This is a genomic window from Pseudomonas sp. KCJK9016, from assembly GCF_046231795.1.
In the GTDB taxonomy this organism is placed as follows: domain Bacteria; phylum Pseudomonadota; class Gammaproteobacteria; order Pseudomonadales; family Pseudomonadaceae; genus Aquipseudomonas; species Aquipseudomonas bananamidigenes.
Genome location: NZ_JBJJMM010000004.1, coordinates 1 through 56,303, shown reverse-complemented (window position 1 = coordinate 56,303; position 56,303 = coordinate 1). Strand labels below are relative to the sequence as shown.

The window sequence follows — 56,303 nt, the reverse complement described above, 5'->3', positions numbered from 1 at the left end:
GTATAACTGTTGTTGTCCAGGTCCTTTTGAGCCTGCTGGTACAGCTCGGTTTCGCTCAGGTTTTCGTCTACGACTTCCTTCGATGAGCAAGCGGCGGTCAATGCGAGGATGGCGATCAGCAGCAGGTGTTTCACTTGCATGGCGGCTTGCGTCCCTATGACGGCCGCTGTCTTGGGCGGGGCCGTCCTGTTATGATGAGCGCCCCGTTGAAAAGCCCCGGGGCAAAAGACGCCGTATTTAACCACAAGCGCGCAGCCGAAACCAAAGGCTGTAGCCGACGCCCAGTCCGAGCATGTCCGATAAAATTGAACTTCGCGCAGAGGTGCCGTCCGAATTGGGCGGCCAACGCCTCGATCAAGTCGCCGCCCAACTCTTCGCAGAGCACTCCCGCTCGCGCCTTTCCGCCTGGATCAAAGAAGGTCGCCTGACTGTGGACGGGGCGGTCATCCGCCCGCGCGACATCGTTCATGGCGGTGCCGTCCTTGAACTGACCGCCGAGCAGGAGGCCCAGGGTGAATGGGTCGCCCAGGACATCGAGCTCGATATCGTCTACGAAGACGACGACATTCTGGTCATCAACAAACCTGCGGGCCTGGTGGTGCACCCGGCTGCCGGCCATGCCGACGGCACCTTGCTCAACGCCTTGCTGCACCACGTGCCGGACATCATCAATGTCCCGCGCGCCGGCATCGTGCATCGTCTGGACAAGGACACCACCGGTCTGATGGTGGTGGCCAAGACCATCCAGGCGCAGACCAAACTGGTCGCGCAGTTGCAAAGCCGCAGTGTCAGCCGAATCTACGAATGCATCGTGATCGGTGTGGTGACGGCCGGCGGCAAGATCAATGCACCTATCGGTCGTCACGGCCAGCAGCGCCAGCGCATGGCGGTGATGGAAGGCGGCAAGCCTGCCGTCAGCCATTACCGTGTGCTGGAGCGTTTCCGTTCCCACACCCACGTCCGGGTGAAGCTGGAGACCGGTCGTACCCACCAGATCCGCGTACACATGGCGCATATCAACTTTCCGTTGGTCGGCGACCCGGCGTACGGTGGTCGTTTCCGCATCCCGCCGGCGGCGAGCCCGACCATGGTCGAGTCCCTCAAACACTTCCCGCGTCAGGCATTGCACGCGCGGTTCCTGGAGCTGGATCACCCGACCACCGGTGAGCGCATGAGCTGGGAATCGCCGTTGCCGGAAGATCTGGTCTGGCTGCTGACCCTGCTCAAGCAGGATCGCGAGGCATTCGTCGGATGAACTGGCTGACGCCGGACTGGCCCGCGCCGGCCAGCGTCAAGGCCTGTGTCACCACCCGCGAGGGCGGTGTCAGCGAGGCGCCGTTCGACAGTCTCAATCTGGGCGATCATGTGGATGACAGCCCACAATCCGTCGCCGAGAACCGTCGACGTCTGACCGAGTACTTCTCGATAAAGCCTGCGTGGTTGCAGCAAGTCCACGGAACGGACGTGGCTCATGCCGATCCGTCCGTGGTGGCCACGGCAGATGCCAGCTGGACGGCAACACCTGGTATCGCGTGTGCGGCAATGACCGCCGATTGCCTGCCGGCGCTGTTCTGCGACCGTGCCGGTACTCGCGTCGCTGCGGCGCACGCCGGTTGGCGTGGACTGGCGGCCGGCGTGCTGGAGGCCACCCTCGATAACCTGGATGTGCCGGCCGAAGACATTCTGGTCTGGCTCGGACCGGCCATCGGCCCGCAAGCCTTCGAAGTCGGACCGGAAGTCCGGGAAGTCTTCATCGATCAACTGCCCGAAGCCGAGACAGCTTTTGTCCCGAGCCACAACGCGGGCAAGTTCATGGCCGACATCTACAAGCTGGCGCGACTGCGTCTGGCGGTTCGCGGTGTCACCGCTGTGTATGGTGGCGGTTTCTGTACCGTGACCGATCCGCGCTTCTTCTCTTATCGCCGTGCATCGCGCACCGGTCGCTTTGCCTCCCTCGTCTGGCTTGAGTCGCCCGGCGCCCGCTAAGCTTGTCTGATCTGCATCAACTCCCTGACGCTTGAATCTTCCAGAATCGACCGCATCTATAGCGGTATCTGGCAGGTTTCTTTATTCAGGATGGTTTTTTAGGTCCGGCCTGCTCAAAAGGAAGGTGACCCATGCGTATAGACCGTTTAACCAGCAAATTACAGTTGGCGCTGTCCGATGCCCAATCCCTGGCTGTCGGCCACGATCATCCGGCCATCGAGCCGGCGCACTTGATGCAGGCCATGCTCGATCAGCAGGGTGGTTCGATCAAACCCCTGTTGATGCAGGTGGGCTTCGACGTCAACAGCCTGCGTAAAGAGCTGACCAAAGAACTCGATCAATTACCGAAAATCCAGAACCCGACCGGTGACGTGAACATGTCGCAGGATCTGGCGCGTCTGCTCAACCAGGCCGACCGTCTGGCCCAGCAGAAGGGCGATCAGTTCATTTCCAGCGAACTGGTACTGCTCGCCGCGATGGACGAAAACAGCAAGCTCGGCAAGTTGCTGCTCGGCCAGGGCGTGAGCAAAAAGGCGCTGGAAAACGCCATCAACAACCTGCGCGGTGGCGAGGCGGTCAACGACGCCAACCACGAAGAATCGCGTCAGGCGCTGGATAAATACACGGTCGACCTGACCAAGCGTGCCGAAGACGGCAAGCTCGATCCTGTGATCGGTCGTGACGATGAAATCCGTCGCACCATTCAGGTGCTGCAACGCCGGACCAAGAACAACCCGGTGCTGATCGGCGAGCCTGGCGTGGGTAAAACCGCGATTGCCGAAGGTCTGGCCCAGCGCATCATCAATGGTGAAGTGCCGGATGGCCTGCGCGGCAAACGTCTGTTGTCCCTCGATATGGGGGCGCTGATTGCCGGCGCCAAGTATCGCGGCGAGTTCGAAGAACGCCTGAAGGCGCTGCTCAACGAATTGTCGAAGCAGGAAGGGCAGATCATTCTGTTCATCGACGAACTGCACACCATGGTCGGCGCCGGGAAGGGCGAAGGCTCGATGGATGCCGGCAACATGCTCAAACCGGCTCTGGCCCGTGGCGAATTGCATTGTGTCGGTGCGACCACGCTCAACGAGTACCGCCAATACATAGAGAAGGACGCAGCCCTCGAGCGGCGCTTTCAGAAAGTGCTGGTGGACGAGCCGAGCGAAGAAGACACCATCGCGATCCTGCGTGGCCTCAAGGAGCGTTACGAGGTTCACCACAAGGTGGCGATCACCGACGGCGCGATCATCGCGGCGGCCAGGCTCAGCCATCGTTACATCACCGATCGGCAGCTGCCTGACAAGGCGATCGACCTGATTGACGAAGCCGCCAGCCGCATTCGCATGGAAATCGACTCCAAGCCGGAAGTGCTGGATCGTCTGGAACGTCGTCTGATTCAACTGAAAGTCGAATCTCAGGCGCTGAAGAAAGAAAGCGATGACGCGGCGAAGAAACGTCTGGAAAAGCTCCAGGAAGAAATCGATCGCCACGAGCGTGAGTATTCGGATCTGGAGGAAATCTGGAACTCGGAAAAAGCCGAGGTGCAGGGTTCTGCGCAGATTCAGCAGAAGATCGAACAGTCCCGTCAGGAACTGGAAGCCGCGCGACGCAAAGGCGACCTCAACCGCATGGCCGAGTTGCAGTACGGCGTAATCCCGGATCTGGAACGCAGCCTGCAAATGGTCGACCAGCATGGCAAGGCCGAAAACCAGTTGCTGCGCAGCAAGGTGACCGAAGAGGAAATCGCCGAAGTCGTCTCGAAGTGGACCGGCATTCCCGTGTCGAAAATGCTCGAAGGCGAGCGCGACAAGCTGATGAAGATGGAAAGCCTGCTGCATCAGCGCGTGATCGGCCAGAACGAAGCGGTGGTCGCCGTCGCCAACGCGGTGCGGCGTTCCCGTGCCGGATTGGCCGACCCGAATCGCCCGAGTGGCTCGTTCATGTTCCTCGGCCCGACTGGCGTTGGTAAAACCGAGCTGTGCAAGGCGCTGGCGGAGTTCCTATTCGATACTGAAGAGGCGATGGTGCGGATCGACATGTCCGAGTTCATGGAGAAACACTCCGTGGCACGGCTGATCGGCGCACCGCCAGGCTACGTCGGTTACGAAGAGGGCGGTTACTTGACCGAGGCGGTACGGCGCAAGCCTTACTCGGTGATCCTGCTGGACGAAGTCGAGAAGGCCCACCCCGACGTGTTCAACATTTTGCTGCAAGTGCTGGAGGACGGTCGTCTGACCGACAGCCATGGTCGTACGGTGGATTTCCGCAATACCGTAATCGTCATGACCTCTAACCTGGGTTCGATGCAGATTCAGGAACTGGTGGGCGATCGTGAGGCACAACGTGCAGCGGTGATGGATGCAATTTCCACCCACTTCCGTCCGGAGTTCATCAACCGGGTCGACGAAGTGGTGATCTTCGAACCATTGGCGCGGGATCAGATCGCGGGCATTACCGAGATCCAGCTGGGTCGTCTGCGCAGTCGTCTGGCCGAGCGCGAACTGAAGCTGGAGCTCAGTCCGGAGGCGATGGACAAGCTGATTGCCGTCGGTTACGACCCGGTCTATGGCGCACGGCCACTGAAGCGTGCGATCCAGCGCTGGATCGAGAACCCGTTGGCGCAGTTGATTCTGTCGGGGCGTTTCCTGCCCGGCGAAACTGCAACCGGTGTCGTGGAGAACGACGAAATCACGTTCAACTGATACTGAAACTGGAAGGCCTCGCACTGCGAGGCCTTTTTTTTCGCCAGGCTGTTGAACTCTAAGGAAAAGGCTTGTAAAGTGCGCCCCGCAGTCAGTCACCCACAGGGTCTCAGTTCACTGAGCTGAAATCCGAAACAAGTTGCAAATCATTAACTTGAAAGCGATTTGGGGGTTGACAAAGGTGATCCAGGTTGTAGAATGGCGCGCCTCAGACACACGAACGCAGCGATGCGAAAACGATGTCGAGAAGCTGCAAGTTTCACCGCAGTAACTTGAAATATGTAGTTCCGTGATAGCTCAGTCGGTAGAGCAAATGACTGTTAATCATTGGGTCCCAGGTTCGAGTCCTGGTCACGGAGCCAATTTCAAATCGGGGTATAGCGCAGTCCGGTAGCGCGCCTGCTTTGGGAGCAGGATGTCGGGAGTTCGAATCCCCCTACCCCGACCATTTTTGGGTCGTTAGCTCAGTTGGTAGAGCAGTTGGCTTTTAACCAATTGGTCGTAGGTTCGAGTCCCACACGACCCACCATTTTTGAAACCAGTTTGCGCTGGGATCGAATCTTAAGATCAGAGGCCAAAAGCGCTGATCGAAGAAGGCGATCTTTGAAAGGTCGCCTTTTTTTTACCGGGGTATAGCGCAGTCCGGTAGCGCGCCTGCTTTGGGAGCAGGATGTCGGGAGTTCGAATCCCCCTACCCCGACCATATTGAAAATCCCCGTATCGAAAGATACGGGGATTTTTTTTGCCTGCGGAAAATGTTTTTTCTTTCTGCGCTATTGGACAAAACAAGTAAAGCCGCGCACGCCATCAAGGCATGCCGCGGCTTTGTTTTTTCGGGAGGGACTGGATATCAGGCGCCGTCGCGGTCTTTCAGGTGTTCGAACAAACCCTTGGGCATTTTTTTGCCATTGGCTTCGTAGTTGGCTTTGACATTGTCGTAGGCCTCTTGTTCGTCGATGAAACCGTCGTGGTTGGTGTCGATCTTGTCGAAGTCCGAGTGCGGCGCGACCTTCAGGAATTCGGCGCGGGAAACTTTGCCGTCGCCATCGGTATCGGTCCTGGCCATCGACGCATCGCCGCATTTGCCTTCACCGCATTTGCCCTCCGGGGTTTTGACCGAGGTTTCGGCCGAAGCGACCATGTAACCCTGTGCCAGCGGCTGCGCAGCGAACACCGAGCCGGACAGCATCAAGCCGCCAGCCATTACGGCACCGACCAGGCCAAGGGAGGTTTTGCCAATTTTCGAAGTGCGGGTCATTTCATTCTCCTTCGGTTGCACAGCGCAACCACACGTTAAGAGCGATCAGCCGGAGCAGTTGCGCCCGGGTGTGGCCATTAAGCGGTGGCGGTGTATCGCGTCTGTGTCGAGGAGAGGGGGCGTTTGTAAGCGAAGATAGGGAAAGCGGGGGGCAGATACAGTAGAAGACAAAACGCCGTGGGGGCGAGCCCGCCCCCACGGTTTTTCATATCAGTGCAGCTTCAGGCGTGGCTCGGTGCCGCGTCCGATCTTGCTGCCCAGCATCAGCATGGCGGTGCGGAAAGGGCCGTACAGCGCCATCTGGTGCATGCGGTACAGCGACACGTAAAACATCCGCGCCAGCCAGCCCTCGAGCATCACGGTGCCGGTCAGGTTACCCATCAAGTTACCCACAGCCGAAAAGCGTGACAGCGAAATCAGCGAGCCGTAGTCGGTGTATTTGTACTCCGGCAGGGTCTTGCCTTCGATCCGCAGCTTCAGCGACCTGGCCAGCAACGATGCCTGCTGGTGTGCTGCCTGGGCCCGTGGTGGAACGTTGCGGTCCGAACCCGGTTGCGGGCAGGCTGCGCAGTCGCCGAACGCGAAGATGTTTTCGTCACGGGTGGTCTGCAACGTCGGCAGCACCTGCAGCTGATTGATACGGTTGGTTTCCAGGCCGTCGATGTCCTTGAGGAAACCCGGTGCGCGGATCCCGGCAGCCCAGACTTTCAGGCTGGCCTTGATCTCATTGCCGTCGGCAGTGATCAGGCTGTCGGCGGTGACCTGGCTGACCGACGCATTGGTCATCACATTGACCCCGAGTTTCTCCAGGGTCTTGTGTACCGGCCCGCTGATGCGCTCCGGCAGCGCTGGCAGCACCCGGGGCCCGGCTTCGATCAGGGTGATGTGCATGTTTTCCGGTTTGATGCGGTCCAGTCCGTAGGCCGCCAGCTCATGGGCCGCGTTGTGCAGTTCTGCTGCCAGTTCGACGCCGGTCGCGCCGGCGCCAACGATGGCCACGCTGATCTGCTGCACCGCATCGGTCTGCCCGGCGTGTGCGCGCAGATAGTGATTGAGCAGTTGCTGGTGGAAACGCTCGGCCTGTTTGCGGGTGTCGAGGAACAGGCAGTGCTGTGCTGCGCCCAAGGTGCCGAAATCGTTGGTGGTGCTGCCGACCGCTATCACCAGCGTGTCGTAGGGCACTTCCCGCGCGGGGACCAGCTCCACGCCGTTTTCGTCGTAGGTAGCGGCGAGCTGAATTTTCTTTTGCTCGCGATCGAGCCCGCTCATGCGCCCGAGCTGGAACTCGAAGTGGTTCCATTTGGCCTGGGCAACATAGTTGAGTTCGTCTTCGGAAGAGTTCAGTGAACCGGCGGCCACTTCGTGCAACAACGGTTTCCAGATGTGCGTCAGGTTTGCGTCGACCAGCATGATGCTGGCAGTGCCGCGCTTGCCCAGAGTCTTACCCAGACGGGTAGCCAGCTCCAGACCGCCGGCGCCGCCGCCGACAATGACAATACGATGGGACATGGGAATAGCTCGCAAGGTTTTTAAAGGAAATCGGTGCGGTTACCCGAGCGAGCGCGATGCTGCTCATAGCGTCAGGTAACTGATCAAACGGCTCAACAGGCCCAGACCAATGGTCGCTGCCAGTACCAGCACCAGGAGCATCCACGGCCGGAAAGGCCGGCGCTCGACACGGTGCTGGGACAACTGCAGGTACTCTTCGACATGTTTCTGGTCTTCGGGGTTCAGGCGGCTGGTCATAAAGGCCTCGTCAGGTAGACGTTGCGGAAGGTGAACAAGCTACAGCGGTTTTCAACCGGGATTGAATGCAGCATAGCCACTGTCCGGGACCGGTTCGACAGACACCTTGTCCTCGAGGCGAATGATCCCGCTTTGTAACACCCGCGCAGTGATTCCGCCATGCCCGCGCACCGCCTGGAATGTTCCGGGGCCGAGGTTGTTCTGCAGCCGCGCGCACGGCTGGCACCAGGCCGTGGTTTCGAAAATCGCCTGACCAATGCGAAAGCGGCGCCCCTTGAGGCTGAAAAGATTGATTCCGCTGATAACGAGATTGCGCCGCAGTTCTTCAGGCGTGACCGGTTGTTCTGCCGAGCGGCCCATCAGGGCGCTGATGACGGCCAGATGTTCCCACTGAATCAGCGTCACCTGCCGCGCATTGCGCACCCCGGGTCGGGCATGATCGCCGGTCAGACCGGCCTCAAGACGCGCTTCGACCGCATCGAGCACAACCATCGGTCCCCTGGATTCGGGGCGCACGCCAATCCAGCAGACGCGCCCGGTCTGTGGGACATCGGCAATCAATTGCTGAAGCGGCGTCACAGGCTGATCCCTACATCGAACAGAATGCTGCGGCCGAGGTTGCTGCGCAGGAAATCCGGTGCATCAGGATGGGCGAACAGCACCCGGGCGAACGTCGGCCCGACCAATGACAACGAACGCCAGCCCTGGCGTAGGTATTCGGTGGGCGGCGGAAAGTGGCTGTTGAGGTCGAGCACTTCGCGCTTGAGGCTGGCGAAGGCGATGATGTCCAGTTCGCCAAGGTCCATGCCGCGTTCCTTGTAGTTATGCGCTTTTTTGCGCAACGTCGGCGCCAGCCGCAACAGAAACTCGTTGGCAGGAATCCGCCGTGGCTTGGCTTCACGGCGCACCAGTTGGCTCAACGAAAAGGCGCTGCGCCGACGTTGCAGTTCGTCGCGCCATTCATCGTTGAGGCGGCGCCCTTCGTCGAGGACGAAGAACACCTCAAAATTGGCATCGCGAAACAACACGTCCGGCGGTTCGCCGGCGGGGGCGAATTCGTCGGCCCGATAGGGAATGTTCAAGCCTTGCAGCAGGCGCTGGCAGACCCAACGCTCACGCTCCCATTTGCGGGCATTGGACAGGAAAGCATTGGCCTGCTCGGCCGCGATGGTCAGCAGGCGTAAATAATCCGAGTCATCCATAGGCCCAAGCTTAGCGTTCAATTGCGACAAGCAGAAAGCTTTGCATCGGCAGTTTCCCCCCGGGGCGTCGGTGTAGACTTCGGCGCAGGAGCGCCAATCAAGGGATTCTGCGGTGCTAATGAAGGTGATGGGATCATGATCGGTGCAGAACTGCTGTCTTCGACGAGTCTGACCCTCGGCTGGCTGATTTACCTGCCGGTGCTGCTCTGGGCGATCTGCCGCGCTCCATGGGTCGAATTGTTCAGCGACAGCCGCCGTCAGCACTTGCTGTTCGGCACCGTGTTCGCGCTTTTTCTGCTGTGGATGGTGCGCAGGGATTTCGACACCGGTGTGTCCTATCACTTCATCGGCATGACCGCAGTGACGCTGCTGCTCGATTGGCCGCTGGCGATAGTCGGCGGGCTGGTCGCACAGATCGGGCTGGTTCTGCTGGGACGCCAGGATCTAGTGGCGGTCGGGGTCAACGGTGCGTTGCTGATCCTGCTGCCGGTACTGATCACCGAGGGCGTGGCGATCCTGGTCGAGCGTGCGCAACCGCGCAATCCGTTTGTGTATATCTTCTGCTCGGGTTTCTTCGCAGCGGCCTTGTCGGCGCTGGCGTGTCTGGTGCTGAGCCTGACCCTGCTCTGGTACGACGGCCTCTTTGCCATGCCGGAATGGCTGGAGGACTTTATCGGATACCTGTGGCTGCTGATTTTTCCGGAGGCGTTCATCAACGGCATGGTCATCAGCGCTCTGGTGGTGTTCAGTCCGGAATGGCTGGAGACTTTCAACCGCACCCGCTACCTTTCGGCGCCCTGGAAGGATGACGATCCCAAGTCTTGATCCACATCAAATCCATACCGCGCGCCGCATTTCATGCTCGGCCAAACCTCTTCAGGAGCAGCGGCATGAGTGTTTACGAGTGGGCGAGGCAGGAAACCCGGCAGAGTCTGCAAATGGCGCAGGAAGTCGGATTCGATCCGGGATTGAGCCTGCGGGCCTTGCTCAGTGCGGTGGTGCAACAGAGCAAGGCGGTGCGCAACGCCGAGGACCTGGCCGACGAGTTGCGCTTTCTGGCAGAAAACCTCGACGACGATCAGGACTACGGCTTCATGCGGCCCTGACCAGGATCAGTGACGTGGGTCGAAGTCGCCGGAAAACAATTCGTCCTCGGCATCCGGGGCGACCGGAATCTTGTGTTCTTCCGACGCCCAGGCGCCGAGGTCGATCAGTTTGCAGCGGTCCGAGCAGAACGGCCGGTATTTGTTCTCGGGGGTGAATTCCACCGGGGCGCCACAGGTCGGGCAATTAACGGTTGGGGTCTGGCTCATGATCGGCCTCCGGATAAAGTCAGGTAAAAGTGATGCAGGCGCTCGACCTCGCTGTGCAGCCAGGCGAGGTCACGGTCGTTGACCACCACATCGTCGGCGCGGCTGACGCGATCTTCACGGCTGGATTGGGCCTTCAGGATCGCGTGGACCTGCTGTTCGCTGGTCTGGTCACGCTGCAGGGTGCGTTCGATCTGCAATTGTTGCGGCGCATCGATCACCAGGATCCGCTGGGTCATCGCGTACTGTCCGGATTCGATCAGCAACGGTGAAACCAGGATGGCGTAAGGCGATTTTGCCAGCGCCAGGTGATGGGCGATTTCTTCGGCGATCAGCGGATGCAGCAGCGCTTCGAGCCAGCGGCGTTGCTCCGGCACTTCAAAGATCAGCTTGCGCAACGCCGCGCGATCCAGCGTGCCATCGGCCTGCAATACTTCAGGGCCGAAGTGCTCGGCAATCTTCGCCAGCGCCGGACGACCCGGCTCAACCACCCAGCGCGCCGCATGATCGGCATCCACGACATGAATGCCGAGATCGATGAAGTGCTGGGCGGCCGCGCTTTTACCGCTGCCAATGCCGCCGGTCAGGCCAAGAATCCAGGGTTTTTCCACAGGGGTAATCATTTCAAACCGACAAACTGCCAATAGAAGTCGGTTATTTGACCACCCCAGAGCAAGGCAATCCAGCCGGCAATGGCCAGATACGGCCCGAAAGGAATCGGCGTCGAGGTATTGCGGTCGCGCAACTTGAGCAGAATCACTCCCAGAACGGCGCCCACCAGCGAGGACAGCAGGATGGTCAGCGGCAGAATCTGCCAGCCACCCCAGGCTCCGAGCAGCGCCAGTAACTTGAAGTCGCCGTGGCCGATGCCGTCCTTGCCGGTGAGCAGCTTGAACAGCCAGAACACCGACCATAGCGTCATGTAGCCGGCCACCGCTCCCCACAACGCATCGCGCAGCGAGACGAACACCCCGAAGCTGTTGATGATCAAGCCCAGCCACAGCAACGGCAGCACCAGCACGTCGGGCAACAGTTGATGCTCAGTGTCGATCAGGCTCATCGCAAGCAAGCCCCAGGTCAGCGCGATCAACAGGCATCCCGGCCAGCCGAAGCCCAGATGCCAGGCAATGAACGCCGAGAGCAGGCCGCAGGCCAGTTCGGTCAGTGGATAGCGTTTGCTGATCGGCGCCGCGCATGACGAGCAGCGACCGCGTAACAGCAGGTAGCTGAGCAGCGGAATGTTTTCCCAGGCACGAATGCGGTGGGCGCAGTGGGGGCACTGCGAATGCGGCAACATCAGGTTGTACACCGGCAGCGGCGTTTCCACGGGCAATCCGAGCACGTCATGAGCCTGCTGACGCCAATCGCGCTCGAGCATTTTCGGCAGGCGCCAGACCACCACATTGAGGAAGCTGCCGACCACCAGCCCGAGTATCAGAGCGGTGAGGACAAAGGCCAGCGGATAGAGCACGAAGAGTTCGTCGATGGGCATGTCAGATCGCTGAGCCGAGTTGGAAGATCGGCAGGTACATGGCCACCACCAGTCCGCCGACGATGACCCCGAGCACCACCATGACGAATGGCTCCATCAGGCTGGTGAGGTTGTCGACCATGTTGTCCACCTCTTCCTCGTAAAAGCCGGCGACCTTGTCGAGCATGTCGTCCAGGGCCCCGGACTCTTCGCCAATCGCCGTCATCTGTATCGCCATGTTCGGAAACATGCCGCTGGTGCGCATGGAGAAATTCAGCTGCATGCCGGTGGCCACGTCCTGGCGAATGCGCAGCACCGCGCGCTTGAACACCACATTGCCGGTGGCACCGGCCACCGAATCCAGCGCCTCCACGAGCGGCACACCGGCAGCGAAGGTCGTCGACAGGGTACGGGCGAAACGGGCCACGGCAGACTTGTACATCATGGTGCCCACCAGCGGCAGCTTGAGCAGCCAGGCGTCGCGTCGGTCACGCAGGGCCTGGGATTTCTTCAGGGCATGGCGAGTGCCGAAAAACGCCACGATCAGCACGCCAAGGATCGCCCACCACCATTGCTGCATGAATTCCGACAAGCCGATGACCATCACGGTGAACGCCGGCAATTCGGCACCGAATCCGGAAAATACCGACTGAAACTGCGGGACAACCTTTACCAGCAGAATTCCGGTGACGACGGCAGCCACCAGAACCACGGCTGTGGGGTAGGTCAGGGCTTTCTTGATCTTCGCCTTGAGGCTTTCGCTCTTTTCCTTGTACGTCGCCACACGTTCGAGCAGGGTGTCGAGGGCGCCGGACTGTTCGCCGGCATCTACCAGGTTGCAGTACAACTCGTCGAAGTATTGCGGCTTCTTGCGCAAGGCCGCCGCGAAACTGTTACCGGCGGCGACTTCCTGTTTCACCTCGTCCACCAGTTTGCGCATGGCCGGATTTTCAAAGCCTTCGCCGATGATGTCGAACGACTGCAATAACGGCACGCCGGCCTTCATCATGGTCGCCATCTGCCGAGTGAACAGGGCGATGTCCAGCGGCTTGATGCGTTTGCCGAAGTTCAGCAACGACGCGGATTTCTTGCGTACCTTGCCGGGGTTGATGCCCTGCTTGCGCAACTGGGCCTTGATCAGTGCGGGGTTTTGACCGCTCAGTTCGCCGCTGATCCGGCTGCCTTTCTTGTCCGTGCCTTCCCAGGCGTAAACGCTGATTTTCGCTGCCTTGACCGCCATGTTCAGTCCTTGGTGACCCGGTTGATTTCTTCGAGGCTGGTGATGCCTTGCATGGCCTTGATCAGCCCCGAGGTGCGCAGGTCGTTGAAACCGTCCAGACGCATCTGGCTGTCGATTTCCAGTGCGTTGCCTTCGGCCATGATCAGCCGTTGAAGCTCGGGGGTGTTTTTCACCACTTCATAAATCCCCGTGCGTCCCTTGTAGCCTCCGTTGCATTGATCGCAACCGGCGGGCTCATAGATCGTGAAGCTGCCGATGCGTTCCTCGGGGAAGCCTTCCTTGAGCAAGGTTTCGCGGGGAATCTCGATGGGCTTCTTGCAGTGGTTGCACAGTTTTCGCGCCAGACGCTGGGCGATGATCAGGCTGACCGAGGTGGCGATGTTGAAGCCGGGTATGCCCATGTTGTGCAAGCGGGTCAACGTTTCCGCTGCGCTGTTGGTGTGCAGCGTGGACAGCACCAGGTGACCTGTCTGCGCTGCCTTGATCGCGATCTCTGCGGTTTCCAGGTCCCGAATCTCGCCGACCATGATCACGTCCGGATCCTGACGCAGGAACGAGCGCAAGGCCTGGGCGAAATCCAGCCCCTGCTTCGGATTGACGTTGACCTGGTTGATGCCTTCCATGTTGATCTCCACTGGATCTTCAGCGGTGGAGATGTTGATGTCGACGGTATTGAGGATGTTCAACCCTGTGTACAGCGACACGGTCTTGCCGGAACCGGTAGGGCCGGTCACCAGGATCATGCCTTGCGGCTGCTTCAGGGCGGCCAGATACAACTCTTTCTGCTCCGGCTCGTAGCCGAGGGCGTCGATGCCGATTTGCGCGCTGGAGGGGTCGAGGATCCGGATCACCACTTTTTCGCCCCACAGGGTCGGCAGGGTGTTGACCCGGAAATCGATCGACTTGGTTTTTGACAGGCGCATTTTCAGGCGCCCGTCCTGGGGTTTGCGGCGTTCCGAGATGTCGAGGCTGGCCATGACCTTCAGGCGGGCGGCGATGCGGCCGGCCAGTTGAATCGGCGGTCTGGCCACTTCACGCAGGATACCGTCGGTTCGCACCCGCACCCGGTAATTCTTTTCATAGGGTTCGAAGTGCAGGTCGGAGGAGCCGCTCTTGATCGCGTCCAGCAGCATCTTGTGGACGAAGCGCACCACTGGCGCGTCGTCGGCGTCCAGTCCTGCGATCGTGTCCTGCCTGCTGTCATCGACGGTTTCGACATCCAGCCCTTCCAGGTCGACATCGGCCATGTCTTCCAGACCGGAAGCGTGGGTGTCGAAGAACTTTTCGATGGCGTCGGTGAGCTTGTCGTCCTCTACCAGGATGGCTTCTGTGCTCAGCCCGGTGCTGAACTGGATGTCATTGATCGCCTGATGATTGCTCGGGTCGGAGATTCCCACGAACAACTTGTTGCCGCGCCGCCACAGGGGCAGGGCGTGATGCTGGCGCACCAGTTTTTCACTGACCAGCCCTTTGGGCTGGGTTTCCTTGTCCAGGCAGTTGAGGTCGAGGAGCGCCATGCCGAAATGCTCCGAGGCAATCTCGGCGACCTGCCAGCTCTTCACCAGTTTGTTCTGGACCAGATAGCTGACCAGCGACAGGCGACTGCGCTGGGCTTGCTGCCAGGCTTGCTGGGCGCTTTTTTCCGTGAGCAGTTCAGCCTTGACCAGTTGTTTGGCCAGGCCGCTCAGAGCGATGTCATTCATGGGAATCCCGGATGCAGACAGTTCATGACTTATAGCCTAGTCAAGTGACAGCGCCAAACCGCCTCGGTGCAGGTGACAAAAAGTGTCAGATAGTGCGGTTGCAGGTTGTAGGAAACACCTCGCATGTGTGGTGAGGCCCAGCGTGCAGGGCTTTCAGCGTTTTGGCACGGGCTGTGCTGATACCTGTTCAGATCATGAGATTCCGACTCATGCATGGAGGAAGTCTATGAAAAAACAACAGGGTTTCACTTTGATCGAGCTGCTGATCGTCGTGGCGATCATCGGCATCCTGGCAACCATCGCGCTGCCGCAATACACCAAGTACCAGGCACGGTCGAAGGTGACGGCAGGGCTGGCGGAAATCAGTGCGCTGAAGGTGCCGTTCGAGGACACCATCAATCAAGGTACTGATCCGACACTGACGCTGGTGACCGGTAACGCCTCCTACTCGACAACCAACTGCGGCACCGTGACGGCGTCGGGCACTGCATCCTCAGGTGCCGGCACCATCGTTTGCACGCTGGCCAACGCGCCGGCTCCCGTGCTGGGCAAAACCATCACGCTGACCCGCTCCGGGGGTGCAACGGGTAATACAGCCGGCGTCTGGAGCTGCGCTTCGACAGTCAACCCGGACTATGCCCCTAAAGGCTGCCCGGGCAGCGGTACTTGATCGCAGGGTGCCGAATCGTGAAATGCCCCGCTTTGCGGGGCATTTTCTTTTGTCCGGTATTTCTCAAAAGCTTCAATCTTTTCAGAGCGTTAGGAACTTTCCGGAAAGCTGCAACTTGCATGTAGATAATTCGATGGTCATGCAAATTGCATGATTCCGAAAATTTCGGATTCTCTTAATTAATTGATTTATAAGGATTTATTTGTTTTCTGAAAGTTGGCACAGCCTTCGCAACATACCCGGTAACCCTGCTGACAAGACACGCAGCAGACTTTCCAGAAAAAACAGGAGTTACTCGTATGAAGAAGTTCGCTATCACTGCCGCTGCTGCTACCGCGCTGACCCTGACCATGGCCACCGGCGCATTCGCACAATCCACCCAGGCAACCCAGGCTCCAATGACTCTGGCTGCCGGTGAAATGACCAAGGCGAAAGAAGCCACTTCCGACACCTGGATCACCACCAAAGTCAAAAGCGACCTGCTTACCGAAAAAGGCATTCCAGGCACTGACATCAAAGTGGAAACCAACAAAGGCGTTGTGTCTCTGTCCTCCACTGTTGCAGTGACAGAAGCCCAGAAAAAAATGGCTGTAGACATCGCCAAAAAAATCAAGGGCGTCAAAGCGGTCTCCGCTGACGGCCTGAAAGCCGAGTAAGGCAAGACTTCTCGCCTGGACCGGGAGAAGACGCGACAGGCGGGCCGAGCAATACGTCTGCCGCACTTTAGAGTTCATGCGAACGGCCACAGGGAATGTGGCCATCACAGGCCCTGGCATTCGTGTCGGGGCCTGTTCTATTTCAGGGACTGGAAAAGTGCAGAGAAGTCAGTCGCCGCGTTTGCTATTGATCTGCCGCAGTCGATTGCCCTCGAAGCGCAGGTATTGATACATGCCGTTGCTCGGGCCGTAGGTCCATTCCTCGACCTGAAACTCTTCACGACGATTGGCGCTGCGCTTGTAACCCAGCACGTCACGGCTGACCGGTTCACCGCATTTCTGCAGCACCTCGCTGGCGCGATCACCGAGGCTGACCAACTGGCTGCCACAGCGTAGGGTATCGGATGCCGAAGCGTGGCTGGCGACGAGCGCCAGCGCCATTGCGGCCAGCCATTGTTTGTTCATCACTCGGCGTCCAGATGCATTTGTGTCACCACGCGACCGTCGCTTTGCGCTTCACCCAGATTGGCGTCGATGAAGTACACGCGGTCGTCCGCCAGTTGGCCCTTGTCCACCAGATAGTCCTTGATGCTGCTGGCACGGTCCTGACCGAGCTGGCGCAGCAACACATCGCTGGAACTCCAGAACTTGATCACGTCCGCACGCATTTTCGCGGTGCGCTCTTCCTTGCCCAGATCTTTCCATTCCGCCGGCGGCTGGGTTTTCAGGCGGGTGCGGTAGATGCCTTCGAGCAACGGGCCTTTTTCATTGTCCGGCACCTGGATCATCGAGGCCTGGGCCGGCACCTTGTCGCCTCGGCGTTGGAGCATCTTGTAGTAGTTGTACTGGTATTCGCGTTCCAGACGCTGTTCGGCAAGCAACGGGCCGTCGCTGCTTTGGGCGGCAGTGCCTTCGATTTCCAGACGCAGGGCCGGACGCTCCTTCAGCGCTTGCGACAGCTTCACCAGCGCCGCTTCGGCATCCTTGTTCAGTTCACTGGAGCCCGGGGCGAAGGACACGGTGCCCAGATCTTCCGACCCGCCGCCGCTGACCAGCCCGCCAATCAGTTTGAACGGCGCGGCAGCGGCCTTGACGATCAGATTGCGCAGGGTCTGCCAGACAATCGGCATCACGCTGAATTGCGGGTTGTTGAGGTCGCCGGTGACCGGCAGCTCGATGGAAATCTTGCCGTCCACGTCCTTGAGCAGGGCTATCGCCAGCTTCAGCGGCAGGCTCACGGCATCCGGGCTGTCGACTTTCTCACCCAGTTGCAGTTGCTCGACCACCACCTTGTTCTCGGCCTTGAGCTGGCCCTTGGTGATCAGGTAGTGCAGGTCGAGATTGAGTCGGCCCTTGCGGATCCGGTAACCGGCGAATTTGCCGGAGTAGGGTGTCAGGGTGGTCAGCTCGACCCGTCTGAAGCTGGTGGCGATATCGAGGCTGGCCATCGGGTCGAACGGATTGACCGCGCCCTTGATGGTCACCGGCGCATAACGGTCGACCTTGCCCTTGACGTCGACGCTGGCAGGTTTCGCCTGACGGCTGTCGATGGTGCCGATCTGGCCGTTGAGCTGCTGGATCGCGGTGGCGAAGTTCGGCGTCAGGCTGAAGTCGGCGAAGTTGGCCGAGCCGTCATTGATGACGATGCCGCCAATGTGAATGCCCAGCGGTTTCGAATTGCCGGCAGGTTTCGCCGCTGCGGTTTTCGTTCCGGAATCGGCAGGTTGCGGGATGAGCAAATCGTCGATGTTGGTGGTGCGGTCATCGTTGATCATGAAGCGCGCATACGGCTGGAACAGGTTGATCCTGTCGATCGACAGGCTGTCGCCATGCTGATAGTTCAGGCCTTCGACCACCACCTGCTGCCACTTGAGGAAGTCTCGGGTTTTCAGGGTGTCGAGGGTGTGCAACTGATCGACCTGGGCGCGACCGGTAACACCGAGAGCCAGCGGCTCGGTGCTTTTCAGGTTCACTTTCAGGTCGCTGCCGAGCATGCCGCTGCGCAGTTCCAGGCGAATGAACGGATTGATGTAGGACTGCGCGACCCGCAGGTCGATGTCCTGGGTCTTCACATTGAGCTGGGCGGTGACCGGCGCCAGGTTGACCACGCCGTCGGCGTTGATCTTGCCTTGTTTGCCCAGGCCAGCGTCGAGTTTGACGTTGAAGGGGGAGCCGTTGAGGCTGTCGAAATTCTGCAGATCGATGTTCAGCGGCGTGACATCCAGCGCGACTTCAGGCTTTGCCGAGCGGTCGGCCAGATGCACTTTGTAGTCACGCAGTTGCACGTCCTTGAGCAGCACTTGCCAGGGTTTGCCCGGCGCGGTCGGTTCCGTTTTCGGCGAGTCGGCAGCCGCCGGAGTGCTTTTCGGTTCAGCCGCTGCTTTGGCGGCAGGTTTGGAGGGCTGGCCGGCGAACAGTTTCTGCCAGTCCAGTTGCCCGTCCGCTTCGAGGGCAGCCCAGGTTTCGAGTTTCTGGCTGCGGATCTTGCCGACCACCACTTGCTGTTTGGCCAGGTCCACGCTGGTGTCGCTGACGTCGAGACGGTCGAGTCTTGCCAGCGGACGGCCGTCCGGGGCCTTGATCGCAAACGGCGCAACGCTGACCGCCACGTTGCTCAACAGCAGTTCGGTTTCCTTGGACAGGTTGAGCTTGTAGTCGGTACTGAGGCTGACCACACCGTTTTCCAGCACCAGCGGCACCGCGTCGCGCACGTAGGGCCAGAACGCTTTCATCTGGCCATCGGTGACCTTGAGCGTGCCTTCGGAGGCAATCGGAATCAGGCTGAAGTTGCCCTTCCAGTCGATCTGCCCGCCGGCCGGGCCGATGGCGACCAGGGTCATGTCGGCGTTGTCGTCGGGCAGGGTGCTGAGGTTGTTCAGTTCGAAATCGAGTTTGTCGTAGAGAAACTCGATCGGCTCGCTGGGGCGAGCATCCTGGAAGTGCACGTTGCCGCCGGCCAGTTTGATCCGGTCGATACGCAGTGGAAACGGCTTGGCATCCGGATCGGCCGGTGTCGGCTCGCTGACCGGCAGTTTGAACAGACCGAGCAGGTTGAGTTTGCCGTCCTTGGCGAACAGGACTTCGGTCTTCGGTTTGTCCAGTTCGATGTCGGACAGGTGCAGGGCTTTTGTCCACAGGCTGTCGAGTTGCAGGTTGGCATACAGACGTTCGAAACCGACCTGTTCCTTGCCCGGCTCGCCGATGACCAGGCCCCAAAGCGTGACTTCAAGGCTGAACGGATTGAGTTCGATACGCTGGATGTGTGCAGGCAGCGTGGCGTAGTTGGCCAGTTGCTGGTTGGCTACACGCAGCGCAATGCCCGGCAGAATAAGAAACCCCAGCAGGCTGTAGAGGGCCAGAGCGGTCAACAGGGCGCCAATCGCGCGAATCAATCCTTTGGGCATGTGCGGCTTCATCTGTCTGAATCGGAGTGCCTTGGAGTATGGCACGCGATTGCGGTTCCGAAGCAATTGCTCGAGGCCAGGAGCGTCCTGATTTTTCTGTGGGATTTGTCTTGTGCGGGTCTCAGAGCTGGAGAATCAGGGTCTTGAGCGGGGGTTGCCCGTCCATGGACGGGAAGTCCCGGCCCGGTGTCATCACGCTCCATTCGCGTACCGGGCGCCCGGCCTTTTCGGCGCAACGCAGGACCTGGTCGCGCCAGTCGTCCATGCTGACTTTTGCCAGGTTGTTGCAGCAGATCAGTACGCCGTTTTCGGCGGTGGTCAGCAGGGCGGGCTTGAGCAGGCTTTGATAATCGCGCAGCAGATCGACGGTGCCGAACGCGCTTTTGGCCCACGCGGGCGGGTCGAGCAATACGAGATCGTATTGGCGTTGTTCGAGGCGTGGGTAGCTCGGCAGTTTCTGCCCGCGACGCTGACTGATCGGCAGGCCGGCCAACTGGCGGATCGCCGGGAAGTAGTCGGACTGGATGAATGCCATGGTCGGCAGATGCGGATTGAGCAGGCCGTTTTCGCGTCCGACTGCCAGGTTGCCCTCGGCGAAGTCCAGGTTGCACACCTCGCGGGCACCGCCGGCGGCCGCACTGAGACCGACCCCACAGGTGTAGGCGAACAGATTGAGTACGCTTTTGCCCCTGGCGTGGTCCTTGACCCAGCCGCGGGTGTTGCGCAGGTCGAGGAACAGCAGCGGATCCTGCCCGGCATGGCGTCCGCGCACGCGGTAGTTCAGACCCCATTCGTGGCCGACCAGATCGACCAGCGCAGCATCTTCGGCGCGGTAGATGCGATCTTCGCGGTCGATGCGCGAGTTGCCACGGGAGCGGTCGTTGTAGACCAGCAGGGTCTGCATGCCCAGCGTTTCATTCACCGTGGCGTGCAGTTGCAGCAGGTCGGCGAGCTCCAGTGTCTGGTGGAAACTCTGCACCATCAGTTGCGGGCCATAGCGGTCGACGGTCAGTCCGCCGGCACCTTCCTGGCTGCCGTGGAACAGGCGATAGCAATCCGTGCCCTGGCTGTGCAGCTCGGCGAGCAGGTCCTGGCGTTGATCGAGGGCGGCGCGCAGCGCCTGATTCAGGGAAGACATGCTGGCGCCTTGCTGGAGGGAATCGGGGCGCGGGAGTTTAGCAGCTACTGAGCTTCATCTCAGCCCCATCCGCCGTTGGGCCCGTTGTACCGAACCATTGCGCATCGCCCAGCGCAACATTGGTGCGCTGCGTTTGACGCTGGCGCGGATCAGCTGGCGTTGCAGCGGATTTTGCCGGACATCAAGCATGTCGCTGGCCCAGTCCGGCAGCAGGTCGATGCCGGCCTTCATCATCAGGTCGCCAAACGGCCGCGCCAGAACGCTGGGCGCCGGGGCATCGAGCAGCAGGCGCAAGACTTCGCGGCTACGGTCGTCGCATATCAGCTGCGGACGCATGCGTTGCAGGTAATCGGCCACGGCCTGGCGTGACTTCGGCACATCCCGGGCACCCAGGCGCTCGGCAACCACAGCAATTTCCGCGTAGTAACGGTCCTGATCCTTCGGTGACAACTGCGGGTTGCGGTAACGCAAATGGGCGGCGAGAAAGTTGCTGACTTCGGCCACGTGTACCCAGGTCAGCAGATCCGGATCACTGGCCGCATAGGGCCGGCCATCCGGCGCGGTGCCGACCACTTGCAGGTGAATGGTGCGGACTTTCTCGATCAGCCATTCGGCATCACGACGCGATCCAAACGTAGTGCCGGAGACAAACTGACTGGTTCGGCGCAAGCGACCGAGCATGTCCTGGCGAAAATTCGAGTGATCCCAGACGCCGGCCAGCGCCAATGGATGCAGCGCCTGCAACAGCAAGGCACTGATGCCGCCGATCAACATGCTGCTGAAGTCACCGTGCACTTGCCAGCTGATCGAGTCCGGGCCGAACAGGCCGGGATCGCCCTTGGGGTTTTCCAGATCGAGCTGGCCGAGGGACAGACCGGTCAGGCTCATGAGTTGGCTTTCGATACGGCTGCGAATGAATTCCATGGCAACTCGGCAGTGTCGGGCGGCGCGGCCGGTTGACCGCGCCCGTTATTCTACTGGTTAAGTCGTTTGTCGATCAGCCCCTGCACCACGCTGGGGTCGGCCAGAGTCGAAGTATCGCCAAGGCTGTCGAGTTCGTTGCAGGCGATCTTGCGCAGGATCCGGCGCATGATTTTCCCCGAACGGGTTTTCGGCAGGGCCGGGGCCCACTGGATCAGGTCCGGTTTGGCGAAGCTGCCGATCTCTTTGCTGACGTGGGCCAGCAGTTCCTTCTTCAACTCATCGCTGGGTTCGGCGCCGTTCATGGGCGTGACGAAGGCATAGATCCCCTGGCCTTTGACGTCGTGGGGATAACCGACCACGGCAGCCTCGGCGATGCTGTCATGCAGCACCAGTGCGCTCTCGACCTCGGCGGTGCCGATGCGGTGGCCGGAGACATTGATCACGTCGTCGATGCGCCCGGTGATCCAGTAGTCGCCATCCTCGTCGCGGCGGGCGCCGTCGCCGGTGAAGTAATAACCGGGGTAGGGTTTGAAGTAGGTGTCGACCATGCGCTGCGGATCGCCGTAGACGCTGCGGATCTGCGCCGGCCAGCTCGATTTGATCGCCAGCACGCCGCTGCCGGCGCCCTTGATTTCCTTGCCATGCTCGTCAAGCAGCACCGGTTGCACGCCAAACATCGGCCGGGTGGCGCAGCCCGGTTTGATTCGCTGTGCGCTGACCAGCGGGCTGAGCATGATGCCGCCGGTCTCGGTCTGCCACCAGGTATCGACAATCGGGCAGCGCTGTTCGCCGACCATGTTGAAATACCATTCCCACGCTTCCGGGTTGATCGGCTCACCGACGCTGCCGAGCAATCTGAGGCTTTGCCGGGATGTTTCCTGCAACGGACCCGCACCTTCGCGCATCAATGCCCGAAGCGCAGTCGGCGCTGTGTAGAAGATGTTGACCTTGTGCTTGTCGATCACCTGCCAGAACCGCGACGTGCTCGGGTAGCTCGGTACGCCTTCGAAGATCAGCGTGGTCGCGCCGTTGGCCAGCGGGCCATAGACGATGTAGCTGTGGCCGGTGACCCAGCCAACGTCGGCAGTGCACCAGAACACTTCACCATCGCGGTAGTCGAGTACGTACCTGAAGGTCATCGCCGCTTGTAACAAGTAACCGCCGGTGGTGTGCAGCACACCCTTGGGTTTGCCGGTGCTGCCGGAGGTGTAGAGGATGAACAGCGGGTCTTCTGCGTCCATCGGCTCCGGCGGGCAATCGTCGCTGACGTCGCGCATGGCCTGGTGATACCAGAGGTCGCGGCCTTCGACCCAGTCGACCTTGTTCTGCGTGCGTTCGACCACGATAACAGTGCTGACTTTGGGACAGCTTTGCAGCGCCTTGTCGACGTTCTGTTTCAACGGCACGAACTTGCCACCGCGCACGCCTTCGTCGGCGGTGATCACGGTGCGGCAGTCGGCGTCGAGGATACGGTCGCGCAACGAGTCGGGAGAGAAACCGCCGAACACCACCGAGTGAATCGCGCCGATCCGCGCGCAGGCCAGCATGGCGTAGGCCGCCTCGGGAATCATTGGCATATAGATGCACACCCGATCGCCTTTCTTCACACCACGGCTTTTCAGCACATTGGCCAGGCGACAGACGTGGTGATGGAGTTTGTTGTAGGTGATGTGTGTGGATTCGGCGGGATCGTCGCCTTCCCAGACAATGGCGGTCTGGTCGCCACGTTTCTCGAGGTGGCGGTCGATGCAGTTATGACTGACGTTCAGTTTCGCCCCGGCGAACCAGGAAGCCTCGCCGGTTTTCAGGTCATAGCGCTGGACGGTCTGCCACGGGGTGCTCCAGTCGAGGAAGCGTGTGGCCTGATCGGCCCAGAAAGTGCTGGGGTGTTCGATGGATTCGCGGTACAGGCGATGGTAGTCGTCCTGACTCAACTGGGCTGCCCGGCGGACGGCATCGGCTTTGGGGAACATGCTGATATCGAACATGACGGTTCCTTATTCTTGTTGTGCGACAAGGATAAAGATGCGCCGAGAGCGGTGAGGGTTCAATACCTGTAAACAAACACCCCCTCACGGTGAGGGGGTGTGTCAAGGGCTGGATCAGCCGCGGTGACGACCGCGGAAGTAGTTGATCAGACCTTGGGTGGATGCATCTTCGGCGGCGGTTTCCTCGCTGCCGACCAGACGGTTGTAGACGCCCTTGCCCAGTTCCTTGCCCAGCTCCACGCCCCACTGGTCGAAGGCGTTGATGCCCCAGACCACGCTTTGCACGAAGACTTTGTGTTCGTACATCGCCACCAGTGCGCCGAGACGACGCGGGCTGATGCGCTCGACCACCAGGGTGTTGCTCGGACGGTTGCCCGGGATCACCTTGTGCGGTGCCAGTTTCTGCACCTGGTCTTCGCTCATGCCTTTGTCACGCAGTTCGGCTTCGGCTTCCGTCAGTGTCTTGCCGAGCATCAGCGCCTGGCTCTGGGACAGGCAGTTGGCGTACAGCCACTGATGGTGGTCGGATACCGGGTTGAAGCTGACGATCGGCACGATGAAGTCGGCCGGAATCAGTTGGGTGCCCTGGTGCAACAACTGGTGGTAAGCGTGCTGGCCGTTGCAGCCTACGCCGCCCCAGATCACCGGGCCGGTATCGGTGGATACCGGGGTGCCGTCCTGACGCACGCTCTTGCCGTTGGACTCCATGTCCAGCTGCTGCAAGTGCTTGGTGATGTTACGCAGGTAGTGGTCGTACGGCAGGATCGCGTGGCTTTGTGCGCCCCAGAAGTTGCCATACCACACGCCAAGCAGGGCCAACAGGACCGGCATGTTCTGTTCGAATGGCGCGCTCTGGAAATGCTGGTCCATGGTGTAGGCACCGGACAGCAGTTCCTTGAAGTTGGACATGCCGATGGCCAGGGCAATCGGCAGACCGATGGCCGACCACAGCGAGTAACGACCGCCGACCCAGTCCCACATCGGGAAGATGTTCTCTTCGCGGATACCGAATGCCACAGCCGCCGCGTTGTTGCTCGATACGGCGATGAAGTGACGGTACAGCTCGGCTTCCGAACCACCCTGGGCCAGATACCAGGCGCGGGCGGCCTGGGCGTTTTTCAGGGTTTCGAGGGTGTTGAACGACTTCGACGACACGATGAACAGCGTGGTCTCGGCGCGCAGTTTCTGGGTCAGTTCATGGAACTCGCTGCCGTCGATGTTCGCCAGATAATGGCAACGCACGCCTTTCTGGGCGTAGGACAGCAAGGCTTCGGAAACCAATTCGGGGCCGAGGAATGAGCCACCGATGCCGATGTTGACCACGTCGGTGATCGGCTTCTCGGTGTAACCGCGCCACAGGCCGTCGTGGATCTTGCCGACCAGGTCAGTGATCTGGTTCAGCACCTTGTGCACTTCCGGCATCACGTTGACGCCGTTGACCGACAGCTTGTCGCCGACAGGGCGGCGCAGGGCGGTGTGAAGCGCCGGACGGCCTTCGGAAGAGTTGACGATTTCGCCATCGAACAGCGCCTTGATCGCGCCTTTGAGATCGACTTCATTGGCCAGACCCACCAGCAGGTTGCGGGTCTCGGCGTTGATCAGGTTCTTGGAATAATCGAGAAACAGTCCGCAGCTGCTGAGGGTGAACTGAGTGAAGCGCTGCGGATCGGCGTTGAAGGCTTCGCGCATGCTGAAATCCTGCATGGCTTGGCGGTGGTCTTTCAACGCCTGCCAGGCAGGCAGAGCGGTAACGTCATGAGGAGTGCGGTAGTACGCCATCGCTGCGGTTTTCCTTTTTACTTGAACGGCCTTTTGAACACTGAAAGGACCTCCCCGCCATGTTTGGGCGAGGGGGCAACTGCGTCGACACGATTACATTGGCGCAGGGCGAATACAGTAAACCCGACGCGGCGATCTGTCTTGGCTTCTTCTGACCTGTTACCTGTACTTTTTTAACATCGATAACAGGAAAGACCGACAGACGGCGAGTAGTGCGAGCAAGTCCCTCGCTGATCGCGCGCCTCGAACGGCGGGCAGTTTGCACGATGGGGTGGTGGGCAGCAATACGGTCTGGAAGGGGATGTTGCACGAATGAGGGAGCGGACAGGCTTGCTCCCTCATTCGGCTGTTGCGGTGATCAGGCGGGGGTATCGAGATTCAGATGCAGGTTGTCGATCAGTCGTGTAGTGCCGAGGAACGCCGCCGCCAGAATCACCAGATCGCGATCTTCTGCCGTCGCCGGACGCAGGGTCAGGGCGTGGCGGATTTCCAGGTAATCCGGGCGCAGGCCGGCGTCTTCCAGCTGTTGGCGCTTTGCCTGGATCAAGGCCGGGAAGTCGCGCTCACCCTGCTTGATCGACTCGGCGATGCTGCTCAGGGCGCGGTAAACGACTGGTGCCACGGCACGCTGCTGTTCGTTGAGGAAGCCGTTGCGTGATGACAGCGCCAGGCCGTCTGCAGCACGTACGGTCGGCTCGCCGATGATCTGGATCGGCATGTTCAGGTCGTGCACCAGTGCGCGGATCACTGCCAGTTGCTGATAATCCTTCTGACCGAAAATCGCCAGGTCCGGCTGGACCATGTTGAACAGCTTGCTGACGACGGTCGCCACGCCTTCGAAGTGCCCGGGACGACTGGCGCCGCACAGTCCTTCGGAAAGCAGCGGTACGCTGACGCGGGTCTGGCCGGCCATGCCGTCGGGGTACATTTCTTCGACGGTCGGGGCAAACAGCAGAGAGCAGCCGGCTTCCAGCAGCTTTTCCTGATCCGCCGCCAGCGTGCGAGGGTATTTGTCGAGGTCTTCACCGGCGCCGAACTGCAGCGGGTTGACGAAAATGCTCGCGACCACGAAATCCACTCGTTGCCGGGCCTTGGTGATCAGTGCGATGTGGCCGCTGTGCAGGTTGCCCATGGTCGGTACGAAGCCGATGCGCTTGCCTTCGCTGCGGGCGCGGGCTACGGCGGCACGCAGTTCACGTACGGTTTTGACGGTGTTCATGCGGAGAATCCGTGTTCGATCCCGGGGAAAGTGGCGGCTTTGACTTCGTTCACGTAAGCCTTCAGTGCGGACTGGATGCTGTTTTGGTCCTGCATGAAGTTCTTCACGAATTTCGGTACGCGACCACTGATCGACAGACCGAGCATGTCGTGCAGGACCAGTACCTGGCCATCGGTGTCAGTGCCGGCGCCGATGCCGATCACCGGAATTTTCACCGCCTGAGTGATTTCGGCGGCCAGTTCGCTCGGTACGCATTCGAGCAGCAACATCGCGGCGCCCGCCTGCTCCAGAGAGATTGCGTCGGCACGCATCTGGCGCGCCTGGTTTTCGTTACGCCCCTGCACTTTATAGCCACCGAGAATGTTCACGGCTTGCGGAGTCAGGCCCATGTGGGCGCAGACCGGTACGCCGCGTTCGGCCAGCAGGCGGATCGATTCCGCCAGCCACAGCGCACCTTCGACCTTGATCATGTGCGCGCCGGCCTGCATCAGCCTGGCGCTGTTGGTCATGGTCTGTTCGAGGGTGGCATTGGCCATGAACGGCAGGTCGGCCAGGATCAGGGCGTCGGTGTTGCCGCGCTTGACGCAGGCGGTGTGGTAGGCCATTTCCTCGATGGTCACCGGCAGGGTGCTGTCGTGACCTTGCAGGACCATGCCGAGGGAGTCGCCCACCAGCAGCACTTCGACACCGGCCTCGTTGCAGGCGTGGGCGAAGGTCGCGTCATAGCAGGTCAGCATGGTGATCTTTTCACCTTTCTGCTTGAGGCTCTGGAGCGTGGTCAGGGTGATGGCTGGCATGTAAGAAATCCTCGTTCAGGCGCTTTGGAAACTACTGCGAGTAACGCGCGTGATTCGTCATCTATTCAGGCGCACGCTCTTTTGTCGTGCTTATAAGGCCTGGATTGCGCCCTTGTATGCCGGGTTGGCGGCAGCGGGACGCCTATAGTCGTGATGAGGCCTCAGGAAGTCAATTGCATGTGTTACCGCATTGTTACGAGGGGAGTGTTACCGGCGTTACTGATGCGATTCAGCGGGCCGGCGGGCCTGATCTGCGGAAATTTTGTCCTACAGGAAAGCTGAATGCGGGAGCCATGTTGCTCCCGCATCGGCGATTTGGATTAGGCGTGGGAAAGGCGTTCCAGGCCGACGAACGGGCAGGCCGCCAGCAGATCCGTGAGTGTCCGGCCATCGGCCAGGCGCAGACTTTCGGGGGCCAGTTCGGCCAGGGGATACAGGACGAACGCACGCGCCTGCATATGGTAATGCGGGACTTTGAGGCGCGGCTCGTCGATCAGGCGATCACCGAACAGCAGAATGTCCAGATCCAGCGTACGAGGCCCCCAGCGTTCCAGACGTTCGCGACCCTGATCGTTTTCGATGGCTTGCAGGGCGTCGAGCAATTCCAGCGGGGCGAGTGTGCTGTCGAGTGCGGCGACCGCATTGGTGTAACGCGGCTGACCCGGCAGCAGCGAGTCACTCTGGTAAAAGGCAGATACACCGACCAGTGTTGTACCCGGCAGATGTGCCAAGGCATCGACCGCGCTGCGCAATTGTTCGGCGGGGTCAGCCAGATTGCTGCCCATGCCGAGGTAGATTCGTTCCATGCCTTATTCGCCTGAAGCGCCGGCGCGTTTGCGCTTGGCGCCGCCGCTGCGACGACGCTTGCGTGGGGCGCCGGTCCCGTCTTCCTTGCCGCTGAGATCACGGATCATGTCGCGGCGTTCGCTGTCATTGGCGTCCTGATAGTCGGTCCACCATTCGCCCAGACCGTCGGTCTGCTCGCCGGCGCTTTCACGCAGCAGCAGGAAGTCGTAGCCGGCGCGGAAGCGCGGATTGTCCAGCAACAGGTCGGCACGTTTGCCGCTGCGGCGTGGCAGGCGTTCCTGCATGTCCCAGATCTCGCGGATCGGCAGGGTGAAACGTTTTGGAATCGCAATGCGCTGGCATTGTTCGGCGATCAGCTCGTGGGCCGCTTCCTGCATCGCCGGAATCGGCGGCATGCCGCGCTCCTGCAGGCGCAACACGCGAGCCGGCAGGGCTGGCCACAGCAGCGCGGCAAACAGGAACGCCGGGGTCACCGGTTTGTTCTGCTTGATTCGCAGATCGGTGTTGGTCAGTGCCTCGCTGATCAGCGTATGGGTGTATTCCGGGTTGTATTCCAGTGCATCGGAACTGGCCGGAAACAACGGCGCGAACAGTTGCAGGTCAACCAGCATCTCGAAGGTGATGGCGCCGTGCCCGGAAAGGAACAGCTTGAGCACTTCCTCGAACAGTCGCGCCGAAGGAATTTCACGCAGCATCGGTGCCAGATCGCGGATCGGCTGGACGGTGTGTTTTTCAATGCCGAAGTTGAGCTTGGCGGCGAAACGCACGGCACGCAGCATCCGCACCGGGTCTTCCTGATAGCGCTGCTTCGGATCGCCGATGAGGCGGATCAGATGATTGCGGATGTCGTGTACGCCGTTGGCGTAATCGAGGATGCGCTCGCTGACCGGATCGTAATACAAGGCGTTGATGGTGAAGTCGCGGCGTTGCGCATCTTCTTCCAGGGTGCCGTAAACGTTGTCGCGCAGAATGCGCCCGCTCTCGTTGCGCGAGGACTGGTTGCTGTCTTCGTCGTCTTCGTTTTGCGGATGATTGGCGCGGAATGTTGCGACTTCGATGATTTCGCGACCGAAATGGATGTGTACCAGCTTGAAGCGGCGGCCGATGATCCGCGCATTGCGAAATTCGGCACGAACCTGTTCGGGGGTGGCGCTGGTGGCGACGTCGAAGTCTTTGGGTGTGATGCCCAGCAACATGTCTCGCACGCAACCGCCAACCAGATAGGCCTGGTAGCCGGCGCCCTGCAGACGTTCGACGATGTTGACCGCGTATCGGCTGAATTGCGCCTTCTGCAGCGAATGTTGGCCGCTGTTGAGGACTTCAGGCGTGCTACGGATGTGTTGCGTACGACGCCGGGGCGTTCGGAGTGACTGGAACAGCTTCTTCAGCATGGGATGCACTGTTTGAAGGAATGTTCGGCCATACCAGAGAATGGCCGCATGATGGGCGAGGATTCTAGCATTTAGTCAAGGGATGGTGTAGGACACGGCAGATATGAGCTGCAAGCCGCGAGCTGCAAGGGTAAAGCGGGGCGATTTTCGATGATTTTGCGGGGTGGGAAACTACAAGGGGAGCCGAAGCTCCCCGAGAAGTAGTTGCGTGCTCTTTTTATTATTGATTCGGGCTTCTTGTTTTTGTTGAGCGCCCTCGCCATGAAGCTTTTCTTCATGACCCTCCCAATCGGGAGCCAAGAGCAAACGGATTGCTTTGGTCGCTGAATTGCAGTGATCTTTCGATCCAACCAGTACAGGCTCTGTCTTAGGACAGTTTTTTGTTGTTCTCGGCCTGGTCGTGGGGCAAGCCCCAAATACAATGCCTCTCCAAAAGAATCAGTTAGCTGCGCCTCTCGCCGTCTTGTTTTTATTGTGCGTGAGTCGATTCGTCTTGTTTTTATTGTCTTGTGCATTGCTTGTTATTGTTCTTGTACCAGACATATAGCAGGTGCCGTGCCAACTTTGGCGAACCCCAGTAAAACAAGGGGTTAGGTCGATATAACCGTTTTTTTGGGGCGAAAAAAAGCCGGGGTTTCGTTACCGATAACCCCGGCTTCTGTTACGTGGAAAGACTGAGGTAACAGTTTTTTCACAGTTTCAACGGTTACCCGCACACTCGACAGGTAACGTTCAGCTCTCGCTGGCAACCCCGTTCTTGCGCCGTGGGATGCCCAGACGCTGACGGCGTTCCCACAGGCATTTGCGGCTGACGCCCAGTTTGCGCGCCAGTTCAGTCTCGGTCATGTGGTCCTGATGCTCGAGTACGAAATGCTGGAAGTAGTCTTCCAGCGACAGGTCTTCGGTCGGCTCGTGGCTGCTGTTGGCGGCGTTACCGGCCGGTTGTGCCGGCAGGCCGATGAACTCATCGTCTTCCAGATCCCCCAGTTCGATATCGATGCCAAGCAGGTCGGCGGAGATTTCCGGACTTTCGCTCAGGATGACGGCACGCTCGACTGCGTTTTCCAGCTCTCGCACGTTACCCGGCCAGGAATAGTGCCGTATCGCCTGTTCGGCATCGGCGGCAAACTTGAGGTCGGTGCGGTTGATGCGAGCGCTCTGGCGAGCGAGGAACGCATTGGCGATTTCGTTGACGTCGGCACCACGCTCGCGCAGGGCCGGCAGTTTCAACGCGATCACGTGAAGGCGGTAGTACAAGTCTTCACGGAACTGGCCGATTTTCGCCAGGCTCTTGAGGTCACGGTGGGTGGCGGCGATCAGTCGGACATCGACTTTCTGCGACTGTACCGAACCGACCCGGCGAATTTCGCCTTCCTGCAGTACGCGCAACAGACGGGCCTGAGCCTCCAGAGGCAGTTCACCGATCTCGTCGAGGAACAGCGTGCCGCCGTCCGCCGCTTCCACCAGACCGGCGCGACCGGCGCTGGCACCGGTGAACGCACCTTTCTCGTGGCCGAACAGTTCGGACTCGATCAGGCTTTCGGGAATGGCTGCACAGTTCACCGAGATCATCGGCGCCTTGGCGCGCTTCGACAGGTTGTGCAGGGCACGGGCCACCAGCTCCTTGCCGGTCCCGGACTCGCCCTGGATCAGGACATTGGAATCTGTCGGCGCGACTTTGCGGATCTTGCCGTAAAGGTCCTGCATCGGAGGGCAGGAGCCGATGATGCCGATCTCGCCATTGCCGCTGCCGACGGCGGATTTACCGTTGCCATTGGCAGTTTTGCCGGCAACCGCTTCGCCGGCAGCCGGTTCCGACTGGCGATCGCGCAGAATCCGCGCAACGGCCTGCAGCATCTCGTCATGGTCGAAAGGTTTGGCGATGTAATCCACCGCGCCCATTTTCATCGAGTCGACCGCCGAGCGCAGGCTGGCGTAACTGGTCATGATCAGCACCGGCGTGCCCTGGCCAAGCTTGATCAGCTCGGTGCCCGGGGCACCGGGCAGTCGCAGGTCGCTGACGATCAGATCGAATGTGGGAATACTGAAGCGTTCTTGTGCTTCCTGCACGGAACCGGCTTCGCTGACCTGATACTGGTTGCGTTCCAGCAGGCGGCGCAAGGCGGAGCGGATAATGGTTTCGTCTTCGACGATCAAAATGTGCGGCATTGATTCGATTCTCTCGACGGTCTCAGTTCACAGCGGACGTCGCTTCGACATGGCGCGGCAATGTCACCCGGATACGGGTGCCGCGCTGGCTCTGAACATCGGCCGGGCTGTCGATGGTGATTTGTCCATAATGCTCTTCAACGATGGAATAGACCAGTGCAAGGCCCAGACCGGTGCCTTCGCCAGGATCCTTGGTGGTGAAGAAAGGTTCGAACAATCGGTCCATGATGCTCGATGGAATGCCGCTGCCTTCGTCCTCCACGATCAGATCGACCGTGTGTTCGCCGGCTTCGCTCTTGACCCGCACCGCGCTTCCGGCAGGCGAAGCGTCGCGGGCGTTGGAGAGCAGGTTGATCAGTACTTGGGCGAGCCGTTGCGGGTCGCCTTCGACCCAGTGATCGGGGTCGCACAGATTGTAGAACTGGACTTCGAAGTTGCGTCGGTTCAAGGCCAGCAAGCCGATGGCGTCCTGAGCCACTTCCGCCAGACAGACGGGCTCGTCGCTGTGCTGGTGACTGCCGGCGTGGGCGAAACTCATCAGCGACTGCACGATGCGTGACACGCGTTTGGTCTGCTCGAGGATCTGCCCGCTGATTTCCGTCAGCTCACCATCTTCTTCGCGCTCTTCCCGCAGGTTTTGTGCGAGGCAGGCGATACCGGTGATCGGGTTGCCGATTTCGTGGGCTACACCGGCCGCGAGCCGACCAATGCTGGCCAGACGCTCGGAGTGCACCAGCTTGTCTTCGAGCATCTGGGTTTCGGTCAGGTCTTCCACCAGCAGCACCAGGCCGCTGTTACCGGGGGCCAGCGGTTCGTCGATGGCGGCCTTGTGCAGGTTCAGCCAGCGGGTCTGGCCGTCGAGGGCCAGATGCTGTTTGTGCAAGTGCTCGTCGGGCAGGTTGATGAAACCTTGCAACAACTCTTTCCATGGATTGGCGATGGTGTTCAGGCGCGAGCCGACCACCCGTTGCGCGGCAATCCCGGTCAATTCTTCCATGGCCTTGTTCCACATCAGAATTTCCTGATCCTTGGCCAGCGAGCAGACGCCCATCGGCAGTTCCTGCAAGGTCTGGCGGTGGTAGCGGCGCAGGGCATCGAGTTCGGCGGCGAGGCCGGTGAGGCGCGAGTGATAGTCCTCGAGACGGCTCTCGATGAAGTGGATATCTTCGGTGACGTAGTTTTCGCCGCCGGCCTTGTAGGGCAGGAAGGTTTCTACCATGTCCTGGGCCACGCTCGGGCCCATCAGGCCGGACAGGTTGGCCTCGATGCGGTCGCGCAACCGGCGCAGGGCATACGGGCGGCGTTCGTCGAAAGGCAGATAAAGGTCGCGCAGAGCCTGTTCGACTTCCTTTTGCGCAGCCTTGGCGCCCAACGGCTTGGCCAGTTGTGTGGCGAACTCCTGCGGCGAGGCGGCATGCAGTTCCCGGCGTTGCGGACGACGCACGTTGTCCACTGCGCAGGCTTCTGCGGCGCTGGCTTCTTCCGAGCTGGCATTGGTGAACAGCGAAATCAACGTGAACATCAGAACGTTGGCTGCCAGCGAGGCGATGGCCGCCATATGCCAACTGGTGTCGTCCAGCACGTAGATCATGTTCAGCAGCGGAATATAGAAACCCTGCAGATTGCCGACCAGCGGCAGCAGCATGGTCACCACCCAAACCACAATCCCGGCAAGCAGGCCGGCGATGAAGCCGCGCCGATTGGCGGTCGGCCAATACAGCACCGAGAGCACGCCGGGCAGGAATTGCAGAGTGGCCACGAAAGCGACGATGCCGAGGTTGGCCAGGTCCTGCTCGGCGCCGAGCATCAGGTAGAAGCAGAAACCGGCCATGATGATTGCGACGATCAACGCGCGGCGCGTCCATTTCAGCCAGCGATAAATGTTGCCTTCGGCTGGCGGCTGGTAGAGCGGCAGCACCAGATGGTTCAGGGCCATGCCCGACAGCGCCAGGGTGGTGACGATGATCAGGCCGCTGGCTGCCGACAGACCACCGACGTAGGCCAGCAAGGCCAGGGCCTTGCTGTTGGCGGCGATACCGATGCCGAGGGTGAAGTATTCGGGATTGGTGGTCGCACCGAGTTTCAGTCCGGCCCAGAGAATCAACGGCACTGCCAGACTCATCAACAGCAGGAACAGTGGCAGGCCCCAGCTCGCACTGACCAGCGAGCGCGGGTTGAGGTTTTCGGTGAAGGTCATGTGATACATGTGCGGCATCACGATCGCCGAAGCGAAAAACACCAGCAGCAACGTGCGCCACGGGCCTTCCTGCAATGGCGTGTGCAGGGCGGCGAGGGCGGTCTGGTTCTGCAGCAGCCACAGTTCAAGGTGTTGCGGGCCGTCGAATACGCCGTACAGGGCGTAGAGGCCGACGCCACCTAGCGCCGCCAGTTTGATCACCGATTCGAAGGCAATCGCGAACACCAGCCCCTCGTGCTTTTCACGGGTGGCGATATGGCGCGAGCCAAAGAAGATCGTGAACAGGATGATCAGCGCACAGAACGCCAGGGCCACGCGATTCTGCACCGGCTCCCCGGTCAGAATGCCGATGGAGTCAGCCACAGCCTGGATCTGCAGGGCCAGCAACGGCAGGACGCCGATCAGCATGAAAATCGTGGTCAGCGCACCGGCCCAGGTGCTGCGGAAGCGGAAAGCGAACAGGTCTGCCAGCGACGACAGTTGATAAGTGCGGGTGATCTTCAGGATCGGATACAGCAGCACCGGCGCCAGCAGGAAGGCGCCGGAGACCCCGAGATAACTGGACAGAAAACCGTAGCCGTACTGGTAGGCCAGGCCCACCGTTCCGTAAAACGCCCATGCACTGGCGTAGACCCCCAGCGACAGGGTGTAGGTCAGCGGGTGGCGAATGATCGCCCGGGGGATCATGCCCCGTTCACTGATCCAGGCCACCCCGAACAGCGCGGCCAGGTAGGCGGCGCTGATCAGCAGCATATGGGTCAGGCTAAAGCTCATCGGCATCTTTTTGGCTCTGCAGGATGAAGGTCACGACAATCAGGATCAGCCAGAGCAGATAAGGGCGATACCAGGCGCCCGTGGCGTCGATCCACCAATCCATGATGGCTGGAGAAAACAGGTAGATCCCCACGACCAGAAGCAGGACCAAGCGATAGATGTACATCCCGGCCTCTCTTTTTTATGCGCGTGCCCGAAAACGTGCGGCGATGGTAACGGATGGGCGCGCCACTGCAAGTGTCGTCACAGCAGTTGCGCTTCGGGCAGGGTCAGTGTGCGCGGTATCTTCGCCGCATCCCAGTGGGCGCTGCCCCATTTCAGCAGTTCCTGCGGCGAGGCGTCGGCCAGTTCGGGGCCCGGGTCTTGCCCCAATGCACGCAGGGCTCGCAACAATAGCGGGGTGGCCTGGTCGGCCTCCAGCGGCGGTGAGCGATACGACTTGCCCAGCTTGTTGCCGTCTGGCTGAGTAATCAATGGCAAATGCAGGTAACGGGGTTGGCGAAATCCCAGCAGCTCTTGCAGATAGAGCTGACGTGGCGTCGAGTCGAGCAGATCGGCGCCGCGCACGATGTCGGTGATGCCCTGCCAGGCGTCGTCCAATACTACTGCGAGTTGGTAAGCGTAGAGGCCGTCACGGCGGCGAATCACGAAATCACCCACGTCGCGGCCCAGGTGCTGGCGGTACTCGCCCTGCACCCGGTCGACGAAGTGATATTCCAGCTCGGGCACGCGCAGGCGGATCGCGGCGTCTTCCTGGCCATGGCCGGCATTGCGGCACAGTCCCGGATAAATGCCATGATACGGCTCCAGCTGTTTGCGCGAGCAGGTGCAGGCGTACGCGAGGCCGTGATTGAACAGACTGTCAAGCACTTGGGCGTAAGCTTCATGCCGCTCGCTCTGGCGGACCATTTCGCCGTCCCATTCGAAACCGTAGCTTTCCAGGGCCTTGAGAATCGCGGCTTGTGCGCCCGGTTCCTCCCGGGGGGGATCAAGATCTTCCATGCGCACCAGCCATCGGCCGTTCACCGAGCGGGCATCCAGATAAGAAGCGAGCGCCGCTACAAGCGAGCCAAAGTGCAGGTGTCCACTGGGCGTCGGGGCAAAGCGGCCGATGTAGGCGGGGGAGGTGTTGGCAGTCATGAGAGCGATGCTACTAGAGAGTGTAAAAACAGCAGAAACAAAAACGGAGCGTTCGCACGCTCCGTTCTTCGTTCAGGTCGGGATTACTTGCCGACCTGCTTTTCCTTGATTTCCGCAAGGTTCTTGCAGTCGACGCACATGTCGGCAGTCGGGCGGGCCTCGAGGCGCTTGACGCCGATCTCGATGCCGCAAGAGTCGCACCAGCCGTACTCTTCGTCTTCGATCAGTTGCAGGGTCTTGTCGATCTTCTTGATCAGCTTGCGCTCACGGTCGCGGGCGCGCAGTTCGAGGGCGAACTCTTCTTCCTGGCTGGCCCGGTCGGCCGGATCAGGGAAGTTGGCTGCTTCGTCTTTCATGTGATCAACAGTGCGGTCGACTTCCTGCATCAACTCCTGTTTCCACTTGGACAGGATCTTGGTGAAGTGCGCGCGCATGGGGGCGCCCATGTACTCTTCGCCCTCTTTGGGGACGTAAGGCTCGAAACCGCTGAGTGTCTGACTTGCCTGTTGCTTTGCTTGGGTGGGCATGAAATGGACCGCCTCTACTCTTGTAATCCATTGCGCAGGATTGCTCCATCACCGACACCTGCCGGCCCTGCGACTGCAAGCGGGCGAACTTACCAGATCAATCCGGCCCGCGCTACTCCCGGATGTCGAGCCCGCGGCCGGCGGTGCCTGCAAATGTTTGCCAAGCCATGTCTGGTGGTGCTGGAGCCCTGACAATCACTGATTTTAGTCAATCCTGGAGCGTACGTTTGTCTTGTTACAGTCCAGTGTTCCTGAGGCTGTGACCACGGCGGGTTCTCGCTCGTTCCGGCAGATGGGTAGAATCGTCTCTTTTCACTTGTTGAAGGAAGGCCAATGGCTCAGCCCTACAGTGCGCGCAGTCGTGCGATCGAACCGTTCCATGTGATGGCGTTGCTGGCGCGGGCCAATGAATTACAGGCCGCCGGCCACGATGTGATCCATCTGGAAATCGGCGAGCCGGACTTCACCACGGCCGAGCCGATCATCCGCGCGGGGCAGGCGGCGCTCGCGGCGGGCAAGACCCGTTATACCGCCGCGCGTGGGATTCCCGAGCTGCGTGAGGCGATTTCCGGCTTTTATCAGACCCGTTACGGCCTGAATATCGACCCCCGGCGGATTCTGATCACGCCGGGCGGTTCAGGGGCGTTGCTGCTGGCCAGTGCGTTGCTGGTGGATCCGGGCAAGCATTGGTTGTTGGCCGACCCCGGCTATCCATGCAACCGGCACTTTCTGCGATTGGTCGAGGGCGCGGCGCAGCTTGTGCCTGTGGGGCCGGATGTTCGCTATCAATTGACGCCGGATCTGGTAGAGCGCTACTGGGATCATGACAGTGTCGGCGCCCTGGTGGCTTCGCCCGCCAACCCGACCGGCACAATTCTGACCCGTGAGGAACTTGCAGGGTTGTCCACAGCCCTCAAGGCGCGTCACGGGCATCTGGTGGTGGACGAGATTTATCACGGCCTGACGTATGGCACCGACGCGGCGAGTGTGCTGGAAGTCGACGACAGCGCGTTTGTGCTCAACAGTTTCTCCAAGTACTTCGGCATGACCGGTTGGCGCCTCGGCTGGCTGGTGGCGCCGGATGCGGCAGTCAGTGAGCTGGAGAAGCTTGCACAAAACCTCTATATCAGTGCACCGAGCATGGCCCAACAGGCAGCGCTGGCCTGCTTCGAGCCGGATACCATTGCGATTCTCGAGGAACGTCGGGCCGAATTCGGCCGTCGCCGCGATTTTCTACTGCCCGCGTTGCGGGAGCTGGGTTTCACTATCGCAGTCGAGCCCGAAGGGGCGTTCTACTTGTATGCCGATATCAGCCAGTTTGGTGGCGATGCCTTCGCGTTCTGCCGTCACTTCCTTGAAACCGAACATGTGGCGTTCACTCCGGGCCTGGATTTTGGGCGTTATCAGGCCAGCCATCATGTGCGCTTTGCCTATACGCAGGACCTCCCTCGTCTGCAGGAAGCGGTGGAACGCATTGGTCGTGGCTTGAAGAGCTGGCAAGGCTGATGCGCTTTCATCCTCCTCTCGAAGAAGGGCGATTGATCCGCCGTTACAAGCGTTTTCTCGCTGACATCGAAACCGTTGGCGGCGAATTACTGACGATTCACTGCCCGAACACCGGCTCGATGCTCAATTGTCAGGTTGAGGGCGGGCAGGTCTGGTTCAGTCGCTCAAATGATCCCAAACGCAAGCTGCCCGGTACCTGGGAAATCGGCGAAACCCCGCAGGGTCGATTGTTCTGTGTGAACACCGGGCGCGCCAACGGATTGGTCGAAGAAGCGTTGCGGGCTGGTGTCATCAGCGAACTGAGCGGTTTTATCGCGCTGAGACGCGAAGTGCCTTACGGACAGGAAAAAAGCCGCATCGATTTTCGCCTCGAATACCCGGGCGGACCGGTATACGTGGAGGTAAAGAGTGTCACGCTGGGGTTCGACGGTACGGCAGTTGCGGCGTTTCCCGATGCGGTGACACAGCGGGGCGCAAGGCACGTGCGTGAGTTGGCGCATCTGGCGCGCAACGGAACTCGGGCCGTGCAATTGTACTGCGTGAACCTGACCGGCATTGAGGCAGTGCGTCCTGCCGTGGAAATCGATTCGTCTTACGCCGATGCCTTGCGCGAAGCGGTGGCGAGTGGGGTTGAGGTGCTGGCTTATGGGGTGCGACTGAATCATGAGGAAATGTTGATCGATCGCCGCCTGGATGTATTGCTCGACGGCTAAATGTCGACCCACAACCCCCGGGCGTCCTCACGGCAATCAATGACCGCCAGGAATTGCCCGGCGCAGGGCCCCGTTACGCATTCACCGTTCTCGATCAGAAACAGTGCACCGTGAGTGGCGCACTGGATCAGGCTGTTGCTCGGATCGAGAAACTGGTCGGGCTGCCATTCGAGCCCGACACCGCGGTGCGGGCAACGGTTGAGGTAGACATACGCCCTTCCGGCCCGGCGCACGGCGAACAGTCTTTTCCCGTCGATCTCGAACCCGCGGCTGGCGGCCTCGCCCAGATCGGCGCCCGTGCACAGAAACTTCATGGCTATCCTCAAGTATCAGGTCGTGTCCGGATATGTCCGAGCTTGACGTTCAAATGCAAACAATTATCAAATGGCCGCCTTCGCCCGTTGTGCGGTGGCGCTGCCGAGGATACTTGGCCTGCCGTCTCGATGCCCGGGAAAATCCCATGAAGGAATGCTGCCTATGCGCCTGATTACTCGCGTTGCCGCACTGTGTGTCGGACTTCTGGTCAGTCACCAGGCTACTGCGGCCCAATTGCCGCAACGTTGGGTCAGTGCCGGTGGTGCATTGACTGACTGGGTCGTTGTTTTGGGCGGGATGGAAAAACTGGTAGGTGTCGATACGACCAGCCAGTATTTCGAGCCCCTCAAGGCGCTGCCGAACATTGGTTACCAGCGCAATCTGTCGGCTGAAGGTATCCTCAGTCTGCGCCCGGACATTCTGATCGGCACCGAGGAAATGGGGCCGCCGCAAGTGATCTCGCAGGTTCGGAGCGCCAAGGTGCAGGTTGAAATGTTCTCGGCCCAGCCAGATCTGCCAACACTGGAAAAGAATGTCACTCGCCTGGGCCGATTGCTGGGCGCCGAGACACAGACAGCACCGCTGCTGCGGAGTTATCGAAAGCTGCTCGCAGCACTGGCGGCGGACGTGGCGGCAATGCAGTCGAAGCAGAAGGTTCCGGACGTGCTGTTGCTGGTGGGGAGTGCGGGCGGCAAGCTGTTGATCGCCGGCAAAGACACTTTGGGCGACTGGATGCTGCAACGGGCGGGTGGTCACAACCTGGCGACTCATACAGGGTACAAGCCGTTTTCCATGGAGTCCCTGGCCGGGCTCGACCCCGAAGTGCTGGTATTCGCTGACCGCGTATTGATCGGCGAAGAGGCGAAGGCGGCGTTGTTCAAGGAAAACCCGATACTCAAGTCAACTCGTGCAGCGAAGGCCGGACGCGTGCTGGAGTTGGACCCGTCGTTGTTGGTCGGCGGTCTCGGACCGCGTTTGCCGATTGGATTGAAAAACCTGTCCGCTGGTTTCTATCCGGACCAGAGTGGCCAATGACCACGCTGGTCAAACCCCGTGGCTTGTTCACCGGCCTGATTCTGCTGTGCCTGTTGGCCATATGGCTGTCGCTGGCCCTGGGACCGGTCAGTCTGCCGCTGTTCGATACCTTGTGTGCTGCATTGCGCATGCTCGGCTTGCCACTGGCGCCTGAGGGACTGGAGCAGGCTGAGCTGATTCTCGGGCAGATTCGTTTACCTCGCACCTTGCTCGGGCTGGCGGTCGGCGGCGTGCTGGCGTTGTCCGGCGTGGCGATGCAGGGGCTGTTTCGCAATCCGCTGGCCGATCCCGGGCTGGTTGGTGTTTCCAGCGGTGCGGCTCTGGGGGCGGCGGTGGCGATTGTCGGCGGTTCGTATTTCGGCGGTCTGCCGGAGTGGTTCGGGCCGTACCTGTTGTCGGTGTGTGCGTTTCTCGGTGGTCTTGGGGTGACGGCGCTGGTCTATCGGCTCGGCCGTCGCAACGGGCAGACCCATGTCGCGACCATGTTGCTGGCGGGCATCGCCCTGACGGCTCTGGCCAGTTCGGCAGTGGGGCTTTTCACCTATCTGGCGGACGACGCCACCCTGCGTACCCTGACCTTCTGGAATCTCGGCAGTCTCAATGGCGCGAGTTATGCGAGGTTGTGGCCGTTGCTGATCATCAGCACCGGTGTCGCATTGTGGCTGCCACGCCGAGCCATGGCCCTGAATGCACTGCTGCTCGGTGAGTCGGAAGCCGGGCATCTGGGAATCGATGTCGAGCGGTTGAAGCGTGAGCTGGTGTTCTGCACGGCGCTGGGTGTCGGTGCCGCTGTAGCGGCGGCGGGGATGATCGGCTTCGTCGGGCTGGTGGTGCCGCATCTGGTGCGCCTGCTCGCCGGACCGGATCATCGCGTTTTGCTGCCCGCCTCGGTGCTGGCAGGCGCCAGTCTATTGTTGCTGGCAGACCTGGTGGCGCGGTTGGCGCTGGCGCCGGCGGAGTTGCCGATCGGTATCGTCACCGCATTCATCGGCGCACCGTTTTTCCTTTATCTGCTGTTGCGGGGGCGTGCCTGATGCTGTGTGCGCACAATCTGCTGGTCCGTCGTGGCCGCAAGACGGTGCTGGCTGATGTCAGCCTGCAACTGGAATCGGGTGAAGTGCTCGGTGTGCTGGGCCCCAACGGCGCTGGCAAAAGTACCTTGCTCGGGGTGTTATGCGGTGAACTCCGTTCCAGCGAAGGCAATGTTCTTCTCGACGGTGAAAGCCTGGATCACTGGAGTGGCACTCAGCGTGCCCAGCGCTTGGCGGTGCTGCCGCAGGTCTCGACACTGGATTTCGCCTTTCGTGTCGAAGAGGTGGTCGGGATGGGGCGCTTGCCTTATCAGAGCGGAAGAGCTCGCGATGCCGAGATTGTGGCTGACGCATTGGCGGCCGCCGATGTCGGACACCTGAGCGGGCGCAGTTATCTTGCGCTGTCCGGTGGCGAGCGCCAGCGGGTACATCTGGCCAGAGTGCTGGCGCAACTATGGCCGGGGCGGGCCGGTCAGACGTTGCTGTTGGATGAGCCGACCTCGATGCTCGATCCATTGCATCAGCACACCACGTTGCAAGCAGTGCGCGAGTTTGCCGGTCGTGGCGCGGCAGTCATGGTGATCCTGCATGATCTGAATCTGGCGGCGCGCTATTGTGATCGCATCTTGCTGCTCGAGGATGGACGTCCGGTGGCACTGGACACACCTCAGCAAGTGTTGCGCCCTGACTCGCTCAAGGCTGTTTTCGGTCTGGAGGTGTTGGTGCAGCCGCACCCGGAACGCGGGCATCCGCTGATCATCGCCCGCTGATTCAATCATCAAGGTGAAAACATGCGCGGGATTCTGTTGATTGCAGTGTTGCTACTGGGCGCTTGCCAACATGTGACGCCGCCTCCGGTCAGTGGCGAGATTCTTGATCTGCGCACCGGAGCTGCAATAACCCCGCAGGATCTTTTGGTGCGCCTGGGCAAGCCGGCGCGGGTGATCATCGGCGAGCAGCATGACAACGCCGATCACCATGCCGTGCAATTGTGGTTGCTGCAGAGTCTCGGCGAAAGGCGTTCTCAGGGCAGCCTGTTGTTGGAAATGCTGACGCCCGATCAACAAGCGCGGGTCGATGGTGTGCGGCGTGCACCCAAGTTGCCCGCTGACCTTGCAGTCGAGCTGGCATGGCAAGGTGGATGGGACTGGAATCTGTATGGGCCGATTGTCCGGTTTGCCCTTACCCAACCCTATCCGCTGCTGACGGCCAATCTCGATGACACGGAAATTCGTGGGTTTTATCGCAAGCCTCCCATTCTGCAAGGGGAGCGCAGTAGCGTCGAGTCGGTGAAAAACGAACTGGCACGACAGATCAGCGATTCTCATTGTGGCTTGCTGCCTCAATCGCAAATGCCGACGATGGTGGCGGTTCAGCAACAACGGGATCGGCGCATGGCTGTCCGTTTGTTGGCTGCACCTGCGCCTGCATTGCTGTTGGCCGGTGCGTTTCATGCGCGCAAGGATATCGGCGCACCGCTGCATATGTTGGATCTGGGCGCACCTGAAGCGCCGACCGTGTTGATCCTGGCGGAGCAGGGCAGCGAGGTTACGTCGGCCATGGCCGATTATGTCTGGTTCACGCCTGCTACACCGAAGCCGGATTACTGTGCCGAGATGCGCAAACAGTTCGGCAAATGACTTTCTTGCGGGCAAAAAAAGACCCGGAAGAACCGGGTCAAATAACCGTGATTAGCCTGATGAGGAGATAATCTGAGAGTCCGAACCAAGGGCTTTTCAGAATATCGACCGATCTCGCGATCAGTTGTGATAATCATAGCGATTCTCATTAACAAGTCAATCGATGTTTTTCCGTTTCTTTTAATCGTCTGGTGAATGGCTGAAAAACTCTCGAAATTCAGGCTTTCAGCTTGGGCGCTCAAGGGCGGTGAGTTGCCTGTTGAGCTGATCGATGCGCCGCGCCATGCTTTCGATCAGGCTGTGGGCGATTTTCGGATTGCTGCGGGTCATGCTCAAAAACTGGTCACCGGGAATCAGCATCACGGTACTCGGTTCGCAGGTGACGACAGTGGCGTTGCGCGGCTCACCGGTGAATATCGCCATGGCGCCGAAAATCTCGTCTCTGGGTACGTCGCCAACCTTGTGGCCGCCGACGAATGCCTGCGCATGTCCTTCGATGATCACGAATACGTGGTCGGCAGGATCTCCCTCACGGATCAAGACCTCTCCAGCCTCGACCCGTTTGAATCCATTGGTGCTGCGAAACTCTCTCGGCTTCAGTTCGGCGACGGCATGAGTCAGCAGTGCCATTTGCCCCAGCAGATAGTTCAGAAATGAGTCCCAGCGTGCAGGATCCGTACGCAGGTGTTGAAACAGGTCATTGCGCCGGAACGGCTGCAGACTCACGGGTGCATCGCAGCAAAGGATACAGTCCGCCCACTCCGGGCCTTGTTGCAGGCCGATCAGGTCACCTTCCTGCCAATAGAGCAACGCGCGGCCACCGAGGCGACCATTGACAGTGCCCTCTGTCAGTAGAAACAGTTGATCGCCTGGCAATTGCGCCAGCAGATCCTGCGAGGCTTCCAGCTCCAGAGCGGGGCCGCATGGCGCAAGCCCCGGCAGCCATTGAGCGGGCAGACTCTGCAAATGGTTGATGAGCGCCTCGGCCGGTGCCGATTGTTCCCCGAGCAGGTACATGAAGGTGAGTGCCCGTCAGTTCTTGTGGCGAGAGGAAATGGCTTCAAGCTGTTTGTTCAGAGCATCCTTGCGTTCGGCGGGAATATCGTTCCAGTGCACGTCCATCAATGCCCCCTCGATCGCATACAACAACACCTTCGACGCCCGGAACCCGCGCGTACGCACGGCCCGGTAGGCATCCACGGCGCCCAGGCGACGCAGATCCGAGGCGCTGTGGATGCCCACGGCATGCAGCCACTGCGCCGACGTCTTGCCAAGATTCTTCAGGTGTTGCAGTTCATCATTCATCAAGCCTCCTTGCGACGGCCGAATGGTGCGTGGGGCGATCTTCTCAGGAGTGTAGCCATCAGTAGGAAAAGCGTGGTTGTTTGGTCGGATTCGACGCAAAAGCTTCTAAGAGGTGTCAGTTTTTCACTGAGAAATACGGCGGGGAGAGACTAATGGCACCTTGTCCAGCGCAAAGCGGGGGCGCTGGACGGGTTGGTTTCAAGGCGTTTCAGCGGGTGCGATAACGCAGACGCGTACCGAAATTCATCGACATCAGGATTTCATCGGCACTGAGTTCCGGGGGGAAGTAAGCACCGGAGATCTGCGCATGGGCCAGGCTGGCGCCTTCCAGTGATGCATTGCGAAAGTCAATGCCACGCAAGTCGGCGGAACGGAAGTAGGCGTCCCGGAAATCCACGCCGTCGGCGTTCAGTTCACGCAGATCGAGGCCGCGGAAATCACCACCGACCATGTCGATCGGGCCGTCTTTCGGGCGTTCCTTGTTGAAACCGGCAATGTCGTCCTTGTGCAGCAAGGCATAAAGCGGGGTGTCGAGAAGTTTCGGCTGGCTCATGTCAGATCACCTGTTGGTTTTATGACGCCAGTATAGTGCCACTATTTGGCGGCCGTGAAGCGAGCGAGGGCTTCACGGCCGAAATAGTTTCTTACAGCCCCGGCAGACGCTGGCGGATTTGTGCCACGACGGTATCCAGAGTTCCGGATTCATTGGTCTGCACGCGCTTGCTGCGCAGGATTTCGTCCGGGGTCAGCGCTTCACGATTGGCCTGCTGGGCTTCGATCACGGCCAGCGTGGCGTCGGACGGATCCTTCTTGTCTGCCTGACGAATCGCCAGCCAGCTCTCGATCACCGCTTGTGGTGCGTTGCAATCGAGGATCAGGAACGGCGTGCCGGTGGCCTCGGCAACCTTGGCTGCATTGTCACGTTGTTCGCGCTTGAGGTAAGTGGCATCGATCACCACCGGGAAACCGGCGTGCAGGATCACGTTGGCGATTTCATGCAGACGAGCATAAGTAGCAAGGCTGGCATCGGCACTGTAGATCCCGGCCTGTACATCATTGGCGACGGTTTGTTCGCCGAACAGACGCTTGCGCTCGACATCGGAACGCAGGCGAATCGCACCCAGCGCTTCGACCAGGCGCATGGCCACGTGGCTTTTGCCTACAGCAGATACGCCATGGGTGATCGCCATGAAGCGAGAAGGAATGGTGCTGTAGCTTTCTGCCAGGTTGGCGTAGTTGCGGTACTGGCGCAAAGTGGTGGCGCGCTGTACCGGAGTCGCGTCGGCCGGCATGCTGAACAGCGCGACTTTTGCACGGACCAGTGCGCGGTAGGCCTTGTAGAAATTCAACACTTCCAGGCCCTGGTAGTCGCCGGTCAGTTCTAGGTATTGGCTGACGAAGCGGCGGGCCAGGGATTTCAGACCACGGTCCTCGAGGTCCATCGCCAGGAAACCGGTGTCGGCCCAGACATCGGTGAAACGGAACGGCTCGTTGAATTCAATGCAATCGAAGATCACCACCTTGCCATCGATCAGCGTGGCGTTGCCCAGGTGAATGTCACCGTGGCACTCGCGAGTGAAACCCTCGGCCTTGCGCTGGGCGAACAGTGGTTTCAAACGTTCGAAGCTGCTTTCGGCCCAGGCTTGCAGGGCATCCAGTTGCAACAGATCAGCCTTGTCGCTGAGAAATGGCAGGATCTGCTCGAAATTCTGACGAACCGGCGCCATCACGCTTTCAGGCGTACCGGCGTCATGCCCGGCCGGAACCTTCGGCGCATTGAGGTGGAAGCGAGCGATCTGCTCGGCCATTTCGTCGATGTGGGTGGTTGTCAGCTCGCCATTGGCTTGCAGGGTGCTCAACAGCCCGGTTTGCGGGAACTGGCGCATTTTCAGCACGTATTCGATGGCCGGGCCTTCGCCGCCCAATTGCGGCGCTTCAGCGGTGCCGGTGACTGGAATCACTTCCAGATACAAATCGTCGGTCAGGCGCTGGTTGAGACGCAGCTCTTCACCGCAAAAGTGCTTGCGGGATTCGAGGCTGGTGAAATCGAGAAAGCCGAAGTTCACCGGTTTCTTCACTTTATAAGCGTAAGGACCGGTGAGCAGGACCCACGAAATATGGGTTTCGATGACCTGGAACCCTTCGACAGGGTGCGGGTATAAGGCCGGGTTTTGCAGGGCAGCGATCAGGGACTGGCTCACAGGCGATCCTTCAGAGACTGGGGGAATTCGAGGTCGCCATTATGGCCGCTCGCCCGCCCGACGCAAACCTCGGAGCGCTCCTGTTGAGTATGAATAAAGTGCGTATAATCCGCCGCCATGACTCGTACTCGATCCCCCCGCACTCCTAAAAAACCACCTTCCCGGGGCCTGCGCCCATGGTTGGGCTGGGCCCTGAAACTCAGTCTGGTCGGCCTTGTGGTGCTGGCCGGCTTCGCCGTTTACCTTGATGCCGTGGTGCAGGAGAAATTCTCCGGCAAGCGCTGGACCATCCCGGCCAAGGTATACGCGCGCCCGCTCGAGCTGTTCGTCGGACAGAAGCTGAGCAAGGACGATTTCCTCACCGAACTCGATGCCTTGGGCTATCGCCGCGAAGCCGTGAGCAACGGCCCCGGCGCAGCTGCGGTCAACGGCAACACTGTCGATCTGAACACCCGTGGCTTCCAGTTCTATGAAGGCCTCGAGAAACCGCAGCCGGTTCGTGTGCGATTTTCCGGTGATTACGTGGCCGAACTTTCGGCGACCAATGGTTCGAAGCTGTCGGTGGTGCGTCTGGAGCCACTGCTGATTGGCGGGATCTACCCGAAAAACCTTGAAGACCGGATTCTGATCAAGCTCGATCAGGTGCCGCCGTATCTGTTGGAAACCCTGGTTGCGGTGGAAGACCGGGATTATTACAGCCACTGGGGCGTGTCGCCGAAGTCGATCGCCCGGGCAATCTGGGTCAACACGTCTGGCGGCAGGATGACCCAGGGTGGCAGTACGTTGACCCAGCAATTGGTCAAGAACTTCTACCTGACCAACGAACGCAGCCTGACCCGCAAGCTCACCGAAGCCATGATGGCGATGCTGCTTGAGCTGCATTACGACAAGAAGGAAATTCTGGAGGCCTACCTCAACGAGGTCTTCGTCGGTCAGGACGGGCAGCGGGCGGTGCACGGTTTCGGTCTGGCCAGCCAGTTCTTCTTCGGCCAGCCGTTGTCCGAACTGAAGCTGCATCAGGTCGCGCTGCTGGTCGGCATGGTCAAGGGCCCTTCCTATTACAATCCGCGTCGCAACCCGGAGCGGGCGCTGGAGCGACGCAACCTGGTGCTCGATGTGCTTGAGCAACAGGGCGTGGCTTCTGCCGAACAGGTGGAAGCCGCTAAGAAAATGCCGTTGGGCGTGACCACGCGCGGCAAACTGGCCGACAGTTCATTCCCGGGCTTCATCGATCTGGTCAAGCGTCAACTGCGTGAAGACTACCGTGACGAAGACTTGACCGAAGAGGGGCTGCGGATTTTCACCAGCTTCGACCCGATCCTTCAGATGAAAGCCGAAGCATCGGTCAATGACACGTTCAAGCGTCTTGCCGGTCGCAAGGGTTCCGATGACGTGGAAGCGGCAATGGTCGTGACCAACCCGGAGACCGGCGAAGTCCAGGCAATGATCGGTAGCCGTCAGGCCAGTTATGCAGGGTTCAACCGGGCACTGGATGCGGTGCGTCCGATCGGCTCTCTGGTCAAGCCTGCGGTTTATCTGACAGCGCTGGAAAAACCGAGCCAGTACACGCTCACCAGCTGGCTGTCGGACGATCCGCTTTCCATCAAGGGCGCGGACGGGCAGGTCTGGAAGCCGCAGAACTATGACCGTCGCTCCCACGGTACGGTGTTCCTCTATCAAGGATTGGCGCATTCGTACAACCTGTCGACCTCGCGTCTCGGGCTGGCAGTGGGTGTTCCGAATGTGCTCAAGACCATCGGGCGCCTGGGCGTGACCCGAGAGTTTCCGGCGTTCCCGTCGATGCTGCTGGGGGCCGGTGGCATGACGCCGATCGAAGTGGCGACCATGTACCAGACACTGGCCAACGGCGGCTTCAATACGCCGATGCGCGGGATTCGCAGTGTACTGACCGCCGAAGGCGAGCCGCTCAAACGTTATCCGTTCCAGATCGAGCAGCGTTTTGATCCGGCGTCGATCTACCTGATCCAGAACGCCATGCAGCGCGTCATGCGTGAAGGCACCGGCAGCTCGGTCTACAACGTGCTGCCCAAAACCCTGACACTGGCCGGCAAGACCGGTACCAGTAACGATTCGCGCGACAGCTGGTTCGCCGGTTTCAGTCAGGATCTGCTGGCGGTGGTCTGGCTCGGTCGCGACGATAACGGCAAGACACCGTTCACCGGTGCTACCGGTGCGTTGCAGGTCTGGACCAGTTTCATGCGCAAGGCCGATCCGCTGCCGCTGGACATGCCACAACCGGACAACGTGGTTCAGGCGTGGGTCGATTCGCGTACCGGCCAGGGCTCTGATGCCAACTGTCCCGGCGCCGTGCAGATGCCGTATATTCGCGGCAGCGAACCGCCACCCGGCGCATCCTGTGCGGGCGAAAGCCCGACATCGGGCGAGTCGGTGATGGATTGGGTCAAGGGCTGGATGAATTAAGCGAAGAGGGTTTCAAGTGAACAAGTGGTTGATTCCAGCGGTGACCGCCGTGGCTTTGCTCAGCGGCTGCTCCACCGTACAGCGTGGTTCGATCCCGGTGGTGGACGCCGGCACAACCGTATCCAACAGCGAGCGTCTTTCAGCCAACGGCGGCTTTCGCAAAACGACGGTCAAGCGCCCGGTACAAGGTCAGGCGCAATCCCAGGCCATCCCGCAGGGCGATACTGGCGTAGTGGTGATGGTGCCCGGTGGCGGCGCCGCGACGTCGGCACCGATCAGCACTTCGCCGATCGTTCCGGGTCCGGCCTCTGGTGGTATCACACCGGGCCCCTATAACCCTTCGCCGGTCGAGTCCGCGCCGATCAGCTCCGGCAGCTACAGCATGCCTTCATCGCCGAGCGGCATTCCTTCGGCCAGCAGTGGCGGCAGTTTGTCCGCTGATGAGCAACTGGACGGCCCGGTACTTGCTCTGCTGACCACTGCGCAGCAGCAGCAGGCCGGCGGCGACCTGAATGGCGCATCCTCCAGCCTCGAGCGCGCTCAGCGCGTTGCACCGCGTGAGCCGCAAGTGCTTTACCGTCTGGCGCAGGTGCGCATGGCCCAGGGCGATGCCCCGCAAGCCGAGCAAACCGCACGCCGTGCGCTGACCATGGCTAACGGTCGTCCGGACCTGCAGGCCAGCCTTTGGGAGCTGATCGCCCAGGCTCGCGAAAAGCAGGGTGATTCTGCTGGCGCTGCACTGGCCCGTCAGAAAGCCAGGGTTTCGCTGTGATGGACCCGCGTCTCTCGAAAGTCGCCGATCAACTGTTGTTGATCGAGCGTGAACTGCGTGCCCAGGGTTGGTGGGACGAGGTCCAGCCTTCTGTCGAAGCCTTGAGCAGTGTCGAGCCGTTCTCGGTCGACACCCTCGAGTTCGAGCAGTGGCTGCAATGGATCTTTCTGCCGCGGATGAAGATGATCCTTGAGCAGGATCTGCCGTTACCCAAGGCCTCGGGCATTCAGGAAATGGCCCAGATGGTCTTCGCCCAGCGCAATCTGCAGGGCCAGGACCGACAGTTGCAGGTGTTGCTCAAAGAATTCGATCTGCTGATCACTGCAGCTCATTGAACCGCCGACTGCCAGTGATCACTGGCAGTTTTCGGCGATCTGTTTCTGCGTCTCCGCGATACGCTCCTGACGTTGCGTATCGCTCAGGCGGCGCAGCTCTCCTTCGGTTTCCTCCCTCAGACGCGGATTGTTCTGCAGCTGCGCCAGATTCGTGCGCGCCTGTTCGCAAAAGACCTTGAGCTGGTTCTGTTGGTCGGCGACCTGTTTTCTGACCTTGTCATCGATGGCTTTCTGATCGCCCAGCGGGCCGCTGCCGGGTATGGCTGGCGGACGCGTGGAGGGCGAGGGCGGCGTTTGCATTGTCGTTGCCGGCTGACCTTGCGGCGGTTGCGCATCGAAGTGCGTGACACCTTGAGCATCGACCCATTTGTAGATCTGACCGGCCAGGCACCAGGGGCTGAGGCCGATCAGCAGAGCGGCAAGAAGCGTTCGCATGCTGATTCCTTGGCAAAATTGCGCAATTGACGCTAACAGAGTAGCGCTTTTCAGGTTTTTTCTTGCGTTCTCATGTGGTTACCCACAATTAAGCACGTTGACGGCTTGACTTGCAGAGGGCGAAACAGAAGAATCCAAAGTCCGCTGTACAGGGACTGCCAGAAGCAGACCCTCTCGGCAGATCATGAGGCGCCTATCCGCGTCGACCTGTTACACCCGCAACGCGTTACCTCGCGCTGGGTGGGAAAGGCCCGCAACACTTGGGACGATCCCAATACTTGCTCAGTCAGTGCTGACGTAGTCGGCGACCACCGTCGCTCATGCTCTGCCGAGAAGTAAACCTATTAAGACCCGTTCGCCTTTTTGCGGACGGTATTCTGGCGTTTTAGAGGTGAACAACGTGGAGCTTTTATCTGGCGGTGAGATGCTCGTCCGCTTCTTGCGTGACGAAGGCGTCAAATATATCTACGGGTACCCGGGTGGTGCTCTCCTTCATGTTTACGATGCCCTGTTCAAAGAACCGGAAGTGACCCACATCCTGGTTCGTCACGAACAAGCGGCCACCCATATGGCTGACGGCTATGCCCGTGCCACCGGTAAAGCCGGCGTGGTACTGGTGACTTCCGGTCCAGGCGCCACAAACGCCATCACCGGTATCGCCACGGCCTACATGGACTCGATTCCGATGGTGATCATTTCCGGTCAGGTGCCAAGCACCATGGTCGGCACCGATGCGTTCCAGGAAACCGACATGATCGGTATCTCCCGGCCAATCGTGAAGCACAGCTTCATGATCAAACACGCTTCGGAAATCCCGGAAGTCATGAAGAAAGCCTTCTACCTGGCGCAATCCGGTCGTCCGGGTCCGGTCGTGGTCGATATCCCGAAAGACATGACCAATCCGGCCGAAAAGTTCGAATACATCTTCCCGAAGAAAGCCAAACTGCGCTCTTACAGCCCGGCCGTTCGCGGTCACTCCGGGCAAATCCGCAAGGCGGCAGAAATGCTCCTGGCGGCCAAGCGTCCCGTGTTGTACTCCGGTGGCGGCGTGATTCTCGGCAATGGCTCCGCGCCGCTGACCGAGCTGGCGAAAATGCTCAACCTGCCGGTGACCAATACCTTGATGGGCCTGGGCGGCTATCCGGGCACTGATCGTCAGTTCATCGGCATGCTCGGCATGCACGGCAGTTACACCGCGAACCTGGCGATGCACCACGCCGACGTGATCCTGGCGGTCGGTGCGCGCTTCGACGATCGTGTGATCAACGGCGCGCCGAAGTTCTGCCCGAACGCCAAGATCATTCATATCGACATCGACCCGGCTTCGATTTCCAAAACCATCAAGGCTGACGTGCCAATCGTCGGTCCGGTGGAAAGCGTCCTGACCGAAATGGTCGCGATCCTCAAGGAAATCGGCGAAACCCCGAACAAGGACGCCGTGGCCAGTTGGTGGAAGCAGGTCGATGAGTGGCGTGGTGATCGCGGTCTGTTCCCTTACGACAAAGGCGACGGCAGCAAGATCAAGCCGCAGACCGTGATCGAAACCCTGTGCGAAGTGACCAAGGGCGATGCCTTTGTGACCTCCGATGTGGGCCAGCACCAGATGTTCGCTGCGCAGTACTACAAGTTCAACAAGCCGAATCGCTGGATCAACTCCGGTGGTCTGGGCACGATGGGCTTCGGTCTGCCGGCGGCGATGGGTATCAGCCTGAGCTTCCCGGACGCCGACGTCGCCTGCGTCACCGGTGAAGGCAGTATCCAGATGAACATCCAGGAGCTGTCGACCTGCCTGCAGTACGGTTTGCCGGTGAAGATCGTCATCCTGAACAACGGTGTGCTGGGTATGGTTCGCCAGTGGCAGGACATGAGTTACAACAGCCGTCACTCGCATTCCTACATGGAATCGCTGCCTGATTTCGTCAAGCTCGCCGAGGCCTATGGTCACGTCGGCATTCGTGTCACCGAGTCGAAAGACTTGAAATCGAAGATGGAAGAAGCGTTCGCCCTGAAGGATCGCCTGGTCGTGATCGATATTTCGGTCGATACCAGCGAGCACGTCTACCCGATGCAGATCAAAGACGGCTCGATGCGCGATATGTGGCTGAGCAAGACGGAGCGTACCTAATCATGCGGCACATTATTTCCTTGCTTCTGGAAAACGAACCTGGTGCTTTGTCTCGCGTAGTCGGCCTGTTCTCGCAGCGCAACTACAACATTGAAAGCCTGACCGTGGCGCCAACCGAAGATCCGACCCTGTCGCGTCTGACGCTGACCACTGTCGGCCACGATGAAATCATCGAGCAGATCACCAAGAACCTGAACAAGCTGATCGAAGTGGTCAAGCTGGTGGACCTGTCGGAGAGTGCTCACATCGAGCGCGAACTGATGCTGGTCAAGGTCAAGGCCACCGGCGCACAGCGCGCCGAGATCAAGCGCACCACCGATATTTACCGTGGACAGATCGTCGACGTCAGCGCCAGCGTGTATACCGTTCAACTGACCGGTACCAGCGACAAGCTCGACAGCTTCATTCAGTCCATCGGCACCGCATCGATTCTGGAAACCGTCCGTAGTGGCGTGACCGGTATTGCTCGCGGCGACAAAGTACTCAGCATCTAAACCAAATTAGCGAATGGCCTGAGCGGCCTGGATATAAAGGGGAAATTCATGAAAGTTTTCTACGATAAAGACTGCGACCTGTCGATCATCCAGGGCAAGAAAGTTGCCATCATCGGTTACGGCTCCCAAGGCCACGCTCAAGCGTGCAACCTGAAAGACTCCGGTGTCGACGTTACCGTTGGTTTGCGTAAAGGTTCGGCTACCGTTGCCAAGGCTGAAGCCCACGGTCTGAAAGTCGCTGATGTGGCTACCGCTGTCGCTGCCGCCGACCTGGTCATGATCCTGACCCCGGACGAGTTCCAGGGCCAGTTGTACAAGAACGAAATCGAGCCGAACATCAAGAAAGGCGCCACCCTCGCTTTCTCCCACGGTTTCTCGATCCATTACAACCAGGTCGTTCCGCGCGCCGACCTCGACGTGATCATGATCGCGCCGAAAGCCCCGGGACACACAGTACGTTCCGAGTTCGTGAAGGGCGGCGGTATCCCTGACCTGATCGCGATCTACCAGGACGCCTCGGGCAACGCCAAGAACGTTGCTCTGTCCTACGCCGCCGGTGTTGGTGGCGGTCGTACCGGCATCATCGAAACGACCTTCAAGGACGAGACCGAAACCGACCTGTTCGGCGAACAAGCCGTTCTGTGCGGCGGTACCGTTGAACTGGTAAAAGCCGGTTTCGAAACCCTGGTTGAAGCTGGCTACGCGCCGGAAATGGCCTATTTCGAGTGCCTGCACGAACTGAAACTGATCGTTGACCTCATGTACGAAGGCGGTATCGCCAACATGAACTACTCGATCTCCAACAACGCAGAATACGGCGAGTACGTGACCGGTCCGGAAGTGATCAACGCCGAATCCCGTCAGGCCATGCGCAACGCCCTGAAACGTATTCAGGACGGCGAATACGCCAAAATGTTCATCAGCGAAGGCGCTACCGGCTACCCTTCGATGACCGCCAAGCGCCGTAACAACGCTGCACACGGTATCGAAATCATCGGTGAGCAACTGCGCTCCATGATGCCGTGGATCAGCGCCAACAAGATTGTCGACAAAACCAAAAACTGAGTCGTCGATCCTTGTAAGAAAAAACGCGGCCTCGGCCGCGTTTTTTCGTATGGGCGGGCTGTTCTGGTATAAAGCTGCTTCGTTTGTGGTCGAACCGTCGTCCCAGACACCTGTCGAAAATGTCCAATCCGTTGCAAGGTAATGTCCATGAGCGAACGCCCCGAAGAGCCGAACCAGGCTTCAGACGCCGAAAGCCTGCTGCCCATCGATGAACATGTCGAAGAAGGGCATGACGCAGAAGGTCGGAAAGTCCGGCATCGTGGTATCTATCTTCTGCCGAACCTGTTCACCACCGCGAACCTTTTCGCGGGGTTCTATTCCATCATCAACTCGATGAGCGCCCAGGCAGCGTTGAGTGCCGGTGACTCGGCGAATGCGAGCAAGTACTTCGCCTTTGCGGCGATCGCGATCTTCGTCGCCATGGTGCTCGATGGTCTCGATGGCCGCGTGGCGCGCATGACCAATACACAAAGTGCATTCGGTGCCGAATACGACTCGCTGTCGGACATGGTTGCGTTTGGCGTCGCGCCCGCATTGCTCGCGTTTGGCTGGGCGCTGGGTGACATGGGCAAGGTCGGCTGGATGGTCGCCTTCATTTATGTAGCGGGTGCGGCGTTGCGTCTGGCGCGCTTCAATACTCAGGTCGGGACCGCCGACAAGCGTTACTTCATCGGTCTGGCCAGCCCGGCGGCTGCCGGTGTGGTTGCCGGAATTGTCTGGGCATTCAGCGATTACGGGATTCAAGGTTCGAAAATGTCCTTCCTCGTTGCACTGATGGTTGCGGCTGCCGGCATGCTGATGGTCAGCAACATCAAGTACAACAGCTTCAAGGAACTGGATCTGAAGGGGCGCGTGCCGTTCGTTGCGATTCTGGCCGTGGTGCTGGTGTTCGCCGTTGTGTTCAGTGATCCTCCTCGCATTCTGCTGCTGGTGTTCCTTGCCTATGCGGCTTCGGGGCCTGTGCAGTACTTGTTGCATCTTCGTCGCCACAAAAACGTCGAGTGATGTAATTTCCCTCATACTCCGCAGTCTATGGGTGCATCTGTCCTCCAAAACTGCGGAGTTGTCATGCTGATCAAAATCCCCAAAGCGTCCGACTGCCACGAGTCGGACGTCACGCCTGAATCCATTTATCTCTCTCGCCGACAACTGCTCGGTGCTACGGCGGTCGGTCTGGCTGTGAGTAGCCTGTCGCGCTGGGCCAGTGCCGAAGAGGCCACCCGTTATGCCGATGTCGAGTCTGGCAATGCGCCCGCCTGGTTTACCGAGAAGCAGTCTTCTATCAAATGGGGAGCCGTGAACGTCAAGGATGAGGCGATCACGCCCTATAAGGACGCGACCCACTACAACAACTTCTATGAATTCGGTACCGACAAGGGGGACCCGGCAGCCAATGCCGGATCGCTGAAGACCGAACCGTGGAGTGTGGTGGTGGACGGGGAGGTGGGTAAGCCGGGGCGCTATGCGCTGGAAGACTTCATGAAACCTTACCAGTTGGAGGAGCGCATCTATCGTCTGCGTTGTGTCGAGGCGTGGTCGATGGTCATCCCCTGGATCGGTTTCCCTGTTTCGGCGCTGCTCAAGCAGGTCGAGCCGACATCCAACGCCAAGTACATCCGTTTTGAAACCTTGCAGGATCCCAAGAGCATGCCTGGACAGCGTTCAGGGTTTGCCCTGATCGACTGGCCTTATGTAGAAGGCCTGCGTCTGGATGAGGCGATGAATCCGTTGGCGATTCTGGCTGTAGGCATGTACGGCCGTGAATTGCCGAATCAGAACGGAGCGCCTTTGCGTCTCGTGGTGCCATGGAAGTATGGCTTCAAGAGTGTGAAATCCATCGTGCGGATCAGTCTGGTCAGCGAGCAACCGAAAACGACCTGGCAGAGCATTGCGGCGGATGAGTATGGCTTTTATGCGAATGTGAACCCGACGGTTGATCACCCTCGCTGGACCCAGGCCAGAGAACGACGTCTTCCAAATAGCCTGTTCAAGCCGAATGTGCGTGATACCCAGATGTTCAACGGATATTCGGATGAAGTCGCTTCTTTATATACAGGGCTCGATCTGCGGAAGAACTACTGATGCGATATCCGTTCTGGCGTGTGGGCGCGTTCATCACCGCGATGGTTTGGCCGTTGTGGTGGTTCTATCAGGCCTTTGAAGATCTGCTTGGGCCGGACCCTGGAAAAGTCCTGGTTGATCGGCTTGGGCTCGGGGCGTTGGTGTTGTTGCTGATTACTTTGAGTATGACGCCGTTGCAGAAGCTCACTGGGTGGGCCGGGTGGATTGCTGTGCGCCGGCAGGTGGGGCTGTGGTGTTTTGCGTATGTGGTTTTGCATTTATGCAGCTACATGGCATTCATCCTGGGTTTCGACTGGTCCCAACTGGGTGTGGAGTTGCGCAAGCGTCCGTACATTATTATCGGTACGCTCGGGTTTCTGGGGTTGCTGGCATTGGCGGTGACGTCCAATCGTTATAGTCAGCGTCGTTTAGGCGTGCGCTGGAAGAAATTGCATCGCCTGGTGTACGTGATTCTCGGGCTTGGATTGCTGCATATGCTCTGGATTGTGCGCGCTGATCTCAAAGAGTGGGCGCTCTACGCCTTCATGGGGGGGCTGCTTCTCATGTTGCGCCTTCCGCCAGTCGCTCGCCGAATCCCGCGTTTGTTGGGGAAAAGACAGGTTCTGCAAGAAAAGC

Annotated in this window: 54 protein-coding genes and 4 tRNA genes (1 of these 58 running past the window's edge); 26 read left to right on the top strand and 32 right to left on the bottom strand. The window is 59.9% G+C overall.

Features of this window, described 5'->3' with window-relative positions; translation table 11 throughout:
• On the bottom strand, positions 1-140 hold the start of the coding sequence (locus ACK6BI_RS04810) for an outer membrane protein assembly factor BamD (protein ID WP_065257486.1). Its footprint begins 877 nt before the window's first position; 140 of the gene's 1,017 nt are visible here — the first part of the coding sequence; its start codon is at positions 138-140; its stop codon lies off the left edge, out of view.
• Positions 141-292: 152 nt separating this feature from the next.
• Between ACK6BI_RS04810 and rluD the strand changes: the two genes are divergently transcribed.
• From rluD to ACK6BI_RS04775, 7 genes are all read left to right on the top strand, one after another.
• Positions 293-1,255 carry a 23S rRNA pseudouridine(1911/1915/1917) synthase RluD gene (gene rluD, locus ACK6BI_RS04805; RefSeq protein WP_065257485.1) on the top strand — a complete coding sequence of 321 codons (963 nt, stop codon included), beginning with the start codon at positions 293-295 and terminating at the stop codon, positions 1,253-1,255.
• The gene (pgeF, locus tag ACK6BI_RS04800) at positions 1,252-1,986 is read left to right on the top strand and encodes a peptidoglycan editing factor PgeF (RefSeq protein ID WP_409316186.1); all 735 of its coding nucleotides are present in this window, start codon (positions 1,252-1,254) and stop codon (positions 1,984-1,986) included. The genes rluD and pgeF overlap by 4 nt, the downstream gene beginning before the upstream one ends.
• A gap of 131 nt (positions 1,987-2,117) precedes the next feature.
• Positions 2,118-4,682: an ATP-dependent chaperone ClpB gene (gene clpB, locus ACK6BI_RS04795; RefSeq protein WP_409316185.1), complete on the top strand. Its 2,565-nt coding sequence runs from the start codon at positions 2,118-2,120 to the stop codon at positions 4,680-4,682.
• Between the two features lie 286 nt (positions 4,683-4,968).
• A tRNA-Asn gene (locus tag ACK6BI_RS04790) sits at positions 4,969-5,044 on the top strand.
• Between the two features lie 9 nt (positions 5,045-5,053).
• Positions 5,054-5,130 (top strand) — tRNA-Pro (locus ACK6BI_RS04785).
• Positions 5,131-5,135: 5 nt separating this feature from the next.
• Positions 5,136-5,211 (top strand) — tRNA-Lys (locus ACK6BI_RS04780).
• 97 nt (positions 5,212-5,308) lie between these two features.
• A tRNA-Pro gene (locus ACK6BI_RS04775) sits at positions 5,309-5,385 on the top strand.
• Positions 5,386-5,532: 147 nt separating this feature from the next.
• Here the strand turns inward: ACK6BI_RS04775 and ACK6BI_RS04770 are convergent.
• The 5 genes from ACK6BI_RS04770 to ACK6BI_RS04750 form a co-directional block, all read right to left on the bottom strand.
• Positions 5,533-5,940: a hypothetical protein gene (locus tag ACK6BI_RS04770; RefSeq protein ID WP_065261569.1), complete on the bottom strand. Its 408-nt coding sequence runs from the start codon at positions 5,938-5,940 to the stop codon at positions 5,533-5,535.
• Positions 5,941-6,150: 210 nt separating this feature from the next.
• On the bottom strand, positions 6,151-7,449 hold the full coding sequence (locus tag ACK6BI_RS04765) for an NAD(P)/FAD-dependent oxidoreductase (protein WP_409316184.1): 1,299 nt from the start codon (positions 7,447-7,449) through the stop codon (positions 6,151-6,153).
• A gap of 63 nt (positions 7,450-7,512) precedes the next feature.
• Positions 7,513-7,686, bottom strand: coding sequence for a DUF3094 family protein (locus tag ACK6BI_RS04760; protein ID WP_409316183.1), 174 nt, complete (start codon positions 7,684-7,686; stop codon positions 7,513-7,515).
• Between the two features lie 51 nt (positions 7,687-7,737).
• The gene (locus tag ACK6BI_RS04755; RefSeq protein ID WP_409316182.1) at positions 7,738-8,265 is read right to left on the bottom strand and encodes an MOSC domain-containing protein; all 528 of its coding nucleotides are present in this window, start codon (positions 8,263-8,265) and stop codon (positions 7,738-7,740) included.
• Positions 8,262-8,888 (bottom strand): DUF1780 domain-containing protein, encoded by a 627-nt coding sequence (locus ACK6BI_RS04750; protein WP_065261573.1) that lies wholly within the window; start codon positions 8,886-8,888, stop codon positions 8,262-8,264. The genes ACK6BI_RS04755 and ACK6BI_RS04750 overlap by 4 nt, the downstream gene beginning before the upstream one ends.
• 135 nt (positions 8,889-9,023) lie before the next feature.
• Here ACK6BI_RS04750 and ACK6BI_RS04745 point away from each other — a divergent pair, with 135 nt between their 5' ends.
• Positions 9,024-9,713 (top strand): energy-coupling factor ABC transporter permease, encoded by a 690-nt coding sequence (locus ACK6BI_RS04745; protein ID WP_065261574.1) that lies wholly within the window; start codon positions 9,024-9,026, stop codon positions 9,711-9,713.
• 65 nt (positions 9,714-9,778) lie between these two features.
• Positions 9,779-9,994, top strand: a complete 216-nt coding sequence (locus ACK6BI_RS04740) for a hypothetical protein (RefSeq protein WP_065261575.1) — start codon at positions 9,779-9,781, stop codon at positions 9,992-9,994.
• Positions 9,995-10,000: 6 nt separating this feature from the next.
• On the opposite strand, the gene yacG is transcribed toward ACK6BI_RS04740, so the two are convergent.
• From yacG to pilB, 5 genes are read right to left on the bottom strand one after another with little or no spacing between them, the layout of a single operon-like run.
• Positions 10,001-10,201, bottom strand: a complete 201-nt coding sequence (yacG, locus tag ACK6BI_RS04735; RefSeq protein ID WP_011335983.1) for a DNA gyrase inhibitor YacG — start codon at positions 10,199-10,201, stop codon at positions 10,001-10,003.
• Positions 10,198-10,821 (bottom strand): dephospho-CoA kinase, encoded by a 624-nt coding sequence (gene coaE, locus ACK6BI_RS04730; RefSeq protein WP_409316181.1) that lies wholly within the window; start codon positions 10,819-10,821, stop codon positions 10,198-10,200. The genes yacG and coaE overlap by 4 nt, the downstream gene beginning before the upstream one ends.
• Positions 10,818-11,690 carry a prepilin peptidase gene (locus tag ACK6BI_RS04725; protein ID WP_409316180.1) on the bottom strand — a complete coding sequence of 291 codons (873 nt, stop codon included), beginning with the start codon at positions 11,688-11,690 and terminating at the stop codon, positions 10,818-10,820. The genes coaE and ACK6BI_RS04725 overlap by 4 nt, the downstream gene beginning before the upstream one ends.
• Position 11,691: 1 nt before the next feature.
• Positions 11,692-12,909, bottom strand: a complete 1,218-nt coding sequence (locus ACK6BI_RS04720; RefSeq protein WP_409316179.1) for a type II secretion system F family protein — start codon at positions 12,907-12,909, stop codon at positions 11,692-11,694.
• A 2-nt stretch (positions 12,910-12,911) separates the two neighbouring features.
• Entirely contained in the window at positions 12,912-14,612 is a 1,701-nt protein-coding gene (gene pilB / locus ACK6BI_RS04715; RefSeq protein WP_409316178.1) for a type IV-A pilus assembly ATPase PilB, read from the bottom strand.
• A 226-nt stretch (positions 14,613-14,838) separates the two neighbouring features.
• Between pilB and ACK6BI_RS04710 the strand changes: the two genes are divergently transcribed.
• Both ACK6BI_RS04710 and ACK6BI_RS04705 read left to right on the top strand, forming a co-directional pair.
• Entirely contained in the window at positions 14,839-15,282 is a 444-nt protein-coding gene (locus ACK6BI_RS04710; RefSeq protein ID WP_085732829.1) for a pilin, read from the top strand.
• Between the two features lie 299 nt (positions 15,283-15,581).
• Positions 15,582-15,938: a BON domain-containing protein gene (locus ACK6BI_RS04705; RefSeq protein WP_409316177.1), complete on the top strand. Its 357-nt coding sequence runs from the start codon at positions 15,582-15,584 to the stop codon at positions 15,936-15,938.
• Between the two features lie 168 nt (positions 15,939-16,106).
• Here the strand turns inward: ACK6BI_RS04705 and ACK6BI_RS04700 are convergent, their stop codons facing one another.
• The 15 genes from ACK6BI_RS04700 to dksA form a co-directional block, all read right to left on the bottom strand.
• Positions 16,107-16,403: a DUF2845 domain-containing protein gene (locus ACK6BI_RS04700; RefSeq protein WP_409316176.1), complete on the bottom strand. Its 297-nt coding sequence runs from the start codon at positions 16,401-16,403 to the stop codon at positions 16,107-16,109.
• On the bottom strand, positions 16,403-19,354 hold the full coding sequence (locus tag ACK6BI_RS04695) for a DUF748 domain-containing protein (RefSeq protein ID WP_409316175.1): 2,952 nt from the start codon (positions 19,352-19,354) through the stop codon (positions 16,403-16,405). The genes ACK6BI_RS04700 and ACK6BI_RS04695 overlap by 1 nt, the downstream gene beginning before the upstream one ends.
• Before the next feature lie 109 nt (positions 19,355-19,463).
• Positions 19,464-20,480 carry a class I SAM-dependent rRNA methyltransferase gene (locus tag ACK6BI_RS04690; RefSeq protein WP_409316174.1) on the bottom strand — a complete coding sequence of 339 codons (1,017 nt, stop codon included), beginning with the start codon at positions 20,478-20,480 and terminating at the stop codon, positions 19,464-19,466.
• A 54-nt stretch (positions 20,481-20,534) separates the two neighbouring features.
• The gene (locus tag ACK6BI_RS04685; protein ID WP_409316173.1) at positions 20,535-21,404 is read right to left on the bottom strand and encodes an oxygenase MpaB family protein; all 870 of its coding nucleotides are present in this window, start codon (positions 21,402-21,404) and stop codon (positions 20,535-20,537) included.
• Positions 21,405-21,454: 50 nt separating this feature from the next.
• Entirely contained in the window at positions 21,455-23,392 is a 1,938-nt protein-coding gene (gene acs / locus ACK6BI_RS04680; protein ID WP_409316172.1) for an acetate--CoA ligase, read from the bottom strand.
• A gap of 114 nt (positions 23,393-23,506) precedes the next feature.
• Positions 23,507-25,171: a glucose-6-phosphate isomerase gene (gene pgi / locus ACK6BI_RS04675; RefSeq protein WP_409316171.1), complete on the bottom strand. Its 1,665-nt coding sequence runs from the start codon at positions 25,169-25,171 to the stop codon at positions 23,507-23,509.
• A gap of 358 nt (positions 25,172-25,529) precedes the next feature.
• On the bottom strand, positions 25,530-26,390 hold the full coding sequence (gene panC, locus ACK6BI_RS04670; protein ID WP_409316170.1) for a pantoate--beta-alanine ligase: 861 nt from the start codon (positions 26,388-26,390) through the stop codon (positions 25,530-25,532).
• Positions 26,387-27,187 (bottom strand): 3-methyl-2-oxobutanoate hydroxymethyltransferase, encoded by an 801-nt coding sequence (gene panB / locus ACK6BI_RS04665; protein WP_065261588.1) that lies wholly within the window; start codon positions 27,185-27,187, stop codon positions 26,387-26,389. Before panB ends, panC begins: the two co-directional genes overlap by 4 nt.
• Before the next feature lie 320 nt (positions 27,188-27,507).
• Positions 27,508-27,993, bottom strand: a complete 486-nt coding sequence (folK, locus tag ACK6BI_RS04660) for a 2-amino-4-hydroxy-6-hydroxymethyldihydropteridine diphosphokinase (protein ID WP_409316169.1) — start codon at positions 27,991-27,993, stop codon at positions 27,508-27,510.
• Between the two features lie 3 nt (positions 27,994-27,996).
• Entirely contained in the window at positions 27,997-29,385 is a 1,389-nt protein-coding gene (locus ACK6BI_RS04655) for a polynucleotide adenylyltransferase PcnB (RefSeq protein WP_409316168.1), read from the bottom strand.
• A 732-nt stretch (positions 29,386-30,117) separates the two neighbouring features.
• Entirely contained in the window at positions 30,118-31,554 is a 1,437-nt protein-coding gene (locus ACK6BI_RS04650; RefSeq protein WP_409316167.1) for a sigma-54-dependent transcriptional regulator, read from the bottom strand.
• A 22-nt stretch (positions 31,555-31,576) separates the two neighbouring features.
• Positions 31,577-34,531 (bottom strand): sensor histidine kinase, encoded by a 2,955-nt coding sequence (locus tag ACK6BI_RS04645; protein ID WP_409316166.1) that lies wholly within the window; start codon positions 34,529-34,531, stop codon positions 31,577-31,579.
• Positions 34,515-34,691, bottom strand: a complete 177-nt coding sequence (locus tag ACK6BI_RS04640) for a hypothetical protein (protein WP_003176118.1) — start codon at positions 34,689-34,691, stop codon at positions 34,515-34,517. Before ACK6BI_RS04640 ends, ACK6BI_RS04645 begins: the two co-directional genes overlap by 17 nt.
• 77 nt (positions 34,692-34,768) lie before the next feature.
• The gene (gluQRS, locus tag ACK6BI_RS04635) at positions 34,769-35,665 is read right to left on the bottom strand and encodes a tRNA glutamyl-Q(34) synthetase GluQRS (protein ID WP_409316165.1); all 897 of its coding nucleotides are present in this window, start codon (positions 35,663-35,665) and stop codon (positions 34,769-34,771) included.
• Between the two features lie 83 nt (positions 35,666-35,748).
• On the bottom strand, positions 35,749-36,192 hold the full coding sequence (dksA, locus tag ACK6BI_RS04630; protein ID WP_065261594.1) for an RNA polymerase-binding protein DksA: 444 nt from the start codon (positions 36,190-36,192) through the stop codon (positions 35,749-35,751).
• Positions 36,193-36,525: 333 nt separating this feature from the next.
• Here dksA and ACK6BI_RS04625 point away from each other — a divergent pair, with 333 nt between their 5' ends.
• The gene (locus ACK6BI_RS04625; protein WP_409316164.1) at positions 36,526-37,698 is read left to right on the top strand and encodes a pyridoxal phosphate-dependent aminotransferase; all 1,173 of its coding nucleotides are present in this window, start codon (positions 36,526-36,528) and stop codon (positions 37,696-37,698) included.
• A complete protein-coding gene (gene sfsA / locus ACK6BI_RS04620; protein WP_409316163.1) occupies positions 37,698-38,411 on the top strand; it encodes a DNA/RNA nuclease SfsA in 714 nt (237 codons plus the stop codon). Before ACK6BI_RS04625 ends, sfsA begins: the two co-directional genes overlap by 1 nt.
• Here the strand turns inward: sfsA and ACK6BI_RS04615 are convergent.
• Positions 38,408-38,725, bottom strand: coding sequence for a Rieske (2Fe-2S) protein (locus tag ACK6BI_RS04615; RefSeq protein WP_409316162.1), 318 nt, complete (start codon positions 38,723-38,725; stop codon positions 38,408-38,410). The genes sfsA and ACK6BI_RS04615 overlap by 4 nt on opposite strands.
• 163 nt (positions 38,726-38,888) lie before the next feature.
• On the opposite strand from ACK6BI_RS04615, the gene ACK6BI_RS04610 reads away from it, so the two are divergent.
• From ACK6BI_RS04610 to ACK6BI_RS04595, 4 genes are read left to right on the top strand one after another with little or no spacing between them, the layout of a single operon-like run.
• Entirely contained in the window at positions 38,889-39,761 is an 873-nt protein-coding gene (locus ACK6BI_RS04610) for a hemin ABC transporter substrate-binding protein (protein ID WP_409316161.1), read from the top strand.
• Between the two features lie 50 nt (positions 39,762-39,811).
• Entirely contained in the window at positions 39,812-40,795 is a 984-nt protein-coding gene (locus ACK6BI_RS04605; protein ID WP_409316339.1) for a FecCD family ABC transporter permease, read from the top strand.
• Positions 40,795-41,562 (top strand): heme ABC transporter ATP-binding protein, encoded by a 768-nt coding sequence (locus ACK6BI_RS04600; protein ID WP_409316160.1) that lies wholly within the window; start codon positions 40,795-40,797, stop codon positions 41,560-41,562. Before ACK6BI_RS04605 ends, ACK6BI_RS04600 begins: the two co-directional genes overlap by 1 nt.
• 21 nt (positions 41,563-41,583) lie before the next feature.
• Complete coding sequence (locus ACK6BI_RS04595) at positions 41,584-42,432, top strand: ChaN family lipoprotein (RefSeq protein WP_409316159.1); 849 nt, start codon at positions 41,584-41,586, stop codon at positions 42,430-42,432.
• Between the two features lie 225 nt (positions 42,433-42,657).
• Here ACK6BI_RS04595 and ACK6BI_RS04590 read toward each other — a convergent pair whose 3' ends face one another.
• The 4 genes from ACK6BI_RS04590 to ACK6BI_RS04575 form a co-directional block, all read right to left on the bottom strand.
• Positions 42,658-43,449, bottom strand: coding sequence for a Crp/Fnr family transcriptional regulator (locus ACK6BI_RS04590; RefSeq protein ID WP_409316158.1), 792 nt, complete (start codon positions 43,447-43,449; stop codon positions 42,658-42,660).
• Between the two features lie 15 nt (positions 43,450-43,464).
• A complete protein-coding gene (locus tag ACK6BI_RS04585; RefSeq protein WP_003228231.1) occupies positions 43,465-43,737 on the bottom strand; it encodes a TfoX/Sxy family protein in 273 nt (90 codons plus the stop codon).
• A gap of 208 nt (positions 43,738-43,945) precedes the next feature.
• Entirely contained in the window at positions 43,946-44,290 is a 345-nt protein-coding gene (locus tag ACK6BI_RS04580; RefSeq protein WP_065261603.1) for a pentapeptide repeat-containing protein, read from the bottom strand.
• A gap of 91 nt (positions 44,291-44,381) precedes the next feature.
• Positions 44,382-45,938 carry an AAA family ATPase gene (locus ACK6BI_RS04575; protein WP_409316157.1) on the bottom strand — a complete coding sequence of 519 codons (1,557 nt, stop codon included), beginning with the start codon at positions 45,936-45,938 and terminating at the stop codon, positions 44,382-44,384.
• Between the two features lie 117 nt (positions 45,939-46,055).
• Between ACK6BI_RS04575 and mrcB the strand changes: the two genes are divergently transcribed.
• The 3 genes from mrcB to ACK6BI_RS04560 are packed head-to-tail and all read left to right on the top strand — an operon-like array spanning position 46,056 to position 49,487.
• Entirely contained in the window at positions 46,056-48,380 is a 2,325-nt protein-coding gene (mrcB, locus tag ACK6BI_RS04570) for a penicillin-binding protein 1B (RefSeq protein ID WP_409316156.1), read from the top strand.
• Between the two features lie 16 nt (positions 48,381-48,396).
• Positions 48,397-49,152 (top strand): tetratricopeptide repeat protein, encoded by a 756-nt coding sequence (locus tag ACK6BI_RS04565; RefSeq protein ID WP_409316155.1) that lies wholly within the window; start codon positions 48,397-48,399, stop codon positions 49,150-49,152.
• Positions 49,152-49,487, top strand: a complete 336-nt coding sequence (locus ACK6BI_RS04560) for a YqcC family protein (protein ID WP_409316154.1) — start codon at positions 49,152-49,154, stop codon at positions 49,485-49,487. The genes ACK6BI_RS04565 and ACK6BI_RS04560 overlap by 1 nt, the downstream gene beginning before the upstream one ends.
• Positions 49,488-49,505: 18 nt before the next feature.
• On the opposite strand, the gene ACK6BI_RS04555 is transcribed toward ACK6BI_RS04560, so the two are convergent.
• A complete protein-coding gene (locus ACK6BI_RS04555; protein WP_409316153.1) occupies positions 49,506-49,922 on the bottom strand; it encodes a DUF4124 domain-containing protein in 417 nt (138 codons plus the stop codon).
• Positions 49,923-50,322: 400 nt separating this feature from the next.
• Between ACK6BI_RS04555 and ACK6BI_RS04550 the strand changes: the two genes are divergently transcribed.
• The 6 genes from ACK6BI_RS04550 to msrQ form a co-directional block, all read left to right on the top strand.
• Entirely contained in the window at positions 50,323-52,047 is a 1,725-nt protein-coding gene (locus tag ACK6BI_RS04550) for an acetolactate synthase 3 large subunit (RefSeq protein ID WP_409316152.1), read from the top strand.
• 2 nt (positions 52,048-52,049) lie between these two features.
• Positions 52,050-52,541: an acetolactate synthase small subunit gene (gene ilvN / locus ACK6BI_RS04545; RefSeq protein WP_003205610.1), complete on the top strand. Its 492-nt coding sequence runs from the start codon at positions 52,050-52,052 to the stop codon at positions 52,539-52,541.
• Between the two features lie 48 nt (positions 52,542-52,589).
• Positions 52,590-53,606, top strand: a complete 1,017-nt coding sequence (gene ilvC, locus ACK6BI_RS04540; protein ID WP_017903922.1) for a ketol-acid reductoisomerase — start codon at positions 52,590-52,592, stop codon at positions 53,604-53,606.
• 147 nt (positions 53,607-53,753) lie between these two features.
• Positions 53,754-54,611 carry a CDP-diacylglycerol--serine O-phosphatidyltransferase gene (gene pssA / locus ACK6BI_RS04535; RefSeq protein ID WP_085712132.1) on the top strand — a complete coding sequence of 286 codons (858 nt, stop codon included), beginning with the start codon at positions 53,754-53,756 and terminating at the stop codon, positions 54,609-54,611.
• 63 nt (positions 54,612-54,674) lie between these two features.
• Complete coding sequence (msrP, locus tag ACK6BI_RS04530; protein ID WP_409316151.1) at positions 54,675-55,688, top strand: protein-methionine-sulfoxide reductase catalytic subunit MsrP; 1,014 nt, start codon at positions 54,675-54,677, stop codon at positions 55,686-55,688.
• A partial coding sequence (gene msrQ / locus ACK6BI_RS04525; protein WP_409316150.1) for a protein-methionine-sulfoxide reductase heme-binding subunit MsrQ occupies positions 55,688-56,303 on the top strand: 616 nt, incomplete at its 3' end. The genes msrP and msrQ, both read left to right, overlap by 1 nt.

Bases quoted from the DNA above. Each gene is read 5' to 3' on its own strand.
- rluD (WP_065257485.1), top strand. From the start codon at position 293: ATGTCCGATAAAATTGAACTTCGCGCAGAGGTGCCGTCCGAATTGGGC.
- pgeF (WP_409316186.1), top strand. From the start codon at position 1,252: ATGAACTGGCTGACGCCGGACTGGCCCGCGCCGGCCAGCGTCAAGGCC.
- clpB (WP_409316185.1), top strand. From the start codon at position 2,118: ATGCGTATAGACCGTTTAACCAGCAAATTACAGTTGGCGCTGTCCGAT.
- ACK6BI_RS04770 (WP_065261569.1), bottom strand. From the start codon at position 5,940: ATGACCCGCACTTCGAAAATTGGCAAAACCTCCCTTGGCCTGGTCGGT.
- ACK6BI_RS04765 (WP_409316184.1), bottom strand. From the start codon at position 7,449: ATGTCCCATCGTATTGTCATTGTCGGCGGCGGCGCCGGCGGTCTGGAG.
- ACK6BI_RS04760 (WP_409316183.1), bottom strand. From the start codon at position 7,686: ATGACCAGCCGCCTGAACCCCGAAGACCAGAAACATGTCGAAGAGTAC.
- ACK6BI_RS04750 (WP_065261573.1), bottom strand. From the start codon at position 8,888: ATGGATGACTCGGATTATTTACGCCTGCTGACCATCGCGGCCGAGCAG.
- ACK6BI_RS04745 (WP_065261574.1), top strand. From the start codon at position 9,024: ATGATCGGTGCAGAACTGCTGTCTTCGACGAGTCTGACCCTCGGCTGG.
- ACK6BI_RS04740 (WP_065261575.1), top strand. From the start codon at position 9,779: ATGAGTGTTTACGAGTGGGCGAGGCAGGAAACCCGGCAGAGTCTGCAA.
- yacG (WP_011335983.1), bottom strand. From the start codon at position 10,201: ATGAGCCAGACCCCAACCGTTAATTGCCCGACCTGTGGCGCCCCGGTG.
- coaE (WP_409316181.1), bottom strand. From the start codon at position 10,821: ATGATTACCCCTGTGGAAAAACCCTGGATTCTTGGCCTGACCGGCGGC.
- ACK6BI_RS04725 (WP_409316180.1), bottom strand. From the start codon at position 11,690: ATGCCCATCGACGAACTCTTCGTGCTCTATCCGCTGGCCTTTGTCCTC.
- ACK6BI_RS04720 (WP_409316179.1), bottom strand. From the start codon at position 12,909: ATGGCGGTCAAGGCAGCGAAAATCAGCGTTTACGCCTGGGAAGGCACG.
- pilB (WP_409316178.1), bottom strand. From the start codon at position 14,612: ATGAATGACATCGCTCTGAGCGGCCTGGCCAAACAACTGGTCAAGGCT.
- ACK6BI_RS04710 (WP_085732829.1), top strand. From the start codon at position 14,839: ATGAAAAAACAACAGGGTTTCACTTTGATCGAGCTGCTGATCGTCGTG.
- ACK6BI_RS04705 (WP_409316177.1), top strand. From the start codon at position 15,582: ATGAAGAAGTTCGCTATCACTGCCGCTGCTGCTACCGCGCTGACCCTG.
- ACK6BI_RS04700 (WP_409316176.1), bottom strand. From the start codon at position 16,403: ATGAACAAACAATGGCTGGCCGCAATGGCGCTGGCGCTCGTCGCCAGC.
- ACK6BI_RS04695 (WP_409316175.1), bottom strand. From the start codon at position 19,354: ATGAAGCCGCACATGCCCAAAGGATTGATTCGCGCGATTGGCGCCCTG.
- ACK6BI_RS04690 (WP_409316174.1), bottom strand. From the start codon at position 20,480: ATGTCTTCCCTGAATCAGGCGCTGCGCGCCGCCCTCGATCAACGCCAG.
- ACK6BI_RS04685 (WP_409316173.1), bottom strand. From the start codon at position 21,404: ATGGAATTCATTCGCAGCCGTATCGAAAGCCAACTCATGAGCCTGACC.
- acs (WP_409316172.1), bottom strand. From the start codon at position 23,392: ATGTTCGATATCAGCATGTTCCCCAAAGCCGATGCCGTCCGCCGGGCA.
- pgi (WP_409316171.1), bottom strand. From the start codon at position 25,171: ATGGCGTACTACCGCACTCCTCATGACGTTACCGCTCTGCCTGCCTGG.
- panC (WP_409316170.1), bottom strand. From the start codon at position 26,390: ATGAACACCGTCAAAACCGTACGTGAACTGCGTGCCGCCGTAGCCCGC.
- panB (WP_065261588.1), bottom strand. From the start codon at position 27,187: ATGCCAGCCATCACCCTGACCACGCTCCAGAGCCTCAAGCAGAAAGGT.
- folK (WP_409316169.1), bottom strand. From the start codon at position 27,993: ATGGAACGAATCTACCTCGGCATGGGCAGCAATCTGGCTGACCCCGCC.
- ACK6BI_RS04655 (WP_409316168.1), bottom strand. From the start codon at position 29,385: ATGCTGAAGAAGCTGTTCCAGTCACTCCGAACGCCCCGGCGTCGTACG.
- ACK6BI_RS04650 (WP_409316167.1), bottom strand. From the start codon at position 31,554: ATGCCGCACATTTTGATCGTCGAAGACGAAACCATTATCCGCTCCGCC.
- ACK6BI_RS04645 (WP_409316166.1), bottom strand. From the start codon at position 34,531: ATGCCGATGAGCTTTAGCCTGACCCATATGCTGCTGATCAGCGCCGCC.
- ACK6BI_RS04640 (WP_003176118.1), bottom strand. From the start codon at position 34,691: ATGTACATCTATCGCTTGGTCCTGCTTCTGGTCGTGGGGATCTACCTG.
- gluQRS (WP_409316165.1), bottom strand. From the start codon at position 35,665: ATGACTGCCAACACCTCCCCCGCCTACATCGGCCGCTTTGCCCCGACG.
- dksA (WP_065261594.1), bottom strand. From the start codon at position 36,192: ATGCCCACCCAAGCAAAGCAACAGGCAAGTCAGACACTCAGCGGTTTC.
- ACK6BI_RS04625 (WP_409316164.1), top strand. From the start codon at position 36,526: ATGGCTCAGCCCTACAGTGCGCGCAGTCGTGCGATCGAACCGTTCCAT.
- sfsA (WP_409316163.1), top strand. From the start codon at position 37,698: ATGCGCTTTCATCCTCCTCTCGAAGAAGGGCGATTGATCCGCCGTTAC.
- ACK6BI_RS04615 (WP_409316162.1), bottom strand. From the start codon at position 38,725: ATGAAGTTTCTGTGCACGGGCGCCGATCTGGGCGAGGCCGCCAGCCGC.
- ACK6BI_RS04610 (WP_409316161.1), top strand. From the start codon at position 38,889: ATGCGCCTGATTACTCGCGTTGCCGCACTGTGTGTCGGACTTCTGGTC.
- ACK6BI_RS04600 (WP_409316160.1), top strand. From the start codon at position 40,795: ATGCTGTGTGCGCACAATCTGCTGGTCCGTCGTGGCCGCAAGACGGTG.
- ACK6BI_RS04595 (WP_409316159.1), top strand. From the start codon at position 41,584: ATGCGCGGGATTCTGTTGATTGCAGTGTTGCTACTGGGCGCTTGCCAA.
- ACK6BI_RS04590 (WP_409316158.1), bottom strand. From the start codon at position 43,449: ATGTACCTGCTCGGGGAACAATCGGCACCGGCCGAGGCGCTCATCAAC.
- ACK6BI_RS04585 (WP_003228231.1), bottom strand. From the start codon at position 43,737: ATGAATGATGAACTGCAACACCTGAAGAATCTTGGCAAGACGTCGGCG.
- ACK6BI_RS04580 (WP_065261603.1), bottom strand. From the start codon at position 44,290: ATGAGCCAGCCGAAACTTCTCGACACCCCGCTTTATGCCTTGCTGCAC.
- mrcB (WP_409316156.1), top strand. From the start codon at position 46,056: ATGACTCGTACTCGATCCCCCCGCACTCCTAAAAAACCACCTTCCCGG.
- ACK6BI_RS04560 (WP_409316154.1), top strand. From the start codon at position 49,152: ATGGACCCGCGTCTCTCGAAAGTCGCCGATCAACTGTTGTTGATCGAG.
- ACK6BI_RS04555 (WP_409316153.1), bottom strand. From the start codon at position 49,922: ATGCGAACGCTTCTTGCCGCTCTGCTGATCGGCCTCAGCCCCTGGTGC.
- ilvN (WP_003205610.1), top strand. From the start codon at position 52,050: ATGCGGCACATTATTTCCTTGCTTCTGGAAAACGAACCTGGTGCTTTG.
- ilvC (WP_017903922.1), top strand. From the start codon at position 52,590: ATGAAAGTTTTCTACGATAAAGACTGCGACCTGTCGATCATCCAGGGC.
- pssA (WP_085712132.1), top strand. From the start codon at position 53,754: ATGAGCGAACGCCCCGAAGAGCCGAACCAGGCTTCAGACGCCGAAAGC.
- msrP (WP_409316151.1), top strand. From the start codon at position 54,675: ATGCTGATCAAAATCCCCAAAGCGTCCGACTGCCACGAGTCGGACGTC.